This is a genomic window from Catenulispora sp. MAP12-49, assembly GCF_041262705.1.
In the GTDB taxonomy this organism is placed as follows: Bacteria; Actinomycetota; Actinomycetes; order Streptomycetales; family Catenulisporaceae; genus Catenulispora.
The window spans coordinates 115,344-173,014 of record NZ_JBGCCP010000012.1 but is presented as its reverse complement, the minus strand read 5'-3'; the positions used below and the strand labels follow the sequence as shown (position 1 = coordinate 173,014).

43 protein-coding genes and 2 pseudogenes are annotated in these 57,671 nt (G+C 70.1%); 29 read left to right on the top strand and 16 right to left on the bottom strand.

Annotation, left to right across the window (positions count from 1 at the left end; genetic code table 11):
• Window positions 1–526 precede the first annotated feature (526 nt).
• The 7 genes and pseudogenes from ABIA35_RS22820 (at window position 527) to ABIA35_RS22790 (ending at window position 7,927) form a co-directional block, all read left to right on the top strand.
• Entirely contained in the window at window positions 527–1,144 is a 618-nt protein-coding gene (locus ABIA35_RS22820) for a hypothetical protein (RefSeq protein ID WP_370359235.1), read from the top strand.
• Window positions 1,145–1,331: 187 nt separating this feature from the next.
• On the top strand, window positions 1,332–3,344 hold the full coding sequence (locus tag ABIA35_RS22815) for a hypothetical protein (RefSeq protein WP_370359234.1): 2,013 nt from the start codon (window positions 1,332–1,334) through the stop codon (window positions 3,342–3,344).
• A 235-nt stretch (window positions 3,345–3,579) separates the two neighbouring features.
• Window positions 3,580–4,644, top strand: a complete 1,065-nt coding sequence (locus ABIA35_RS22810) for a peptidase S8 (protein ID WP_370359233.1) — start codon at window positions 3,580–3,582, stop codon at window positions 4,642–4,644.
• An 85-nt stretch (window positions 4,645–4,729) separates the two neighbouring features.
• Window positions 4,730–5,192, top strand: a pseudogene (locus ABIA35_RS22805) (FadR/GntR family transcriptional regulator).
• Between the two features lie 47 nt (window positions 5,193–5,239).
• Window positions 5,240–5,545, top strand: a complete 306-nt coding sequence (locus ABIA35_RS22800) for a hypothetical protein (protein WP_370359232.1) — start codon at window positions 5,240–5,242, stop codon at window positions 5,543–5,545.
• Window positions 5,542–5,874 carry a hypothetical protein gene (locus ABIA35_RS22795; protein ID WP_370359231.1) on the top strand — a complete coding sequence of 111 codons (333 nt, stop codon included), beginning with the start codon at window positions 5,542–5,544 and terminating at the stop codon, window positions 5,872–5,874. Before ABIA35_RS22800 ends, ABIA35_RS22795 begins: the two co-directional genes overlap by 4 nt.
• A 118-nt stretch (window positions 5,875–5,992) precedes the next feature.
• Complete coding sequence (locus ABIA35_RS22790; RefSeq protein WP_370359230.1) at window positions 5,993–7,927, top strand: FAD/NAD(P)-binding protein; 1,935 nt, start codon at window positions 5,993–5,995, stop codon at window positions 7,925–7,927.
• A 12-nt stretch (window positions 7,928–7,939) separates the two neighbouring features.
• Here the strand turns inward: ABIA35_RS22790 and ABIA35_RS22785 are convergent, their stop codons facing one another.
• Window positions 7,940–8,326, bottom strand: coding sequence for a VOC family protein (locus tag ABIA35_RS22785; RefSeq protein ID WP_370345286.1), 387 nt, complete (start codon window positions 8,324–8,326; stop codon window positions 7,940–7,942).
• A 325-nt stretch (window positions 8,327–8,651) separates the two neighbouring features.
• Between ABIA35_RS22785 and ABIA35_RS22780 the strand changes: the two genes are divergently transcribed.
• From ABIA35_RS22780 to ABIA35_RS22765, 4 genes are all read left to right on the top strand, one after another.
• Window positions 8,652–8,843, top strand: a complete 192-nt coding sequence (locus ABIA35_RS22780; protein ID WP_370345287.1) for a hypothetical protein — start codon at window positions 8,652–8,654, stop codon at window positions 8,841–8,843.
• A 203-nt stretch (window positions 8,844–9,046) separates the two neighbouring features.
• On the top strand, window positions 9,047–10,099 hold the full coding sequence (locus tag ABIA35_RS22775) for an NADP-dependent oxidoreductase (RefSeq protein ID WP_370359229.1): 1,053 nt from the start codon (window positions 9,047–9,049) through the stop codon (window positions 10,097–10,099).
• A 207-nt stretch (window positions 10,100–10,306) separates the two neighbouring features.
• Window positions 10,307–13,327 carry a BTAD domain-containing putative transcriptional regulator gene (locus ABIA35_RS22770; protein ID WP_370345289.1) on the top strand — a complete coding sequence of 1,007 codons (3,021 nt, stop codon included), beginning with the start codon at window positions 10,307–10,309 and terminating at the stop codon, window positions 13,325–13,327.
• A gap of 183 nt (window positions 13,328–13,510) precedes the next feature.
• The gene (locus ABIA35_RS22765; protein ID WP_370345290.1) at window positions 13,511–14,164 is read left to right on the top strand and encodes a response regulator; all 654 of its coding nucleotides are present in this window, start codon (window positions 13,511–13,513) and stop codon (window positions 14,162–14,164) included.
• 99 nt (window positions 14,165–14,263) lie between these two features.
• Here the strand turns inward: ABIA35_RS22765 and ABIA35_RS22760 are convergent, their stop codons facing one another.
• Genes ABIA35_RS22760 through lysX form a run of 5 tightly spaced genes read right to left on the bottom strand, consistent with a single transcriptional unit; the run spans window position 14,264 to window position 22,620 of the window.
• Window positions 14,264–15,334 (bottom strand): acyl-CoA dehydrogenase family protein, encoded by a 1,071-nt coding sequence (locus ABIA35_RS22760; protein ID WP_370359228.1) that lies wholly within the window; start codon window positions 15,332–15,334, stop codon window positions 14,264–14,266.
• A 13-nt stretch (window positions 15,335–15,347) separates the two neighbouring features.
• Entirely contained in the window at window positions 15,348–16,544 is a 1,197-nt protein-coding gene (locus tag ABIA35_RS22755) for an acyl-CoA dehydrogenase family protein (RefSeq protein WP_370359227.1), read from the bottom strand.
• Window positions 16,545–16,565: 21 nt separating this feature from the next.
• Complete coding sequence (locus ABIA35_RS22750) at window positions 16,566–20,621, bottom strand: amino acid adenylation domain-containing protein (RefSeq protein WP_370359226.1); 4,056 nt, start codon at window positions 20,619–20,621, stop codon at window positions 16,566–16,568.
• A gap of 35 nt (window positions 20,622–20,656) precedes the next feature.
• Window positions 20,657–21,745, bottom strand: a complete 1,089-nt coding sequence (locus ABIA35_RS22745; protein WP_370345294.1) for a M20/M25/M40 family metallo-hydrolase — start codon at window positions 21,743–21,745, stop codon at window positions 20,657–20,659.
• On the bottom strand, window positions 21,742–22,620 hold the full coding sequence (gene lysX / locus ABIA35_RS22740; protein ID WP_370345295.1) for a lysine biosynthesis protein LysX: 879 nt from the start codon (window positions 22,618–22,620) through the stop codon (window positions 21,742–21,744). The genes ABIA35_RS22745 and lysX overlap by 4 nt, the downstream gene beginning before the upstream one ends.
• Before the next feature lie 252 nt (window positions 22,621–22,872).
• On the opposite strand from lysX, the gene ABIA35_RS22735 reads away from it, so the two are divergent.
• From ABIA35_RS22735 to ABIA35_RS22685, 11 genes are all read left to right on the top strand, one after another.
• Window positions 22,873–23,658 (top strand): sulfotransferase family protein, encoded by a 786-nt coding sequence (locus ABIA35_RS22735; protein ID WP_370345296.1) that lies wholly within the window; start codon window positions 22,873–22,875, stop codon window positions 23,656–23,658.
• A 97-nt stretch (window positions 23,659–23,755) separates the two neighbouring features.
• Window positions 23,756–24,343: a hypothetical protein gene (locus ABIA35_RS22730; protein WP_370345297.1), complete on the top strand. Its 588-nt coding sequence runs from the start codon at window positions 23,756–23,758 to the stop codon at window positions 24,341–24,343.
• Between the two features lies 1 nt (window position 24,344).
• A complete protein-coding gene (locus ABIA35_RS22725; protein ID WP_370359225.1) occupies window positions 24,345–25,397 on the top strand; it encodes a BtrH N-terminal domain-containing protein in 1,053 nt (350 codons plus the stop codon).
• A gap of 119 nt (window positions 25,398–25,516) precedes the next feature.
• Entirely contained in the window at window positions 25,517–26,815 is a 1,299-nt protein-coding gene (locus ABIA35_RS22720) for a DegT/DnrJ/EryC1/StrS family aminotransferase (protein WP_370345299.1), read from the top strand.
• Window positions 26,812–27,672 carry a transketolase gene (locus ABIA35_RS22715; protein ID WP_370359224.1) on the top strand — a complete coding sequence of 287 codons (861 nt, stop codon included), beginning with the start codon at window positions 26,812–26,814 and terminating at the stop codon, window positions 27,670–27,672. Before ABIA35_RS22720 ends, ABIA35_RS22715 begins: the two co-directional genes overlap by 4 nt.
• Window positions 27,673–27,680: 8 nt before the next feature.
• On the top strand, window positions 27,681–28,652 hold the full coding sequence (locus ABIA35_RS22710) for a transketolase family protein (RefSeq protein ID WP_370345301.1): 972 nt from the start codon (window positions 27,681–27,683) through the stop codon (window positions 28,650–28,652).
• Window positions 28,649–28,834 (top strand): lysine biosynthesis protein LysW, encoded by a 186-nt coding sequence (locus tag ABIA35_RS22705; RefSeq protein WP_370359223.1) that lies wholly within the window; start codon window positions 28,649–28,651, stop codon window positions 28,832–28,834. Before ABIA35_RS22710 ends, ABIA35_RS22705 begins: the two co-directional genes overlap by 4 nt.
• Window positions 28,831–29,562, top strand: a complete 732-nt coding sequence (locus ABIA35_RS22700) for a 2OG-Fe dioxygenase family protein (protein WP_370359222.1) — start codon at window positions 28,831–28,833, stop codon at window positions 29,560–29,562. The genes ABIA35_RS22705 and ABIA35_RS22700 overlap by 4 nt, the downstream gene beginning before the upstream one ends.
• 18 nt (window positions 29,563–29,580) lie before the next feature.
• Window positions 29,581–30,423 carry an SDR family NAD(P)-dependent oxidoreductase gene (locus tag ABIA35_RS22695; protein ID WP_370359221.1) on the top strand — a complete coding sequence of 281 codons (843 nt, stop codon included), beginning with the start codon at window positions 29,581–29,583 and terminating at the stop codon, window positions 30,421–30,423.
• A 61-nt stretch (window positions 30,424–30,484) separates the two neighbouring features.
• Entirely contained in the window at window positions 30,485–31,240 is a 756-nt protein-coding gene (locus ABIA35_RS22690; protein WP_370345305.1) for an SDR family NAD(P)-dependent oxidoreductase, read from the top strand.
• Between the two features lie 54 nt (window positions 31,241–31,294).
• Window positions 31,295–33,229: a hypothetical protein gene (locus ABIA35_RS22685; protein ID WP_370359220.1), complete on the top strand. Its 1,935-nt coding sequence runs from the start codon at window positions 31,295–31,297 to the stop codon at window positions 33,227–33,229.
• 202 nt (window positions 33,230–33,431) lie between these two features.
• Here ABIA35_RS22685 and ABIA35_RS22680 read toward each other — a convergent pair whose 3' ends face one another.
• Window positions 33,432–34,568: a fatty acid desaturase gene (locus ABIA35_RS22680; protein WP_370345307.1), complete on the bottom strand. Its 1,137-nt coding sequence runs from the start codon at window positions 34,566–34,568 to the stop codon at window positions 33,432–33,434.
• 188 nt (window positions 34,569–34,756) lie between these two features.
• Between ABIA35_RS22680 and ABIA35_RS22675 the strand changes: the two genes are divergently transcribed.
• Window positions 34,757–35,950 (top strand): acetyl-CoA carboxylase biotin carboxylase subunit family protein, encoded by a 1,194-nt coding sequence (locus ABIA35_RS22675; protein WP_370359219.1) that lies wholly within the window; start codon window positions 34,757–34,759, stop codon window positions 35,948–35,950.
• Between the two features lie 1,363 nt (window positions 35,951–37,313).
• On the top strand, window positions 37,314–38,093 hold the full coding sequence (locus ABIA35_RS22670; protein ID WP_370344587.1) for an SGNH/GDSL hydrolase family protein: 780 nt from the start codon (window positions 37,314–37,316) through the stop codon (window positions 38,091–38,093).
• Between the two features lie 57 nt (window positions 38,094–38,150).
• Here ABIA35_RS22670 and ABIA35_RS22665 read toward each other — a convergent pair whose 3' ends face one another.
• The 4 genes from ABIA35_RS22665 to ABIA35_RS22650 all read right to left on the bottom strand — a co-directional run bounded on the left by ABIA35_RS22665 (window position 38,151) and on the right by ABIA35_RS22650 (window position 44,057).
• Window positions 38,151–40,379, bottom strand: coding sequence for an MMPL family transporter (locus ABIA35_RS22665; protein WP_370359218.1), 2,229 nt, complete (start codon window positions 40,377–40,379; stop codon window positions 38,151–38,153).
• Between the two features lie 116 nt (window positions 40,380–40,495).
• Window positions 40,496–41,407 (bottom strand): GNAT family N-acetyltransferase, encoded by a 912-nt coding sequence (locus tag ABIA35_RS22660; RefSeq protein ID WP_370359217.1) that lies wholly within the window; start codon window positions 41,405–41,407, stop codon window positions 40,496–40,498.
• A gap of 2 nt (window positions 41,408–41,409) precedes the next feature.
• On the bottom strand, window positions 41,410–42,954 hold the full coding sequence (locus ABIA35_RS22655; protein WP_370344583.1) for an amino acid permease: 1,545 nt from the start codon (window positions 42,952–42,954) through the stop codon (window positions 41,410–41,412).
• 128 nt (window positions 42,955–43,082) lie between these two features.
• Window positions 43,083–44,057 carry a hypothetical protein gene (locus ABIA35_RS22650; RefSeq protein WP_370344582.1) on the bottom strand — a complete coding sequence of 325 codons (975 nt, stop codon included), beginning with the start codon at window positions 44,055–44,057 and terminating at the stop codon, window positions 43,083–43,085.
• Window positions 44,058–44,367: 310 nt separating this feature from the next.
• Here ABIA35_RS22650 and ABIA35_RS22645 point away from each other — a divergent pair, with 310 nt between their 5' ends.
• Both ABIA35_RS22645 and ABIA35_RS22640 read left to right on the top strand, forming a co-directional pair.
• The gene (locus ABIA35_RS22645) at window positions 44,368–45,798 is read left to right on the top strand and encodes a helix-turn-helix domain-containing protein (protein ID WP_370359216.1); all 1,431 of its coding nucleotides are present in this window, start codon (window positions 44,368–44,370) and stop codon (window positions 45,796–45,798) included.
• Between the two features lie 155 nt (window positions 45,799–45,953).
• A pseudogene (locus tag ABIA35_RS22640) lies at window positions 45,954–46,565 on the top strand (alpha/beta fold hydrolase); the annotation flags it as partial.
• Window positions 46,566–46,568: 3 nt separating this feature from the next.
• On the opposite strand, the gene ABIA35_RS22635 reads toward ABIA35_RS22640, so the two are convergent.
• Window positions 46,569–48,323: an alpha-galactosidase gene (locus tag ABIA35_RS22635; RefSeq protein WP_370359215.1), complete on the bottom strand. Its 1,755-nt coding sequence runs from the start codon at window positions 48,321–48,323 to the stop codon at window positions 46,569–46,571.
• A 227-nt stretch (window positions 48,324–48,550) separates the two neighbouring features.
• On the opposite strand from ABIA35_RS22635, the gene ABIA35_RS22630 reads away from it, so the two are divergent.
• Window positions 48,551–50,593 carry a right-handed parallel beta-helix repeat-containing protein gene (locus ABIA35_RS22630; RefSeq protein WP_370359214.1) on the top strand — a complete coding sequence of 681 codons (2,043 nt, stop codon included), beginning with the start codon at window positions 48,551–48,553 and terminating at the stop codon, window positions 50,591–50,593.
• Complete coding sequence (locus tag ABIA35_RS22625) at window positions 50,590–51,978, top strand: glycosyl hydrolase family 79 C-terminal domain-containing protein (protein ID WP_370359213.1); 1,389 nt, start codon at window positions 50,590–50,592, stop codon at window positions 51,976–51,978. Before ABIA35_RS22630 ends, ABIA35_RS22625 begins: the two co-directional genes overlap by 4 nt.
• Window positions 51,979–52,081: 103 nt before the next feature.
• On the opposite strand, the gene ABIA35_RS22620 is transcribed toward ABIA35_RS22625, so the two are convergent.
• Window positions 52,082–53,986 (bottom strand): ricin-type beta-trefoil lectin domain protein, encoded by a 1,905-nt coding sequence (locus tag ABIA35_RS22620; RefSeq protein WP_370359212.1) that lies wholly within the window; start codon window positions 53,984–53,986, stop codon window positions 52,082–52,084.
• A gap of 214 nt (window positions 53,987–54,200) precedes the next feature.
• Here ABIA35_RS22620 and ABIA35_RS22615 point away from each other — a divergent pair, with 214 nt between their 5' ends.
• On the top strand, window positions 54,201–55,409 hold the full coding sequence (locus ABIA35_RS22615) for an ROK family protein (RefSeq protein ID WP_370344574.1): 1,209 nt from the start codon (window positions 54,201–54,203) through the stop codon (window positions 55,407–55,409).
• Between the two features lie 94 nt (window positions 55,410–55,503).
• Here ABIA35_RS22615 and ABIA35_RS22610 read toward each other — a convergent pair whose 3' ends face one another.
• The 3 genes from ABIA35_RS22610 to ABIA35_RS22600 form a co-directional block, all read right to left on the bottom strand.
• Window positions 55,504–55,848 (bottom strand): DUF898 family protein, encoded by a 345-nt coding sequence (locus tag ABIA35_RS22610; protein ID WP_370344573.1) that lies wholly within the window; start codon window positions 55,846–55,848, stop codon window positions 55,504–55,506.
• A 48-nt stretch (window positions 55,849–55,896) separates the two neighbouring features.
• Window positions 55,897–56,703 (bottom strand): NPCBM/NEW2 domain-containing protein, encoded by an 807-nt coding sequence (locus tag ABIA35_RS22605; protein WP_370359211.1) that lies wholly within the window; start codon window positions 56,701–56,703, stop codon window positions 55,897–55,899.
• 116 nt (window positions 56,704–56,819) lie between these two features.
• Window positions 56,820–57,560 (bottom strand): Crp/Fnr family transcriptional regulator, encoded by a 741-nt coding sequence (locus tag ABIA35_RS22600; protein ID WP_370344571.1) that lies wholly within the window; start codon window positions 57,558–57,560, stop codon window positions 56,820–56,822.
• Window positions 57,561–57,671: the final 111 nt, after the last annotated feature.

Below are 57,671 nucleotides of genomic sequence, written 5' to 3'. Positions count from 1 at the left end.
CAGCTGCGGCGGCCGCAACAACGGACCGACACGCTTGGCCAAAACCCGATACGACGGACCGCCGGCCCAAAGCCGCAACTCCCCGAGAAGCGCGATGAACTCCGCCAGGTCACGCGCCTGGGAAGGATCTGGCGCGCCGCTCGCAGCCATCTTGTGCCTCCCAGACGACCCACACACCCCTGCCACGCGCGGGGTGACTGTACAGATTTGGACAGACTACGGGACCTCGGCAACCTCCCGGGACGAGCCTTGAGCACGGCGGCTCACCGTGCGCCAGAGGCCACAGACCACCGGGGGGATGGGGCTATGTCGTACGGGGACGGGCTTTCCGACTGAACCGCACCGGTGTTCCCGCCATGCTCCCGGTGCGGTTCAGTTGAAGGACGCCGCCTCGGTGTGCCGCTCCCGGATCATCAGCAACGATGTTGTGAACCCGCGCGTATACACGGATTGACCTGGGAAAACCTGGCGTCAGAGCTCTGTTACCCCATATGCTCCAGCCCTCATTGAGCACCTGGGGAGAGCTATGGAACAGCAAGACCAACAACCGCTCGGCTACAACGCGCCCGGCCCACAGCCGTACTACGGACCGCCGCAGCCGCCAGTCGCGCCGCACCACCCGACCGTCCGGCGCCGCACCGCGATCGCCATCGGAGTGGGCGCGCTCATCCTCGGCGCGGGCATCGGCGCCGCCGGCAAGGACCCCAAGACCGCCGACACCGCCGCGGCCACCACCACGAAGGCCGCCACGACCGTCACCGCCACCCAGACCGCGCCGGCGCCCGCGCCGGTCACCGTTACCGCCAAAGCCGCGGCCGCCCCGGCAGCGCCGGCTGTCACCACCACGGCGACCGCCACCGTCACCGTCACGGCCGCCGCTCCCACGAGCGCCGCGCCCTCGGGCATCGGCGACGGTACCTACGTCGTCGGCACCGACATCAAGCCCGGCCTGTACAAGACGTCCGGCCCGGCCGACTCCGGCGCCCTGGCGAACTGCTACTGGGAGCGCGACCGCGACCTGTCCGGCGGCATGGACTCGATCATCGCCAACGACAACGCCTCCGGGCCGACCACCGTGCAGATCTCGGCCGGCGACAAGGCGTTCAAGACCGACGGCTGCGCGCCGTGGGTGAAGATCGGCTGAGTGCTCCTGACTCGTCCTGCTGATGCGGGCTGGGCCTCGCAGGGCGAGTCAGGAATCAGAGAACGGATTCACGACTTCGGCCAACTTTTCGCTTCCTCCATGGGGTCTGAAGATCAAGAGCACACGGCTTCGGTGCACGGACACATCCGGGCACTGAGACCGTGGCGAAGATCTGGAGGAACTGCTTGTGCTAGCACGTAACCGTCGTGTCCCGACTCTGGCGGCGGCGATGGCCCTGGGTGTGGCCACCGCCGCCGGTTCCGCGGCCGTCGGCGCCACACCGGCCGTCGCCACACCGGCCGTCGCCGGCGCCGCCGCGCCGTTCACCATGACCGCGACCCCGCAGGTCACCACGCTGCCGAACGGCGACCGGGTGGTCGTCACCGGCTCCGGCCCCAGCGCGGCCACCGAGGTCCTGGGCCCGGACGGGCGCACTGTCCCGGCCACGCGTTTCGCGCCGGACCCGCACCACGCTTACGTCATCCCCGACTCGGTGGTGTCCTCGACCAGCCCGTTCGTGGCGTCCCAGTATCAGATCCCGGCACTGACCACGGGCACCACGCCGGCCGTGGTCCCGCACTATGCGATGGGCATCCTTCAGGTCAACGGCGTGGGCCTGGACGGGGCCGCCGCACAGGGCCTCACCTACCTGGCCGACGTCGACGACGTCAACCGATGGAACGCTCCCCTCCAGCTCATCAACGGGGTGGCGCGGGTCGCTGTGCCTGCCGGCCACTACAACGTGGTCACCGAGTTCTCGAGCTACGACCCCGCGACCAACCTCCTCAAGACGTACGACGTGACCCAGCTCGGCGTCACGGTCGGCACCACCGGCACCACCACCGTGACCGCGGACCAGCGCACCGCCACGTCGCAGGTGCAGGTGACGACTCCGCGGCCGGCCGACCTCCAGACCAGCTATCTGTTCCTCAAGAGCACCGACGCCAACGGCGACTTCAGCTTCCTGCTCCCGAGCAACGCCGGCCCGGCGGCCACCTACGTCAACCCGACGGCCAAGGCGCGGTTCGGCACCTTCAGCTACCAGATGGCCGGCTGGAGCGGCACGAGCCCGGCCGGCACCGCCGATCCCTACCGGTACGACGTGATGTTCCCGGCCGCCGACCACATCGACGCCGACCAGAGCTACAAGGTCGACCCCTCGACGCTGACCACGGTCCACAACACCTTCGTCAGCGATCCGGACAACACCACGCACACCGGCCTGTTCATGACAGGGCCCTTCGTTCCGCTGTTCGGCTCCCTCAACGCCGGCGGGACGGTGACCTCCCCGGGCAGCCTGACCGAATACGTCAGCGCGGCCAGCGGCCTGAACTGGGGACGCACGGTGGCCACGGACTTCCCGTCGTCCAACGGCGGTCCCGGCCTGGCGCTGCTGAACATGAGGGCCGAAGACCTGCCGTACGCGGGGCACACCGACACCTGGCGCACGTGGGGCCGGGGCCCGCTGACGCCGCAGGTCGGCCAGTACAAGAGCAGCACCTTCTGCCGCACGTGCGCCGACGGCGGCACGGTCGACCTGGCCCTGAACATGTTCCAGGACAGCTCGCCGGACACCGAGGGCGCGCCGCAGGGCCCGATCGGCATCCACTTCACGGCCTACCGTGACGGCGACGAGGTGTTCTCCCAGGACAACGTCTACGGGGCCGAGCTCACCGGCCAGGCCCAGACCCCCGGCACCTACCGGCTCGTCTACGACGAGGACCTGAGCCGGCTCCCGATCTCCCAGTCGACGGTGTCGCACACCGACATCACAGTCCCCTACACCCCGACTCCGAACCCGAAGTGGACGCTGCCCTCCGACGACTCCTGCTACGCGCAGGCAGGCGGCGCCACGCCGTGCTCGATCCTGCCGGTGCTGAACCTGAACTACCAGCTGGCCGACGACAGCACGAACACCACGCACGGCCCGCTGACGGTCCTGAACCTGAACGTCGGCCACCAGTCCTACGAGGGAGCCGGCTCACAGGCGGCCGTCACCGGCGCCACCGTGTCAGTGTCCTTCGACAAGGGCGCGACCTGGACGGCCGCGACGGTGATCCCGGCCGGCTCCGGCCACTACGTCGCGATGTGGCCGACCAGCGGCGCCAAGGGCAGCACGCCGTGGCTGAAGGTGACGGCCTCCGACGCGCTCGGCGGGTCGATCACGCAGACCGTCGACAACGCGTACACCATCGGCTGAGGGGATCAGGATCATGAGTCGAATAGGTAACCATCGGCTGCTCGGCGTGGTGGGGGCCACGGTGTTGGCTGTCGGGACAATCGCGGCGGCGGTGGCACCGGCGAGTGCCAGTACTGCTGCGACTACTGCTTCTGCTACTGCTACCAATGGCGCTGCGCACGCGAGCAACGTGAAGGATGTGTGCGGTACAGCGAAGCCCGGGTTCGCTCGGTGTTTCGCGCAGATCCGCACCGACGTGCATGAGCCGCCGCACATCGGTCGCGTTGCAGGCACGGCGAAGGCGGCTGCGGCGACGCTGCCGGCCGGATTCGGCCCGGCGGACCTGCACTCGGCGTACAAGCTGCCGACCACCGGCGGCGCGAACCAGACTGTTGCGATCGTCGATGCCGGGGACGACCCGACAGCCGAGGCGGACCTCGCGGTCTACCGCTCGACCTACGGCCTGCCGGCGTGCACCACTGCGAACGGCTGCTTCAGCAAGGTGAGCCAGAGCGGCACGGCCACGCCGCTGCCCGCGGATCAGGGCTGGGGCGTGGAGATCGCGCTGGACCTGGACATGGTCTCGGCGGCCTGCCCGCAGTGCAAGATCCTGCTCGTCGAGGGCACCTCGGCTTCCTCCGACGATCTGGGCGCCTCGGTCGACACCGCGGTCAAGCTCGGCGCCACAGAAGTCAGCAACAGCTACGGCATCGCCGAGTCCAGCCTGACGCCGGGCTCCGCCGCGCACTACGCGCATCCCGGCGTCGCGATCACCGTCTCCTCCGGGGATGAGGGCTACGGGATCCCGAACGAGCCGGCCGTGTTCTCCTCGGTGATCTCCGTCGGCGGGACCTCGTTGGCGAAGGCGGCGAATGCCCGCGGCTGGAGTGAGACCGCCTGGCAGGGGGCCGGAAGCGGTTGCTCGGCGTGGGTGGACAAGCCGGCGTGGCAGACCGACGCCAACTGCCCCGGCCGCATGGTCGCCGACGTCTCCGCAGAGGCCGACCCGCAAACGGGGCCGGCCATCTACGTCACCGACACTCCCGATCTGGAGGGCCTGCCCTCCGGCTGGAGCATCGTCGGCGGCACCAGCGCCTCCTCTCCGTTCATCGCCGGAGTGATCGCGCTGGCCGGAAACCCGGCCAAGTACAACAACGCCTCAGCCTTCTACACCCCCGGCGCCAAGACCGGACTGAACGATGTCGTCGGCGGCAACAACGGCATCTTCATGGACTGCGGCGGCGACTACCAGTGCAACGCCGTCACCGGCTATGACGGACCCACCGGCGTGGGGACGCCGAACGGGCTGTCGGCCTTCTAAGCATCGCGCGGACGGGGTCGGCACCGGCTGGTGTCGGCCCCGTCGTCGGTTGCGCCCGCTTCTTCAGAATTGACGGCCGCCTGGGCTGTCCGAACGCCTCGCCGAATCGCTGCTCGACCTGATCGCGCAGGAACAACTGGCCCCCGGCGACGCGATGCCGACGGTGCGGGCTTTGGCGCAGCGGTTCGAGGTGACGGCGCCGACGATCCGGGAGGCGTTGCGCAGGCTCGAGGCGACCGATGCGGTGCGGCTCAGGCACGTGTCGGGGATCTATGTCGGTCCTGGTCCTCAATTTTCAGCGGGAGTTGGCCGGAGCGAGCGGCAATCCCGTTCTGTACGAGGTCGTCGACTCCCTCCTGGCAGCTCGCTCCCGAGAACAACGAGCGCTGCGCCGACTTGTCCCGGATCGCGCACGCGACCTCGACCAGCATCGCGCGATCTTCGAGGCCGTTCGCGATCAGGACTCGGATTTGGCCGAAGAGCTCACCCGGAGCCATTTGGCCGAACTGCGTGAGCACACCGCAGCGCAGATGACTGGAACGAGATGAGGGGTCGGAACTTCGTGTCGCGGGCAATTGCGCTCAGCGTGGCTGTGGTGATCATCGGCACCGTCGCGATGCTCGTCGCGGCATCACACCGCTGCACCGTCGTCGGCAGAGGCGACAACGGCCGAGGCGACATCTCCGGCATGCTCGGGCTCCGCCGGCTCCTCCACCACCCAGAGCATGGACATCGGCAAGCACACCCGCACCTACATCGAGCACCTTCCGACCGGCTTCTCCGCAGGCACCAAGACGCCCAACGCCTCGACGGTACCGACGGCAAGCCGTCGTGGGAGGCCACGCCGTACGTCGGGGCGTCGGCGCACGACTACGACTTCGCCTCCGCGATGGTGGCGTGAACATGCACGGCGGCGCCGATCCCGTCATCCCGTACGCCGGGAACGCGAAGCGGGGCCTGGACTCGACGGATGCCTGGCTCGATGTGTGGCGGCAGCGTGACGGCTGCACGGGTCCGGGCACCAGTGCGCCGGCGGGTGCGGACGTCGTGGCGGCGACCTGGACTTCGTGCACTGATGGCACCGAAGTCGTCAACTACGCCATCGCCGACGGCGGACACACCTGGCCCGGCGCCACCGTGGACGGCGGTCACGGCGTCACGACCCACGCGATCGACGCCACGCGGCTGATCACGTCCTTCTTCGCCGCGCACCCGCTGCACGATCGCTGACGTACCGGCGGCAGCATCGGCACGCGTACACGCGCAAAGAAAAAGTCAGCGCGACATTTCCTTTCCCAGGAACGTGACGCGGACGTGCCGGACCCGAACATGCGTTTAGGGTCGCACTATGACCAGGGCACTGACCATGGCGATCATAGGCGCCGGCCCGCGTGGCACCTCACTTCTCGAACGCCTCATAGCCAACGCCGCCGAGTGCGCGCCGGATCGGACGATCGACATCCACGTTATCGATCCATATCCGCCAGGGGGCGGTCGCATCTGGCGGTCCCAGCAGTCACCGCTGCTATGGATGAACACCACATCCGGCGACTGCACGATGTTCGTCGACGAGACCGTCGAGTGCGAAGGCCCGGTCGTCTCCGGCCCCACGCTCAACGAATGGGCCCAGGAGGTGGCCACGGGCCGCCTGTCGTCACCCCCGGGATTCCAGCTCGCTTCCTCCACGTCGGCCGAGGCGGGGAGGATGCAGGAAAGCTGGTACACGACTCGCCGGACGCAGAGCGACTATCTCTCCTGGGTATTCTGGCAGTCAGTGAAGAACGGCATGCCCCAGGTACAAGTCCATTCACACGTAGGCCGGGCCGTCGATGTGCACGACCTTCCTCTGGGCCGGCAACGCGTCATCATGGCGGACGGCCTTCCGTCGCTGGACGCCGATATCGTGCTGTTCGCACCGGGGAACGTCGATATCGCGCCGAACGCGGCAGAGGTACGTCTGACGGAATACGCGCAAGCCCATGATCTGTGTTACCTGCCATCGGGATCGACCGTCGATCACAGCTTTGACCGGATACCCGCCGGCGAACCGGTGATCGTCCGCGGGCTGGGATTGTGCTTCATCGACACCGCCGTGCTGCTGACCTCCGGACGCGGCGGCACCTTCCACCGTGACGGCTCCGGCGAACTGCGTTACGAGCCGTCCGGCAATGAACCCGTCCTCTACGTGGGCTCGCGGCGCGGCGTGCCCTACTGGTCGAAGGTGCACTACAGCCTGGCCGGATCACCGGGACCGTTCGGCCACCTCGACACCAAGGCCGTGGCCGCCCTCGGCGACCGCCCCCTGGACTTCGCCATGGAAATCTGGCCGTTGATGGTCCGCGAAGTCATCCACGCGGGCTATCGGGAACTGGCCGAATCGCACCCGGAACTCCTGGACATCGACGCCCGTGAGTTCATCAACCGCCTTGATACCCTCGACTGGGACGGATTGGCGCTCAAGGAGCTGATCGATCAGGCGGTGCGATACGACGCAGACCGGATCGACCTGGACGAAACAGCCCATCCGCTGGCCGGCCGCCATTTCCCCGACCTGGACACCCTGCAGAAATGGATGATCGACTACATCGCCGCGGGGGTTCGGCGCGGGCAGGATCCCCGTTACAGCGCGAGCCTGGGAATGCTGCACGGTCTGAGCAATGCCTTCTCCAGACTGGTCGAACTCGTTGACGAGAAGAGAATCGCGCCCTCTTCGTGGGAGCACGATGTTCCCGCGTTCCTTGATCTGTGCCGATTCCTCACCAGCGGACCGCCTGGACCGCGACTGGAGGAACTGCTTGCCCTGACCCGTGCCGGCGTCGTCAGATTCCTTGGTTCGGAGATGACCGTGACCGCCGATGAAGGGCTCTTCCATGCGCGGTCGTGCAACGTGAACGTGTCGATCACAGCCCGATCCCTCATTGAGGCCCGACTTCCGGAGCGGACGATGCTCCGCGTGGATGACCCGCTTCTGCGCAAGCTCATCCAGCGTGACGAGATCAGGGAAGGGCTGCATTCGAGTCCTGATGACGGCGACCGATATCCCACCGGTCTCATCGACACCGCGAGCCTCATCGACACCGATTCTTTGAATCGCCTGAATCGTGCCGATGGAACCCCTCACGAGAGCCGCTTCGGGGCAGGGGCCTTGTTCTCGGGAACCGTACTGACCTCCGGCCGGTTCCCGTCCCCGCAGAGCAATGATGGATTCTTTCGACAGAACGACATCATCGCTCGTGCCGCGCTCCACGAACTGTGCCGCCGTGAAGCAACCACCGACGTTTGACCCGGCGGCCGGTCAGTCCAGGCAGAACTCGTTCCCCTCGACGTCCTGCATCACCATGCAGGACTCGTTCTCCTCGTCAGCAGGTAGCAGCCGCAGACGCGACGCGCCGAGCGCGATCAACCGCGCGCACTCGGCTTCCAGGACGGCCAGGCGCTCCGCGCCGGCCAGGCCGGTGGCGATCCGGACGTCGAGGTGCACGCGGTTCTTGACCACCTTGGGCTCGGGTACCGGCTGGAAGAACAGCCGCGGCCCCACTCCGGTGGGATCGACGCAGGCCGCCCAGGGTCCCTGCTCCTCGGGTGATGGCACGACGTAGCCCAGCACCTCGCACCAGAAGCGGGCGACGCGCCCGGGTTCGGTGCAGTCGAAAGTGACCTGGAACTTGTTGACCTGCGGCATGGCTTCACCATAAGGCCTCAAATACGGCCAGAACGGGACGTCGTCCCTCCTGTCAGCCGTTCGTGTCGGCCGGTGCCGTCGCCGGGGCCTGATTCCCTCCGGCGCCGGGCGCGATACCCGCGCTTTTCCAACGTCGAGGCGTGTGCCGACGGGGCGGGTATATCAGCCTGCTGAGGAACGGGGGAATCCGTGGTACCGGGAGGGGAATGGCACGGGATTGCCCCCCGGGAGCATCGGTGATGTCGCCAAGCAGCAAGGCCGCTACCGGCCAAAACGCCCGCGACACAGCTCGCTGAGACAGCCGATTGCCGTGGAGGGGATTCCGATGTCGAACATCACCGGGAAGATCGTCAAGAAGGTCGCTGTGGGCGCTCTGGCCGTCGCGGCGGTGGCCGCGGGGAACACCGCGGTGTACACCGTCGCGAGCCACGCGTCCGTCACGAGTCACACCAGCGCGTCCGCCGACAACAACAACCCGGGCCCCGACGGCGGAACCCCCACTCCCCCCGCCTCCTGACCGGGCGGGCGAGTCCGATCGACAGCGGCGGAGAAAGGGACGGGGCGCAAGCCTCCGACCCCCGCCGGGGGAGGTTCGACCGGAGTCTCGCCGATGGCGTAATAACCCGATCAGGGTAGTTTCGCCCGCTTCATCGAGTAAAGAGGTACGGGAAGGCCACCGGCGGTGGCCTTCCCGAGGAAACCGGACAATGCGGAGGAGCGATGACCGAGCCACCGGAATACGGCCTGGCCGTTCAGCTGGTCTCCCGGCCGGAGGGGCCGCTGGAGCACGAGCACCTGGCCGTCGTCGAGAAGCCGATGCCGCGCCTGGCCCCGGGCTGGGTCCTGGTCCGCAACCTGTTCGCCGCCCTCGACCCGCATCCGTCCACCTCGCCGGTCCGCCACTGGCCGCTGTACACGGCCCTTCCCGCCGGCTCGCTGGTCGGGGAAGTGGTCGCGTCGCGGAGCGCCGACCTTCCGCACGGCTCCCTGATCGCCCATCGCGGCGGATGGAGCACGTATTCGGCGCTCCCCCGGGGCGGCTACGCGACACGAGTGCTCGAACCGGCGGCGGGCGTACCGATCGAGGCCTATCTCACCGTCCTCGGTCTGCCGGGGCTCGCCGCCCACGTCGCCCTCACCAGGGTCCTCAACGTCAAGCGCGGCGAGTCGCTGTTCATCGCGGGGGCGGCCGGCCCCGTCGGCAGCGCCGCCGCCCGCATCGCCCGGACGCTCGGAGCTTCGCGGGTCGTCGGCGGGGTCACCTCGCCGGCGGGCGCGCGCCGCGCGATTCAGGATCCTTACTTCGACGCCGTCTTCGAACAGCGTGCGGATTCCGTTGCCGAATCAGCGCTCTTCGGTGAGAACGCCGGCGTGGACGTCGCCGTCATCGGGACGGCCGGGGCGGCGGGGTCGGTGGGATCGGCGGGATCGGTGGGATCCAGCCTGGCCGAGGCCCTGACATGGGTACGCGACGCCGGCCGCGTCGCGTGGCTGCACGACACGCCCTGGGGATCCACGGAATCCGTCGTCTCCGTCGACCTGGCCATGGTCCAGCGGCGAGGCATCCGCCTGGAGGGCTTCGGGCTGCAACACCATCTCCACCGGTTCAAGGAGATCGAGGCGCAGTACGCGGACGACCTGCAGACCGGACGATTGGACCCCGGCACGAGCATGGACGTCGACGTGCACGGCCTGATCGACGTCCTGGTGGCCGCGACCCGCTCGGACCACCAGCCGGCCGACACTTACCGCATTGTGGAATCAGATTCCTGACAATACACTCAGACTCCTGAGTCACACAGAGTCACCACGACTTAGACGCAGTGCTTTGGTTTATCCTGGACATGGCCTCACCTGCTCATGTATAAGTTTTCCTATCGATCAGGTGCCACCTGGGGCTGGGTCGGTAACGTCTTGCGGGGGACGACCAGGAGGATGCACGTGGACCAGGGGCCCACAGTCGGCGGTACCCGACCCAGCGTGCGCTTCGCGATTCTCGGCTCGTTCGAGTGCTGGGCCGACGGCACCTCCATCGCCTTACGCGGCCGCCTCCAGGAACGTCTCGCGGTCTCCCTTCTGCTGAACCGGAACCGCGTGGTACCGGTCTCGCGATTGGTCGAGACCATCTGGGAGGACGGCGGTCCGGACACCGCCGCGCACCAGGTCCGGAAGATGACCTCGGACCTGCGCAAGCGTGTGCCCGGGATGGCGGACATGCTGACGACCTCGGGCGTCGGCTACCGCATCAGGGTCCCGGAGGAGACCCTGGACCTCGGGGTGTTCACCGCGGCGCTGAGCGACGCGCGCCGCGCCACCGACGAGGGCGATCTGCGCTCGGCCGCCGCGAAGTTACGCCTCGCGCTCGACCAGTGGCGCGGACCGGTGCTCGGCGGTGAGGGCGGCCCGGTGATCGAGGCCATGGGCACCGCCCTGGAAGAGCGCCGGCTGACCGCCATGGAGCAGTTGTTCGCGATCCGCCTGGACCTCGGAGAGGCGCGCCGTCTGGTCGGCGACCTGCGGGAGGCGGTGGGGGCCAACCCGGTCCGCGAACACCTGCGCGGGCAGTTGATGCGGGCCCTGTATCTGTCCGGACGCCAGGCCGACGCGCTGGCCGAGTTCCAGAGCCTGCGTCAGTACCTTGATGAAGAGCACGGCGTCGAGCCCAGCGCGGAGCTGGCCGACCTGCAAAAGCGCATCCTGCACAACGACGCGAGCCTGGGCAGCCAGGGCGAGGCCCGCAGGGACACGGCCACCGTGGTCCCGAAGCCCGCGTCCACCTCGGCGGCCGGCAGCTTCCCCACGACCCTGCCCTACGATCTGCCCGACTTCACCGGGCGCCAGGAGGCGCTCGACGCGGTGTGCGCGGCGGGTCAGGCGACGGGCTCCGGAGCGCACCGGCTGCGGATCGTGCTGATCGACGGGATGGCGGGCAGCGGCAAGACGGCACTGGCCGTCCACGCCGCCCATTTCCTGCAGGAGTCCCATCCGGACGGCCAGCTCTATCTGGACCTGCACGGGTTCACTCCCGAGCGCGATTCCATCGACACCCACGAAGCGCTCGGCATTCTCCTGGGCGCACTGGGGATCTCCGGGCCGGACGTCCCCGTCGACCCGCAGGCGCGCATCGCCCGCTGGCGGGCGGCGACCGTCAACCGGCGCATGCTCCTGGTGTTCGACGACGCGGAGAGCGCCGCGCAGATCCGAGGCTTGCTGCCCGGTTCCTCGGAGAGCACCGTGCTGGTCACGAGCCGCGTCCGCATCAAGGGGATCGACGGCGCGCGTCCGGTGTCCCTCGACGTGCTCTCGCCGGCGGAAAGCCTGTCGCTGCTGGAAAGGGTGCTCGGCCGGGAACGCGTGGCCAGGGAATCCGAGGCTGCGCTTCGCCTGGCGGACTTGTGCGGGCATCTCCCGCTGGCGCTGCGAATCAGCGCCGCACGCCTGGCGAGCCGGGACCACTGGACGATCGCACGGCTGGCGAGCCGGTTGTCGAACGAGTCGCGCAAGCTGGTCGAGCTCGCCGTCGAGGATCGCAGCATCAAGGCCAGCATCAAGGCCTCCCTGGAGGCCCTCGATCCGGAGCACCTGCGATACCTGCGGTACATCTGTCTGCACCCCGGCGACGACGTGGAGATCCACGCCGCGGCGGCGCTCACCGGGCTCGACGTGTACGACGCCGAGGACATCGTCGAGCTCCTGCTCGACCGGCACCTCATGGAACCGCGGCTGGCGGAGCGGTACACGGTGCACAGCCTGGTCCGCGCCTACGTCCGCGAGGAGTTCGCCGACGATGTGGACGACGCCCCCGCGTTCGAGCGCCTGACGAACTACTACCGCACCGCGATCGGCCGCGCCTCGGACGCCGCCTTCCCCGGACGCAGCCGGTATTCCAACGGTCTGCCCGCCTACGAGGGCGCCATCCCGGACCTCGACGACCGGGGTCTGGCCCTGGCGTGGGTGGACGCCGAGTATCGCAATATCCTGCCGTCCTTGCGCGAGGCCGTACGCCGCGGCCGGCACTCCGAGGTCGTGGAGACGGCCCGTGATCTGATCTACCATCTGCACCTGCGAGGACGCAGCGACGCGTTCCTGGAGGCGGCGACTTTGGGCGCCGCCTCGTCGCGCCGGACGCAGGATCCCGCGGCGATCCGGATGAGTCTGGTGAACCTGGCCGTCGCCTACTGGCATCGCGGGGACATCCCCGCCGGCCTGGTCCAGCTGCGCGAGGCCCTCGAGGTGGCGACGGCGGCCGGCGACCGGGCCGGGCAGGCGGTGTGCCTGAGCCGGCTGGGCACCTTCTACTCCACGCTGGGCGATCTGGAGCTGGCCGTGGAGCACCTCGAACGCAGCATCCCGATGCATCTTGAGACGGGCAGTCTCAAAGAGGTGGCCGAGGCCCGCTTCCATCTCAGTTCGGCGTTCAACGTCCTGGGCCGCTACGGCGACGCCGCCGCGCAGGCCGAGGCCGCGATCGCGGTGAACCAGGAGCTGAGCAGCCCCAGCACGCAGACCATGGCACTGGTCAACCTCGGGACCGCGCAGACCGGGCTCGGAATGCACCACGAGGCGCTCAGAACACTGAGCGAGGCGCTGGAGTTGGAGGCCAGGCTCGGCGGGTCCCTGTCCAAGGCGCTCATCCTGGCGCGCATGGTCCGGCCCTGCCGGTCCACCGGCGCCCGCGCCGCGGCGGCGCAGTTCGCCCGGCAGGCGGCCGAGGCGGTGCGGGCTCCGCACACCTCGCCCATGCACCGGGTCATCGTGCTCGATCTGCTGGGCGAGCACGCGCTGCAGGAGGACAGGCTCAGCGCGGCGAGGGAATTGTTCAGCGAGGCGGTCGAGCTCAGCGAGGAGCTCGGTCTGCGCTTCGACGCGGCGTGGGCCACGGCCGGCCTGGCCGCGACGTCGGCGGCGTGCGGCGACGAGGAGGCCGCGGCCGAGCTCGCGGACCGCAGCGATCCGATCCTGGCCGAGGTCGGCCTGCCGGAGAAGTTGCGGCACCGCTGAGGGTTCGGCGCGCCTTGCGGTAGAGGCACGACCAGCACTTCACCCCTGGCCACGCGGGCGGCCGGCGTGCGGGGATCGCGAGGGGAACGGGCCGGGAAGCGGGTTCGCGAACATCGGATACGTCTCGAAGACCGTCTGTGAACTGCGGGGCTTCTACCCAAATCCTTGCCGAGGGAGAAGATCATGACCATTCGGGTACTCATCTGTGACGAACTGCCGATCATCGGGGACGGCCTGCGGACTCTGCTGGACGCGGTCCCGGACATCGAGGTGGTCGGGGTAACCGACAACGGCATGGAGGCCATCGTCCTGGTGCGCACCATGCGGCCCGAAGTCGTGGTCACCGACCTGAACCTGCAGACCATCTCCGGCCTGGAGATGATCCGCAGGCTCGCCAAGGAGGACGACCCGCCCAGCATCGTGGTGTTCACCGAGGCCGACGCCGACAAGACCGTGAGCGACGTGCTGCACGCCGGCGTGAGCTGCCTGCTCGGCAAGGACGCCCGGCCGCAGGAGCTGATCACCGCGATCCAGGCGGCGGCCACCGGCCAGACCGTGCTCGCGCCGAGCATCGCGCGCCGCCTGGTCAGCTGGTTCCGGGCCCAGCCCGAACCGCAGGAGGCCGCGATGTGCCCGGGGGCCTCCGAACTGACCTCGCGCGAACGCGAAGTGATCCGGATGGTGGCGCGCGGAATGTCCACCGAGGAGGTGGCCCGCGAGCTGATCATCGGCGAGGCCACGGTACGCACGCACGTGTACCGGGTGCGGACCAAGCTGGGGGTGCGCGATCGTGCGGAGCTGGTGTCGCTGGCGTACCGGTCGGGGCTGATCGCCTAGCCGGAGCAAGACGAAAGCCCCCGCAGCCTGGTTGGCTGCGGGGGCTTGTCGCCTGTGCGCTTGTCAGACGGCCGAGTTGTGTCAGACCACTGAGTCGTGTCAGACGGCGACGAGCTCTCGTTCAGCCGCGGCTGAACGGAGACGCTCGGCACCGACGACGCGCCACAGTGCGGCGGGGTCGCCGTAGCGCGCGGATTCCGCCGCGGCCAGGCGGAAGTAGCGGTGCAGGCCCAGTTCCGCCGTCATCGCGCGTACTCCGCAGCTCTGCATGCTCAGGCGGACCACGTCGCGTGCGGTCTCGGCGGCCATCGCCAGGGCCGCGATCGGTTCGGTTCCCGCGCCGGGCAGTTCGTTGTCGATCGATTCGGTGTCGATCAACCAGGCCGCCCGGTACACCGACGCGCGCGTCGCGCGCAGCGCCACCAGGCCGCGGGCCAGAGGGAACGAGACGGCGGGCAGGTCGCGCAGACGAGAGCCGAACTGGCGGCGCGAGCCAGTGTAGTCCAGCGCGATCCGGTGGGCGCCCTCGGCGATGCCGAGCAGGTAGGCCGCCTGTCGCACACGGGCTCGGGCCAGCGCGTCCGCGAGGGTGTCGCCGGTTGCGACCACCTCCGTCGACGCGATCGGGGTCGCCTCAAAGCGGACGGCCGGGGGGAACGACGTGGTCAGGACACGGACACCTGGCGCGGTGCGCGGTACTGCTACCAGGGCCGGCTCGGCAAAGACGACGGCCACCAGGAACACAGCGGCCGCGGCATCATCGACCGTCGCCGTACCCGTCAGCTCCCAGCCGCCCGCGCGCGCCGTCGCGCTGACGCCGCGCGCGCCCGAAGGCGGGGGTGCCTCCAGCCCGGCCAGTCCCACGCCTTCCGGGTGCGGCCAGCTGACATCGGCCGCCAGCGCCTCGGCACGGTAGGGATTCCCGCACGCCGCGCGGCCGAGTTCCTCGCTCACCAGCGCCCCGGCGGTCAGGCCCAGCCCGAGTCCGCCAGCGTCGGCGGGCAGTTCGTAGGCCGCCGCGTCGAGCTGGTCGAGCACGGTCCGGGCCGGTCCCGCGCCGCCGTCGGTCACCGGCGCCCCGTGCACTCCGGGCCGCATCGGAATCGCTGCGAGGGCTGAGCGCAGTGCCTCGCGCACCTGGAGGAAGAGGGGATCAGGAGCCAGGTCCATGTCAGTGTTCTCCTTATCCGATGGTGTCGAAGGCGGCGGCCACGATCTGGAGCATCACCTCGGAGGTGCCCGCCGACAGGGTCAGCCCGGGCGCCTCTCGATAGGCGGAGTCCAGGATCGCGGCGGACCTGCTGCGGTTCGCCCGCTGCTCGGGGCTCGGGACGTCGGCGGCCCACGCCGCGATGCTCTGGGCGAGTTCGCTGCTGTGGTACTTGGCGACGGCGGTCGAGACCTGGTCGATCCGGCCGGACTCCAGTCCGGTGATCACCTCCCAGGCCAGGGCGTGGTCGGCGGCGAGCGCGCCTTCCCAGCGGCCGAGCTGCTCGAGCTGGGTGTCGCTGATCGGCCACGTGTCACTGATCGGCCAGGTGTCGCTGATCGGCCGGGCGCCCTGCGAGCAAGGCGGCTCGCGGTCGGTCAGCGCCTCCAGTGCGGCGTCCAGCCAGCGCTCTGCTTTGAGGAAGTAGTCGAGTCCGGTTCGCTCCACCGCCAGTGCCTCGTTGAGCAGCGGCCAGGCTTCGCCGGGGCGGCCGAGCAGGTCCCGGGCCGGTACCGGCACCGCGTCGAGCTCCACCCGGTGGAAGTGCTCGTCGCCGATTCCGGGGATCATCGACACCGTCACGCCCGGGGCGTGCATGTCGACCAGGAACAGGCTGATGCCCTGGTACTTCCCGGCGTCCGGCGACGTGCGGGCCGCGCACAGTCCGAGGTCGACGAACCGGGTCTTGAGGCTGAACACCTTCGTTCCGCTGATGCGGTAGCCGTCGCCGTCCGGTTCGGCCACGGCGCGCAGTGCGCCCAGGTCCGAGCCGGCGTCCGGTTCGGTGTACAGCACCGAGGCGAAACGCTCGCCGCGGGCCAGCCCCGGCAGGTGCCGGCGTTTCTGCTCCTGGTCGCCGGCCATCAGCAGGAACTGGCCGACGATCTGGATGGTGTTGACGTGCAGCGTGTCCGGCACCCCGGCGCGCACCAGTTCCTCGGCGACGATCGCCGCCTGGCTCAGCGGACGGTCCTCGCCGCCGAACTCGGCGGGCCAGTGCACGGCCAACAGCCCCCGCTCGCCGAGCAGCCGGTACAGCGGGCGTCCGTCGGGCTCGATGCCGTCGGCGCCGGTGGCCAGTTCGGCTGCCGCCTGCACCTCGGCCGAGCGCAGCGTCTCACGCACCTGGCCCCGGAACCGTTGTTGATCCTCGGTGAATCCGAACCGCATGGAAGATCGCTCCCTTTCTCCTCAAGATGCGAGCGCGTCCTCGACCGCCGCGACGACCCGGCCCAGGGCCAGTTCCGTGAAAAGGGTGTAGTGGTCGCCGGGCACTCGTTCTCCGCAGAAACGGCCGGTGGACACCGATCGCCACTGCTCGTGCACCGCGACCCGCGGCGTGGCGGCCAGCGCCGTGATCCGCCCCCCGTAGGGGCCCGGCGGGCAGTACGCCTGCATCGACAGCGCGCAGGCCCGGAAGGTCTCGTAGCGGGAAGTCAGCTCCTGCTCGGTGAGCTCCAGCCGGACCCCGAGCCCGGTCAGCGTCCGGCCGATGTCCGCCACCCCGGCGGCCGGGTCGTCGAGCACCGCGCGCACCGCGGCCCCGCCCCGCCCGGCCAGCCTGGCGACATCGTGCACGAACCGCTGCCGCACCGTCGCCTCGTCCAGCGGGACGGTGTCCTCGTCGTAGGCCGCGTCCAGCAACACCACAGCGGGCTGCTGCCCGGTCCGCTCCTCGATCTGCCGGGCCACTTCGAAGGCGAGCACGCCGCCGTAGGACCAGCCGGCCAGGCAGCACGACTCCGGAAGACCCTCGGAGATCAGCGCCTCGGAGATCCGCGCCGCGGTCCGGGCCAGGCCGTCGGCCGGGTCGAAAGCAGCATCGGCGGGATCGGCGGCGAAGCCGATCACGCCGATGTCCGCCGGCAGTTCCCTGAGCAACGGCATGTAGCAGAACAGCTCACCGCCGGAGGGATGCAACAGGATCACCTGTGCGGGGCCGGACGAGGCGCGCATCACCACAGGCGCCCGGCCGCCGTCGTCCTGCTTCGCCAGCGCTCGGGGAACGCGCGCGGCGTCGATGGTCGCGGCCAGGTGGGCGACGGTCGGGGAGACGAAGAAGTCACCGAGGGAGACCTCCACCCCGAGCCGGGCCTTGATCGCCGACATCAGCTGGACGGCCTGCAGACTGTTGCCGCCGACCAGGAAGAAGTCGTCGTCCACCCCGAGCCGGCTGTTGTGCAGCAGCGGGGCGAGCACCTCGTGCAGCAGCACCCGTTCGGTCGCGGTACGCGCCCGGTCGGCCGGTCCGTCCTCGGCCCGGCGCGGGTCGGGCGCGGGCAGCCGGCGCCAGTCGACCTTGCCGCTGCCCGTCAGCGGCATCTCGGCCAGGACCACGAAATACGACGGGATCATGTACGACGGCAGCAGCGTACTGAGATGCTCGCGCAGCGCCGGCACCTGCCCGTCCGCGATCCCGGTCGCGTAGCAGACCAGGTGCTTGTCCCCGGCCTCGTCCGTCCACGCCCGCACGCTGACCTGCTCGATCCCCGCGAAGCCGGTGACCGCCGACTCCACCTCGCCCAGCTCGATCCGCAGGCCGCGGATCTTGACCTGCTGGTCGATCCGGCCCTGGAAGACCAGCCGGCCGTCGGCGAGCCGCTTCACCAGGTCTCCGGTGCGGTACAGCCGGCCGCCCGGAGCGGTGCCGAAGGGATCGGCGATGAACTTCTGGGCGGTCAGCTCGTCCCGGTCGAGGTAGCCGCGCGCGAGTCCCGCGCCGCCGATCACCAGTTCCCCCGGCACGCCGAGCGGCACCCGGCGCAGGTCGGCGTCCAGCACGTGCGCCACGTGGTTGGCCATCGGCAGCCCGATCGGCGGCGAGGCGTCCCAGCTGCCCGCGCACTCCTCCACGATCATCGTCACGGTGCACTCGGTCGGGCCGTAGCCGTTGAACAGCCGCCGGCCCCGGTTCCACCGGTTCACCAGCTCGCCGCTGAACGCCTCGCCGCCGACGAACGCGATCCGCAGCTCGGCGAACCGCTCGGGCGCCAGCAGCGGCATCACGGTCGGGGGCAGGTCGATGACCGTGATGCCCTGGCGTTCCATGAGCGACTGGAGCCGGTCGATCGACAGCCGCTCGTCCTCGGTGGCGATGCACAGGCGCGCGCCGGTCAGCAGTGCGGAGAACGTCTCGAAGACGGAGACGTCGAAGGTCACCGAGGCGAACCCGAGCATCCGGTCGGCCGGCGTCAGGTCGAACAGCTCGCGCGTGGAGTCGATGAAGGCGACCACGCCGCGGTGTTCGAGCAGCACGCCCTTCGGCTTGCCGGTGCTGCCCGAGGTGTAGATGACGTAGGCGACGTCGTGGGGCTGCGCGGCGAGCGGCGGGTTGTCGGCCGGGTGCGCGGCCAGTTCGTCCCGGACCTCGTCCAGCGTGACGACCGGCGCTGCGACCTCGTTCAGGATCGCGCCGACCGCGGCATGGGCGATCACCGCGCACACCCCGGCGTCCGCGGCGATCTCCGCGACCCGGGCCGGGGGATGCCCGGTGTCCAGCGGGACATAGGCGGCACCGGTCTTGAGGACTGCGAGGATCGCCGTGGGCAGGTCCAGGTTCCGGCGCAGGCAGATGCCGACCCTGGAGCCCGGTACGACGCCGCGCTCGCGCAGCAGCGCGGCCAGCCGGTTCGCGCCGGCGTTGAGCTCGGCGTAGCTGGTCTCGACGCCGGCGACGACGACCGCGACGGCATCAGGGGTTTGCGATGCGCGCGCCTGGAACTCCTCCACGATCGTGGTGTCGCGGATCGTCCGCTCGGGGCCCTTGGCGACCGCGTCGAGGAACGCGAGGTCCTCCGGGCTCTGCATGCGGGCACCGGACAGCGGAGCGTCGGGGGCGGAAGTCAGAGCACTGAGCAAGGCGTCGTAGTGGCGGGCGAACCTGGCGACGCTGTCGGCGTCGAACAGGCCGGTGTCGAACTCGATGCCCAGGCAGGCGTCGGCGCCGGGAGCCGTCTGCTCCGTCAGGTGCCAGCTCATGTCGAACCGGGAGGTGCCGGAGCGGACGCTCTCCCGGGATGTGAGGACGCCGGGCAGGCCGGCCGTCGTGGCCGCGTCCCGCACGTCGAAGACGATCTGGAAGATCGGTGAGCGCGAGGGATCGCGGACGGGCTCGACGGCGTCGACCAGCTTGCCGAACGGCAGGCCGTCGTGGGCGTCGGCGTCCTGCGTCCGGCGCTTGACCCGGTGGACGAGCTCGCGGAAGGTCGGGTCGCCCGAGACGTCGACTCGCAGGACCCGCATATCAGTGAACAGACCCACCGCCGAGGACAGCGCCTCGTGCCGGCGCCGGTCCTCGGTGCCGCCGATCACCAGGTCGTTCAGCCCGGAGTAGCGGTGCAGCAGGGTGAAGAACGCGGCGACGAGCACGTCGTACCGGCTCACGCCCTCTTCCCGGGCCAGTTTCCAGGCCCGTTCCAAGCCCTCGTGCCCGACCTCGAAGTCGGCGGCGGCGCCGGCACCGCTCGGGCTGTCGCCGCGCGGCCGGTCGGTCGGGAACTCCAGCACCTCGGCCCCGGCGAGCGCGTCGCGCCAGTACGCGACCAGCCGGTCCAGCTCGCCGGCATCGAGCCGGCCACTCTGCCAGAGGGCGTAATCCGGGTACTGCATGGGAAGACCGGGCAGCTGCGGAGCGTCTGCGTCTGCCTCTGCTTCTCCATAGCGCGCGGCCCGGTAGTACTCGGCGAGCTCACGGATCAGGACGCCCTCAGACCAGGCGTCGCACACCATGCGGGAGACCGTCAGAAGGAAGAGGTGGTCGTCCGGAGCCACCTTGACCAGCGCCGCACGCCACGGCGGCGTCCGGCTCAGATCGAACGGCATACCGGCGCGCAGCTCGAGGATCACGCGCGCGGCATCCAACCGCTGCTCGTGGTCCTCGCCGACCGCCTCGATCAGCGGCACCTCGACCGGGACCCGGTCGGCGACCACCTGCACGGGGCCGCCCTCACGCTCCACGATCGCGGTCCGCAGGCTGTCGTGCCGGGCCACCAGCGCGGCCAGCGCCGCGCGCAGCGCGTCCACATCGAGGTCGCCGCGAAGCCGCAGACACAGCGGAGCACCTGAAGCAGAACCCTGTGGAGCCGACAGCAGGGTCTGCTGCTCCTGAGTCAGCGGCACGGGACCGGCGTCCCGGCGCAGCGTGGGTCCCCGCCGGGCCGCGGCCTCCTGGTGTTCCTTGAGCACCGCGAGGAATCGCGCGCGGCGCGGCGCGGGCAGCGCCGCGAAACGCTGGCTCATGTCCGTCATCTTCGAGCTCCCCTGGAGATTGCGTGAGCCGCGCCTCACCGGACGCCCGAGTGGGCGGGCAGGTGGGCCAGCTCCGAGATGGCGATCGTCAGCACGTCGATGCCGCGCTGGAAGTCCGACAGGATGATGTGTTCGTCGTCGGCGTGGTCCAGGGCGCTGTCGCCGGGCCCGTAGGTGGCCATCGGGATGTCCCAGACCTCCGCGAGAGTGTTCATGTCCGAGGTGGCCGTCTTCACCACCAGCCGCGGCTGCGCGTGCAGCTGCCGGATGCCGGAGACCAGGGCGCGGACCGCCGGGTCGGCGCGGCCCACCCGGCAGGCGGCGACCGAGTTCAGCACTTCGAGCTCGCCGGCCTGAAGCCGGGTGCGCAGGGCCCGGACCAGTTCTTCGGCGTCGAACTCCGGCGGAGTACGGATGCTCAGATCCGCCGTCGCGCTGCTCTGGTCGGCGTTGATCCGGACCAGGGTCGCGCCCGGCTGACCGAACACGTCGTGGCCGGCCTCCGGGCCGAGCAGCTCGACCAGGGAGTCCCAGCAGGCCACGGCCAGCTCCGAGGCCTTCGGCGCCGGGTTGCTCGGGTGCGTGGCCGGACACCGGACGCTGTAGCGCAGGTCGAGCTTGCCCTTGTAGCCCAGGACCACGCTGGACCAGCCGCTGGGCTCGCCGACGATCAGCGCGTCCGGCTGCTGGTGGGTCGCCCGGATCGCCATCGCGCCGCGCGAGCGCGGGGTCTCCTCCTCGACCACGCCGATCACCACCAGCCGGCCGCGGAAGTCCGCCGCGCCGGCCGCGGCGCAGATCATCGCCGCGAGCGGTCCCTTGGCGTCCACCGCGCCGCGGCCGTAGAGCCGGCCTTCCAGGGGGCGGACCGGGAGCACGCCGGAGACGGTGTCCAGGTGCCCCAGCAGCATCACCGTCGGGCCCTCGCCGCGTTCGATCACGCCGACGGCGTTGCCGACCTCGTCGATGTGCGCCTGGTATCCCAGGTCGCCCATGGCGCCGACCAGGAAGTCGGCCAGCGCGCGCTCGTGGTAGGAGACGGAGGGGATCTCCAGCATGTTGCGCAGCAGTCCCAGCGCGTAGGTCTCGGTGACGCTGCCAGAGGAGGTGAACGGCCGGTTCATCGGTGGCCTCGTTCCAGTAGATGGTCGACGATGTGGTCCGCGACGTTCACCTTCTCGGCGAGCGCGGACTGGAAGCCGGTGAACTCGACCCGGTGGTTGACCTCCAGGACCAGCAACCGGCCGTCCCGGTCCTCGATCAGGTCGACGCCGGCGATGTCGGCGCCGACGGCCGCGGCGGCCTCGACGGAGAACTTGGCGATCTCCGGGCTCACCTCGCACGGCCGGGTCTGCCCGCCGAGCGCCACATTGGTCCGCAGGGACTCCCCGGTCCGGTAGACGGCGCCGAGCACCTGCCCGCCGACCACGATCACCCGGATGTCCCGGTCCGGCTTGTCGATCAGCTCCTGGAGGTAGACCAGGTGCGACTGCGGGCCGGGCAGCGCGGCGACGTATTCGAGCACTGCTTCGGCGCTCGCGCGGTCGCGCAGCGGGACCACCAGCCGGCCCCACGAGCCGACCAGCGGCTTGATCAGGGCCGGATAGCCGAGGGAGTCCAGGGCTTCCAGCGCGGCCTGTGAAGTGAGGGCGAGCGCGGTGCGGGGCGTGGGCAGTCCGGCGGCTTCCAGGGCCTGCGTGGTGCGCCACTTGTCGCCGCACACCTCGGTGGCCTCGGAGTCGTTGACCACCGTGACGCCGGCGGCGGTCAGGCACCGGGCCGCGTAGGCCGCGCGGACCTGGCCGATCTCCCTGTTCAGGGCCAGATCCCAGGGCCTGGCGCGTTCTCCGGCCGTGAACCACTCCCGACGCGTGTCGACGTGCTCGAAGGGGACGCGGCGGCGGTCGAAGGCGTCGAAGAGCCGTTTCTCGTCCGCGCCGACCCTGCTGGCGAGCACCGCGATCCTGCTCTGGCCCGGGCGCTGTGGTGTCGCTGACACGTGACCTCCGTATAGAGCCACCGATCGGCAGACGGCATTCAGCCGTATCTGACGCTTGGAAAAGAAGGTACGAGCGAACCGGCTCGCCCTGCGTCCACAGCAGGCTCATTTCCGGGGACACGCCGCGTTGACTTCCCCTGCCCGCATCAGCGGTTTCGATTACTCCCCCCGGCCCGGCCCCGTGTCACTCTTATCTGGATTCGAACACTCGCCGCAGCAATGTCCTTTGTGTGCTTGGAGAAAGGGGGAACCGTGGGACACACGCCGGAGCCGACACCGGTACTGGCACTCTGGAGCGCGCCTCGCAGCCGCTCCACCGCCTTCGCCCGGATGATGACGGAGCGAGAAGACCGCGTCGTCGTGCACGAGCCGTTCTCGCAGGTGGTCGACTTCGGTGAGGTGAAGGTCGGCGAGCAGGTCGCGCGCAGCGAGCAGGACGTGCTCGCGGCGCTGCGCGGCATCGCGGCGCGGACGCCGGTGTTCTTCAAGGACACCACGGACTTCCACTATCCCGCGGTGCTCGCCGACCAGGACTTCCTGACCGGCGCGACCCACACCTTCATCATCCGGCACCCGGCCGAGGCCATCGCCTCGCACCACGCCCTCAATCCGGACCTGGGGCGCGAGGAGATCGGCTTCGCCCGGCTCTTCGAGATCTTCGCCGCCGTGCAGGCCGCCACCGGTGCCGTTCCGGTCGTGATCGACTCCGACGATCTGCTCGACCGGCCGGCTGAAACCGTGCGGGCGTACTGCGCGGCGGTCGGCATCCCCTTCATGGAAGAGGCGCTCAGCTGGCAGCCGGGCATGCGCTCGGAGTGGCGGGCGACCAGCAAGTGGCACGCGTCGACCAGCGCGACGGCCGGCTTCGGCCGCGGCGGTGGCGACGGCGGTGAAGGCAGCAGCGACGGCAGCGGCGACCGCAGCGCGAGCCGCGCCAAGGCGGTCGAGAAGGTCCAGGGGCACCCGGTGCTGCGGGCGCACCGCGACTACCACCTGCCCTACTACGAGAAGCTGCGCGCGGCCGCGCTCCGGCCCTGATCGCGCTTATTCCGAGGTAACCACGGCGCTGACGAAAACAGCTGTGACCGCGACTAGGTTCTGCGGTGCAGAACGGATTTCAGATGAGGTGGATCACGTGACGGACATTTCGATGTCCTCCGCCAAAGCAAGGCTTTGCGATCCGGTCGACATCTCCGGCCATCGCAACAACAAAGCCATCTCCGCGGCGACGGAGACCAAAGCGGGGGCTTTCAACGTATGGGGAAACTCGTTCGCGGCGGAATACCTGCCCGCGGGCGGGAGCCTCGTGGAGGTGGACGGCGTCCCCTTCGAATTCCCCCCGGTCGGCGAAGGGCCGGACAACATCCGCTCGTCCGGGCAGTTCATCAAGGTCCCGGAGGGCCGCTACGACTGGATCCACCTGCTCGCCGCCTCCGAGCGGCGGGCGGAGGACTGCATGGACCTGAGTTTCGCCGACGGCTCGGTGGACGCCGAGAAGGTGCGGATCTCCGACTTCTGGGGCGCGCCGGCGTGGTTCGGCGAGGTGAAGGCCTTCGAGAGCCTGGCCATGCACTACCCGCACCACGTGCAGCGAGGCGTGCCGGCCATGATGTGGGCGCAGCGCGTGCCGGTCACCCGGCGGGCCGCGATGACCGGCCTGCTGCTGCCCCGCAACGTCGCGCTGCACATCTTCGCGATCACCCTTCAGCGGGCGGAGGTCTGACATGACCGCCGAGATGACGACGCGGACCTCGATGATCCGCGGCCCGGAGCCCGAGTGGTGGTACCGCGATCTGGTCAGCTGCCTGCAGGCCACGTTCGGCACCGTGCTGGCCCGGGCGGGCGTCGATCCGCTGTCCGTGCTCGGCGCCAGCTGGCGGTTCCTGCACCTGCCGGGCGATATCCGTTCCGAAGAGTTCTACTACCCGTGCGTACCGGATGCCGCCGGCGAGATCGATCTGGGTGCCGCGCTGGCCCCGCACCACGAGCTGCACGCGCGCTGGTGGCAGCCCGCCGACGAGGACGACGTGTGGCAGGAGGTGCGGCAGACGCTGGCCGAGGACCGGCTGGTGATCGCCGCCGTGGACAACTTCCATCTGCCCTTCCGGCCCGCCTACGGCGATGTGCACGCCGCGCATCTGGTCGTGGTCTACGGCCTCGATGAGACCCGCGGGGTGGTGTACGTCTCCGACGCGATGCCCCCGGCGTTCCGCGGTGCCGTGCCGATCGGGGAGTTCCTGCGCAGCTGGGGTTCGCTGAACCCGGCCGACTGGCAGGACGCGTTCTTCAGCGCGTCGCAGATCGGCCGGCGCTGCCTGGACGTCCGGCTCGACGCCACCCCCGCGCCGCTGACCCCCGAGCTGCTCGGCGGCTACCTGCGCGCCGACATCGAGGCGAACGCCTCGGGCATCGCCGCGCGGACCGGGCTGGCCGGGTTCGACGCCTTCACCAAGGAGCTGCTGGAGCGCTGCCGCGCCGGGGACGCCGACGCGCTGACCGAGCTGTATCCGTTCGGCTGGGCGATGCAGGCGCAGGCCTCGCTGCACGGCGAACTGCTGCGCCGCTGCGGCCGGCAGTGGGACGACCCGCAGCTGGCCGGGGCCGGCCGCGCGGTCGAACTCGTCGCACACGCCTGGACCGGGCTGCGGTTCACCGGCGCGCACGGCCTGCCGGACCCCAAGGCGGCCGCGTCCGACATCGCCCACCACACCACCGCGCTGCGCGCGAACTACGCGCGCGCGTACGACGCCGTCGGCGCGGCCGCGGACCGCCTCTGAGCGGCTCCGAGCGGCGCTGAGCACCTCTGAACTCTGAGCATCTCTGCGCGCCCCTGAACCGCCCTGACCGCCCGCGGTACGGCTGGTTCGGCCGCCGTGACCTCGTGAACGGGAGAATGATGAGCAAGCTCGCAGCATTCGGCGGAACGGCGGTCGTGCCCAAGCACCTGCGCCGCTCGGAATGGCCGCTGGTCGAGGACGACGATCGCAAAGCCGTGATGACCGCGCTGGACGGCGCACGGCTGGTGTCCGACACCGACGGGGACAACCCGGTGTCGGCCCTGGAGCAGGACTGGGCCCGGCAGTTCGGCTACGAGCACTGCGTCGCGGTGTCCAACGGCACCGCGGCGCTGTCGCTGGCCTTGTCCGCGCTGGGCGTCGGGCCGGGCGACGAGGTGATCGTGCCCGCGCTGAGCTTCATCGCCACCGGGCTGGCACCGGTGCACCAGATGGCGGTGCCCGTGTTCGCCGACATCGACCCGGTCACCTTCAACCTCGACCCGGACGACCTCGAGCGCCGGATCACCGACCGGACCGCGGCGATCATCCCGGTGCACCTGCACGGCGCCCCGGCCGACATGGACCGGATCATGGCGATCGCCGCGCGGCACGGCATCCCGGTCCTGGAGGACGCGGCCCAGGCCCCCGGGGCCACGCACCGCGGCCGGCCGGTCGGCTCGATCGGGGCCGCGGGCTCGTTCAGCCTGCAGGTCAGCAAGAACATCCCGACCTGCGGCGAGGGCGGTCTGCTGGTGACCGGCGACGCCGGACTGGCCGCGGCGATGCGCCGGGGCCGGCAGTTCGGCGAGGTGATCGAGGCCGGGCGCGAGCGCGACTACGTGTCCTACGGTCTGGGCTGGAACCACAAGATGAACGGCCTGCAGGCCGCGTTCACCAGCTCCCAGCTGACCCGCTTCGAGGACTACGAGCGCGCCCGGCAGGCCAACATCACCGCGTTCCTCGCGCGGCTGGCGAAGCTGCCGGGCCTGCGGATCCCGACCGCGCTCCCGGACACCACGCATGTCTGGCACATCCTGCGGTTCCGCTTCGACCCGGCCGCGTTCGGCTTGGACGGCGTGCGGCCCGAAGCGCTGCGCTCGACTTTGCGCCGGCTGCTGCGTGCCGAGGGCGTGCCGGTGTCCCAGTACCAGCTGATGCCCCTGCCCGACCAGAAGGTGTTCGTCGACCGGCTCGGCTTCGGCGTGGGGCACCACCCGTGGGCGCTGACCGGGGCGGCGGGGACCACCGCGGGCGAGGGCTATCCGGTGACCCGTGCGGTCATCGCCGATTCCCTGACCATCCAGAAGCGCCACCTCAATCCGGGAGCCGGCGATCTGCTCGGCCGGTACGCGGAGGCCTTCGAGAAGGTGTGGGCCGCCGGCGACATGGTGGCCACGCTGGCGAAGGCGGCGTCATGACGGGCACGCAGCTCCTGGAGCGGGAGGCGCCGGAGGCGCTGGAGCACCTTGAGGCGATCGCCGCGCGCATCCGCTCGCACGTCGTCGACATGTGCGCCGGGCCCGAAGGCGGCCATCTCGGCGGGGCGTTCTCCTGCGCCGATGTGCTCACCGCGCTGTATTTCTCGGTGCTGAACGTGGATCCGGAGCGGCCGGAGGATCCGGATCGCGACCGTTTCCTGCTCAGCAAGGGCCACGCCGCCGTCGGCCTGTACGCGACGCTGGCCGAGCGGGGCTTCTTCCCGGTGGCCGAGCTCGCCGGCTACGGCCGCCCCGGCAGCCGGCTGATGGGCCATCCCGTGCGCGCGGTGCCCGGCGTGGAACTGCCGACCGGGTCGCTCGGCCACGGGCTCGCCCTGGCTTGCGGCTTCGCGCTCGCCAACCGGTACGCCGGCCGCTGCGCGCGCAGCTTCGTGCTGCTCGGCGACGGCGAGTTGCAGGAGGGCTCGGTGTGGGAGGCCGCGATCGCGGCCGCCTCGCTGCGGCTGGACCGGCTGGTCGCGATCGTGGACCGCAACGGCCTGCAGCTGACCGGCGCCACCGAGGGCATCGCCCCGATGGAGCCGCTGGCCGAGCGCTGGAGCAGTTTCGGGTGGGCGGTCCGCGACGTGGACGGGCACGACCCGGCCGCGCTCGCGCACCACCTCGGCGCGGCGCCGTGGGAGCCCGGCAAGCCGAGCGTGCTCATCGCGCGCACGGTCAAGGGCCACGGATTGCCGTTCCTGGCCGGCCGCAGCTCCAGCCACTATGTGACGCTCTCGCCGCGCAACCACGCCCGGGCACTCAGTGCCCTGCGACGCCCGGAGGTTCTGGGATGAGTCCCGGGATGAGCCGCGCGACGCGCGAGGCGTACCGCGACACCCTGCTTCCGCTGCTGGGCCGGCATCCCGAGCTGATGTGCCTGGACTCCGACACCGGCCTGTTCGGCGCCGATCACGTCGCCGAGGCGGGCGAGCAGTACCTCAACATCGGCATCGCCGAGCAGAACCTGATGGGCGTGGCCGCCGGGATGGCCGCGTGCGGGCGCGTGCCGTTCGTCAACACGATGGCCGCCTTCGCCGCGTCCCGGGCCCTGGAGGCGATCAAGATAGACATCGCCTACAACCGGTTGCCGGTCCGCATCATGGCCACCCACGGCGGTCTGGCCGCCGGCCACCTCGGCCCGACGCACCAGGCGCTGGAAGACCTCGCGGTCATGCGGGTGCTGCCCGGGATGACCGTGGTGGTGCCGGCGGACGCCGCCGCCACGGAGGCGTTCGTCGAGCAGAGCGTGGACCTGCCCGGACCGCTCTACGTCCGGCTCGGCCGCAAGCCCACCCCGCCCCTGCCCGACGGCCCGCCCCCGGTCATCGGCCAGGCGCAGACCCTGCGGCACGGTGACGACGTCGTGCTCGTCGCCTGCGGCCCCTACCCGGTGCTCGCCTGCCTGGCCGCGGCGGACGCCCTGGCCGCGGACGGCGTCCAGGCCTGCGTGCTGAACATGCACACGCTGCGGCCGCTGGACACCGCGACGCTGGCCGCCGCGGCCCGCCCGACCCGGCTCGTGGTGACCCTCGAAGAGCACTGGCGCAGCGGGGGCCTGGGCGGCGCGGTGGCCGAGGCGCTGGCCGAGACCGAGCCCGTCAGGGTACTGCGACTCGGCGTGCCCGACACCTTCGTCGGCGAGGTCGGCAACCAGGAACACCTCGTCAGGCATTACGACCTCACCGCGGAGCGGGTCGCGGGGGCGGTCCGTACCGCCCTGCACACGGCGGCCCGCTCCGTCACGCCCGATCACGACAAGGAGCTCATCTCATGACCACGAACGTCGCCCAGGCCCAGGCCTGCCCGGAGTGCGAGGAGCCGGTGGACCTCACCGACTCGGCGCGCCTGAACGAGATCCTCGAGTGCGCCGGCTGCCGCAGCGAGCTGGAGATCGTGGCGCTGAACCCCACGGTGCTGGCCCTGGCGCCCGAGGTCGAGGAGGACTGGGGCGAGTGAGCACCGACAGCGCACTTTTCAGCGTCACGCTCGACGCCGTCAAGAACCTCGCCGACTCCGGCACCCACCTCGTCGGCGCCGAGAAGTTCGCGTCGTTGACGAACTCCACCGCCCAGGACTGGGCCCGTTTCGCCGAGAACTGGGAGGACCTCGAGCTCGACACCTACATGGCCGACGGCGGGACCTACCGGTTCCGGCGTTACGACCAGTTCGTGATCGATGTCGAGGCCGAGCGCCTCATCCTGCTCCAGCACGGTCCGTACCGCCAGGAAGCCGATGTCAACAAGCTGAACGGCGGCATCGACCGGGTCTACGAGCCGCTGACCGCGGGATTCCTCGACGACCCGCTGTTCCGCAAGGTGCTGATGGAGCTGGCCCTCATCTTCAGCGGCGTCGAGGACGTCAAGAAGTGGAACATCAAGGTCACCCCGATCCGGATCACCGCGACGCAGGACCAGGCCGGCCTGCCGACCCCTGAGGGCCGCCACAAGGACGGCGCCACCTTCATCACGGCCCTGCTCCTGGGCCGCACCAACGTGGTCGGCGGGGACAGCTCGGTCTACACCGAGGACGGCGAGTGTCTGATCACCACGCAGCTCTCCGAGCCCGGCGAGATCCTGCTCAGCGACGACCGCACCACCCTGCACGAGGTCACCTCGGTGCACCCGGAGCGGGTCGGCGAGCCGGCCCACCGGGACGTCCTGATCATGGCGTACACCGAGCTGTAGAACCGATCGAGGAGAACCATGTCAGAGCCCATACTCGGCGGGTACGACACCGCTTTCGAGTTCGACACCGCTGTTGAGTTCGACACCGACTTCGACGGCCTGGTGGCGATCGTCACCGGCGGGTCGGGGGCGATCGGACTGGCCGCGGCCGAACTGCTCGCCCGCCGAGGTGCCCAGGTCGCCGTGCTGGCCCGCCGGCCCGGCGACCTGCCGGAGGGGATCGTGGGGATCGAGGCGGACGTCTCCGACGACGCCTCGGTCGCCTCCGCCGTGGACGCCGTCGTCGAGCGGTTCGGCCGGCTGGACGTCGTGGTGAGCAACGTCGGGATCCCGGCCTACGGAGACGTCGCCACGAACAGCGACGAGGAATGGGCCCGGGTCCTGGACGTCAACGTGATCGGGATGGTCCGGGTCATCCGGCACACGGTGCCGCACCTGCGGCGCTCCCCGGCCGCGGCGATCGTCACCACCGGCTCGATCGTCGGCTGGGCCGGGATGGCGCAGCGGGCGCTGTATTCGACCACGAAGGGCGCCGTGCACGCGCTGACGCTGGCGATGGCTGCGGACTACGTGCGCGAGGGCATCCGGGTCAACTGCGTCTCCCCCGGCGCGGTGGACACGCCGTGGGTGAACCGGCAGCTGGGCCAGGCCGAGGACCCCGAGGCCGCCCGGGCCGAGTACCTGGCCTTCCAACCGGCCGGGCGCCTGGTGTCCACCGACGAGGTCGCCGGGGCGATCGCCTACCTGGCCAGTCCGCGCTCCGGCGGGACGACCGGCACGGTGCTGGCGGTGGACGGCGGCATGTACAACCTGCGGCTGCGTCCGCCGGTCGCGGTCGCGGCGGCTGCTGGGCCGTCCTGAACAGATCTGGGCCGTCCTGAACAGATCTGGGCCGTCTCTGAGTCAACGACAGGAGTAAAAGGTGAACGACTTCAAGGGATTGGTGGCCATCGTCACCGGCGGCGCCTCGGGGATCGGTCTGGCCACGGCGAAGCTGCTGCACAGCCGGGGCGCCGAGGTCGCGGTGTTCGACCTCAAACCGGACGGGCTCCCCGAGGGCGTCGTCGGGATCGAGGTCGACGTCACCGACGACAACCGGGTGGCCTGGGCCGTGGAGTCCGTGGTCGAGCGGTTCGGCCGGCTGGACGTCGTGGTGAACAACGCCGGCATCCCGGCGATCGGCGACATCACCGGGAACTCCGACGCGGAGTGGCTCGGCGTGCTGGACGTCAACGTGGTCGGCATGGTCCGGGTGGCGCGGCACGCGGTGCCGCACCTGCGGCGCTCGCCGGCCGCGGCGATCGTCAACACGTGCTCCATCGTCGCCTGGGCCGGGATGCAGCAGCGCGTGCTGTACTCGGCGAGCAAGGGCGCCGTCTACGCGCTGACCCTGGCCATGGCGGCGGACCACGTCCGCGAGGGCATCCGGGTCAACTGCGTGGCCCCCGGCACGGCCGACACCCCCTGGGTGGACCGGCAGATGGACGCGCTGCCGGATCCGGCCGCGGCCCGGGCGGCGATGAACGCCTTCCAGCCGGCCGGACGCCTGGTGTCCGCGGACGAGGTGGCCGGGGCGATCGCCTACCTGGCCAGCCCGCTGTCCGGCGGGACCGCGGGCACGGTGCTGGCCGTGGACGGCGGCATGCACGGACTGCGGTTGCGGCCGCCGACGCAGTAGCGGCGCCCAGGGCGCCGCCGAACCTGACCACTTCGCTCCAAGGAGACACACCTCATGCAGTCCGAATCCCATGCTGCCGGCGTCGGGACGGCAACCATGACGTCCTCGCCGTTCTCAGTCCTGGACGACGCCGCCTCCTACGCGGCGGCCGTTGAGGAGTTCCTCGCTGCTCCCTCGTCCACGACCGTCCCGGTGTGGACCGGCGGGCGGGCTGACCTCGCAGCCTCCGTCGAGCGTGCGGTCTCCCTGTACGGGGAGGTCAGCCGGCCGGTGGCGCGCACCTACGGGATCGTGCTCAGGCCCGAGACGCTGCCGGCCGGAGTGGCCGCGCTCATCGCGCCGTGTGCGCGCACCTGGCTCGCCGAGGACGAGCTCGGGCCGGCGCTGCTCGACGCGCTGTGGGCGCGGCAGGCCGACGGAGCCACCGGGACCGACACGACCGACGGGGCCGGCGAGGGCGGGGTGTACTCCCTGCTCATCGCCAGCCTCTACGAGCACTTCACCGTGGACCTCATCTGGCCGCTGGTGCGGGCCGCGGCACGCCGGCCGGAGGTGCGGCTGACGTTCCTCACCGGCCGGGACGCGGCATCGCTGGCCTGGTTCACGGCGAAGCAGTACGTGCACACCGCTTCGGACGTCCGCGAACTCGGCATGTACACCGGCGTCGACCGCGGGCTGTCGCACAGCGGCATCCAGCTGCGCGACGAGCGGGGCGTGGAGACCTCGGACGTCAAGGCCGAGCTGCTGGGCACCCGGTGGCGGCGGCTCTTCCTCCAGGGACACGGCAAGGACGACTCGCTCAACCTCGCGGACTTCACCATCTGCGGGCTGAACGAGGCCGTCGGCCGCGACGCGTCGCAGATCGCGCCGATCTGCGCCACGACGGGCCTGTGCTACAAGCCCATGGACAAGCTGATCCAGCTGCGGGACGTGCGCGCGGCCGAGGTCGTGCTGAGCTCGTGCAACAACAGCCCGTTCGCGGACGCGGCCGTCTACGACCCGAAGTACCAGCTGGTGCTGAACGCCGTCGACGGGACCGCGAAGGACATCGTCGGCGCGATCACGGTCCACGACTCGGGGCGTGCGGAGAACGACGCGTGGGCGGAGGCGGCCTTGGCGCACGCCTCGTCCGTGACCGCGCTCAACACGAGCATCGGGATGTCGGAGGCGTTCCCGGCCTACGTCCACTTCGGCATGGGCGACGATGCGGGGGTCGCCCCGGAGCCGCCGGACAAGGCACCGGAACCACTGCTGCTCACCACCGCCGCCCGCCTGACCGCGTACCTGGCCGGCGGACTGCTGTCCCCCAACAGCCCGCTGCGTCCCCGCCTCGGCAAACTCGCCACCAAGATCGAGAACCAGGTCTCGCGCCGCGACCTGGCGGTCCACCGCGACCGCACCGCGACCGTGCGCAGCCTGATGGACGACCTGCAATCGCTGGACATGGCGGTCGCGACGCAGTACACGAAGGACCCGGACAACGAACTGAGCAACAGCTTCGCCTACTTCGGCGACCGCAGCCGCATCGACAAGGCCTCGATCACGCACATCCGCTGCCAGTGCGGCCGCCCCGCCGAGCGCTACATCCGCCGCAGCCTCGTCCCCACCGCCCTGGACACCGAGGGCGTGGTCTGCACCCGCTGCGGCGACGTGTCCTTCCGCCTCCCCGACGCCCCCGCACTCCAGGTCCACACCGAGGAAGTGGCCGTCCAGGGCACCACCCAGCAGGTGAAGGTGACGGTCCGCGAGGCCCGCCCCGGCATCCTGCGTCTCGGCCTCTTCTTCGCGGCCTACGGACGCCAGGAGTGCACGATCACCCCGGACCTGCGCAAGGTGCGCATCGGCGCCGGCGGCGAGGGCGAGGCGGAGTTCACGCTGACGCTGGCGCCCGACATGTCGTGCCAGGGGTACTACATGACCGCGTTCGCGGTGCAGGACCTGGCGGTCTCGATCGCACGGCGGAACTTCGGGGTCCTGCCGGCCAGCTGATAGGCCGCAGCAAGAAAGTGGCGTCGCGGGCGACCGCGGCGCCACTTTCTTGCGCGGACTTGTGTGACGCATCAAGCAACTGATCCACCGACACCTCGCCACATCGACCGACACAACCCGCCGCCTCGTCCAAACGACTCCTGGCAGCAACCCAAAAAGGGTCCTCCGAGCATCAGCTCAGAGGACCCGATACGCCGACCCATCACCCGACATCCGCGGTGACGCGCCACCTCGCCGACTCGGTGGCCGGGTCGAGCGTCGGCGCCTCGGCGGCCAGCATCATCAGGCGCGCGAAGGTCGGGCTCGCGACGGCCGGGTCGCCGCCGTTTCTGCGCCACTGGCGGTACTTCGCGGCGTAGCTGATGACGGTCTCCTTGTCCCGGCGGTTGCGGGGGCGGGTGAAGGCGCCGGCCCAGAGGCCGTCCCAGGCCGCGTAGCCGGGGTCGCGGAGCATCACGCGGTGGGCCCTGCCCAGGTTCCAGTGCGGGATGCCGGTGTTCAGGTGGTGGACCAGGTGGTAGCGGTCGTTGTGGCGGCTGATCAGGAACCACTCCAGGAGGCGGCCGTGGCGGTTGCGGGTCAGCAGCAGCGGCTGCCGCTCGCTTTCGGGCATCGGGTAGTGCTCGGAGAGCTCGGCGAGCCAGCCGATGGCGGCGTTGGTGGTGAGCAGGGGCACGAACCAGAACAGGGCCAGCTGCGGCAGCCAGCCGAACCAGGCGCACAGGCCGATGATCGCGGCCCATTCGGCGAGCAGGACGACGCGCTCGCGGCGCAGGGATATCGGGACCGAGACCGTCAGCTTCGAGCTGTCGCAGAAGATGCGCTCGCGGGCCACGTAGTTGAGGTAGGACACGGTGCGCAGTCCGAGGACAGACAGCAGGAGGTCCTTGTAGAAGAAGTTGCGGTCGGAGCGGTCGATGTCGTACAAGCCGCACTCGATGTGGAAGCTGTAGTCCGGATCGCTCTGGCCGTCGCCCAGGTTGCGGTGGTGGTTGCCGACGTGCGAACTGCGGTAGGGCCCGAACAGGTGCAACACCAGGTAGCCGGAGAGCACCGAGCCGCCGATCAGGTTCAGCGCCTTGTTGCCGGCCAGAACCTTGTGCGCCGCCTCGTGCAGGAAATGCGCCATGAAGCGCTGCGTGGATCCGATGACGACCAGGGCCACCGGATAGAACCAGTACGAGCCGGCCACGCACAACGCGACGGAGGCGGCGATCAGCGCGTATTCGAAGAGGATTGCCAGCGGGCCGTGGTAGTCGTCGAGGCGGCAAAGTTCCCGGAGCTCCTTCTTCACTCCGGGATCCAGCCGGTCGAAATTCAGTTGCTCGATTTCGGACATACCCAAGGACGCTACGGCCCCGCCGCCGGAACAAACGTCCGCATCAGACTCATCGGCGAGGACGTATTGCATTTACCGCGTTCCGCACGGCTACTCAGCCCGCTTATTCTCCCCCGGACTTCTCTTGTGCGAACCTCAATGCTGGCGAGTAATCAAGCAATCCAACCCGGCCCGCGGAGGCGACCTATATGAAATCCGTCCTCATCCTCTCCTGGAAAGCCATCGGCAACATCGGCCCGGCCGTCAAAGAGCTGCGGGCCCGGGATCTGCGTCCGGTGCTGGTCTCCAATCTCCCGGACGACCCCAACGCGGTCCTGTGCGACGAGCACGTCGTGTTCGACTGGGACAGCGAGGAGCTCCCGACCCTGCTGGAGCGCATCGACGAGCGCGGCCTGGACCTGGTGGCGGCCGTCAACATGGTCGAGAAGCTGATCGGGTGGCACCACGCGGTCGCCGGGCACTACGGCCTGCGCGGCGGCGACGCCGGCCGCACCGTGATCGCGAGCAAGCTCGCGGTCCGGGACCGGATGCGGGCCCTGGGCCTGTCGGCCATCCGGTACTCCGGCGACCCGGACACCGTGGACTTCTTCCCCGCGATCGCCAAGCCGGCCCGCGTCTCAGGAGCCTCATACCTGGTCAAGCGGGCCGACAGCCCGGCCGAGCTGTCCGCCTACCTGCGGCACCTGGCGGACTCCGGCGCCGGCGGCATCGAGATGATCTTCGAGGAGTACCTGCCCGGCATCGAGTTCTCCGTGGACGGCCCCGTGCTGAACGGCCGCTTCCACCCGGTCCTGGCCGTCGAGAAGCCCGACCACGACGAGGTCACGCACCACGACGCGGGCCTGGAGTACCACCCGCCGCAGACGGACTACGTCCGCGAAGGCGTGCGCGTCCTGTGCGAGCAGGTCAGCACCCTGTGCACCGACCTCGGCCTGGACCAGATCTGGCTGCACTTCGAAGGCCGCAGCTCGCCGGACGGCCGCACCGAGCTGATCGAGATCAACCCCCGCCCCGGCGGCGGCCAGATACCCAGGGCGATCCAGGAGATCAGCGGCATCGACGCGATCGAGGCGGTCGTCTCCATGGCCCTGGGCCGCTACGCCCCGCAGGACCTGGGGCCGCTGCGCGAGCAGCCGCTGATCGGCTGGATGGACGTGGAGGCCCACGAGGTCGGCACCGTCGACATCAGGAGCACCGAGGCCGACCTGCTGGCCCTGCCCGGCGTCATCGGCGTCAAGCTCCTCAACGGCTTCCAGATCAAGAGCCTGGACATCGAGAACTTCTTCTTCACCTTCTCGGTGACCGCCGATTCCGTGGACCAGCTGCGCGCCCACGCGGCGACCGTGCTGGACACCCTCGACTACCGCGTCGTTCCGGCGTAAGGAAGCCGGCAAGCCGGCGGGAGATCGGCTGCCGCGAACGACGGCGCCCCTGACTCACGTGTGGGTCGGATGGGCTCGGGTGGATCGGGGTGGGGCGGCGTGGGGGTGTTGGTGCGGTTGGGTGGTGGGTTTAGGGGCTTTTTACGGCTTCGCGCATGTTTTGCGGGATCCGTTGGTGGCGCGGGTCGGGGATGGTGCTGGTTTCGCGGGGCGGTGGTGGTGTGGGTAGGTGGTCGGGTCTACTGCGATAGTCAAGGTCAACTGCGACAGTCAAGGGCAAGGGCAAGGTCAAGAGCTGAAGGGCGCCTCCGGCGGCGCCTGCGCGGCGAGCGGCCTCGCTCCGGGGAGTGGGGGCCGCGTAGTCGGGCGGCGGACGCTGCTTGTGGTCGCCTTCGTCCCGGATTCCCCGCCGCTTCGTCGCCCGGAGGGAACCATCCCGGCCTGGGCGGTGTCAAGCCGGATCACTGTTGCTGGCCACCGGTTTCGTCCGGCTGGACACCACCCAGTCCGGGATGGTTGTGCAAGCACCGCCGAAGCGACGGGGAATCCGGGACAACCCCGGTCTGTGGTGTGGACGGGGTCCACCCGGTGAGGCACAGCGGCGGCCAGGCGGTGTGTGCGCGAGGCGCGGGAACTCTTCCCACAGGCGGGGTTGTCCCGGATTCCCCGTCGCTTCGGCGGGCGAAGCCAAGCAGGCCGGGCCGGTGGTGTCAAGTCGCTGATACCCGGCCACCAGCTGGGCGATCCGACTTGATACCACCGGACCGGTCTGCTTCCGTAAGGCGACGATGCGACGGGGAATCCGGGACAGAGGCGACCACAAGCAGCGTCCGCCGCCTAGCAGCGCGGCCCCCCACTCCCCGGAGCGAGGCCGCTCGCCGCGCAGGCGCCGCCGGAGGCGCCTGTAGCCCTTGACCTTGACTTTTCGCAGTAGACCCGACCACCTACCCACACCACCACCGCCCCGCGAAACCAGCACCAGCACCGACCTGCGCCACCAACGGATCCCGCAAAACCATGCGCGAAGCCGTAAAAGCCTCTAAAACCCACCACCCAACCGCACCAACACCCCCACCCCCACCCCCACCCACCCATAAGCCAGGGCGCCCATTTTCACTTCTTAGCGGCGCGCGCGCGGCTTTCCCGCGCGGGCCGACGACCGCGGGTCACAAGCAGTACGGCGAACTTTCGTCTGTCATTTCCGTTGCCTGTGACCCGCCCGAAACTATCCTTCACAGGGCCCTGATGTCGTGCTATTCAAACAGTGCGGCACCCCACATCCCCACCCCTGTGGAGGCACTCAGTGCTGACTACCCACCGACCCCACCGCTCGCGCAGACCGTCGCTCCGGCGCGGCCTGTTCATGCTGACGGCGGCGCTCACCGCCGTCGTGACGTTCATGGGCACCAACGCCTCGGCGACCGCGGCCGACCACTACGTGGCCCTGGGCGACTCGTACTCCTCCGGCGTCGGCGCCGGGAGCTACATCTCGTCCAGCGGCAGCTGCGACCGCAGCACCAACGCCTACTCGCAGCTGTGGGCGAACAGCCGCCACCCGGCCAGCTACGTCTCGGTCGCCTGCTCCGGCGCCACCACCCAGGACGTGCTGAACAACCAGATCTCGGCCCTGAGCTCCTCGACCACCCTGGTGAGCATCACCATCGGCGGCAACGACGTCGGCTTCTCCTCGGTGATGGAGACCTGCGTCCTGGACTCCGACAGCGCCTGCCTGAACGCGATCAACACCGCGACCGCGCAGGCCAAGAGCATCCTGCCGGGCCGGCTGGCGAACACCTTCGCGGCGATCCGCCAGGCCGCGCCGTCCGCCCACGTGGTGGTCCTGGGCTACCCCGAGCTGTATGACCTGGGGCACTCCTGGTACTGCCCGGGCCTGTCCGGCACCGACCGCAGCGCGCTGAACAACGCCGCGGACCTGTTGGACACGCAGATATCCACCGCGGCCACGAACGCCGGCGACACGTTCGCCGATGTCCGCGGCCAGTTCCACGGACACGAACTGTGCGACTTCTTCAACGAGTGGCTGCACTCGGTGGACGTCACCGACGTCGGGGACTCCTACCACCCGACCGCCTCCGGGCAGAGTGGTGGCTACTACGCGGCGTTCAGCGCGGTCGCGCCGTAAGGACGAAAGCGACGGCCGCGGAGATCACGGGGATGATCGCCGCGGCCGTCGGGCTTCTCAGCCTGCCGGCGGAATCTCGCGCGGATCCACATCGATGGTGGCCGCGACCCCTTCGTGGTGCTCCAGCTGCTCCTGCAGCTGCTCGCCCTCGATGTCCGGGTCCGGCACGTACTTCGCGAACCACTGCGGGTGGTACCAGAAGCCGGACTTCGCCAGCGCCATCACGGCCGGGACCAGGGTGAGCCGGACGACGAAGGCGTCCAGGAACACGCCGGCGGCGAAGCTGAAGCCGATCACCTTGATCGTCGGGGTGGGGGAGACGATGAAGGCCACGAAGATGGAGAACATGATCAGCGCCGCCGCGGTCACCACGCGGGCGGCGCGGCCGGTGCCGCGGCGGACCGCCTCGACCGCGTCGCCCTTCTGCGTGAAGTCCTCCTTGATGCGGCTGACGACGAAGACTTCGTAGTCGCTGGAGAGGCCGAAGATGATGGCGATCATGATGATCGGCAGGAAGCTGATGGTCTCGGATTTGGTGACGTTGAACAGGGTCTGGCCCCAGCCCCACTGGAACAGGGCGACTGTGCAGCCGAAGGCCGCGCCGACCGACAGCAGGAAGCCGATGATCGATTTGATCGGGACCCAGATGGTGCGGAAGGCGAAGGTCAGCAGGATGAAGGCCAGGCCGATGACGACCGCCAGGAAGATCGGCAGGGCCGAGGACAGTTTCGCCGAGACGTCGATGTTCGACGCGGTCAGGCCGCCGATCAGGATGCTCGCGCCGCTGCCGGCGGCGATCGCGGTGCGGTTGTCGCGCAGGTGGTGGACCAGGGTCGCGGTCTGGGTGTCGTTGGGGCCGGTGGTCGGGATGACGCGGATCACCGCGGTGTCGCCGTTCTGTGCCACCGGGGTGGCGGCGGCCACGCCCGGCTGTTTGGCCAGGCCCGCGGCGATCTGTTGCACCTGCTGCTGCGAGGTCACCCCGTCGGCCACGACCAGCAGCGGGCCGTTGAAGCCGGGCCCGAAGGCCGCGGTGGTGATGTCGTAGGCCTTGCGGGAGGTGTTGCTCTTGGGGTTCGACGAGGCCCCGGGCAGGCCGAGTTCCACCTGGGTGGCCGGCAGGGCCAGCACCAGCAGGGCCAGCACACCGGTGATCAGCACCGTGATCCGGTGGTGGACCACGAACCGGGCCCAGCGCCAGCCCCTGGACTTCTCCGGCGCCTGGACCGACTGCTTCGCGATGCGCTCGGAGTGGTCCCTGCCGAAGGGGAGGCGGGAGAAGTTCTTGAGCCGGTCGCCCGCGAATCCGAGCATCGCCGGGATCAGGGTCAGCGAGAGCAGCAGGGACAGGAACACCGCGCCCGCCGCCGCCACGCCCATGATGGTCAGGAAGGGGATGCCGACCACGGCCAGGCCGCACAGCGCGATGATGACCGTCAGCGCGGCGAAGACCACCGAGCCGCCGGCGGTGCCCGCGGCCAGGCCCACGGCGTCGTAGGGCCGCATTCCGCGCAGGACGCCGTCTCTGTGGCGGCCGATGATGAACAGGCCGTAGTCGATGCCGGTGGACAGGCCCAGCATGATCGCGACGGTGGTCGAGGTGGAGGCGATGGTCATCACGGCGGCCAGCGCGGTGATCGTCATGACCGTGATCAGCACGCCGATCACGGCTGTCATGATCGGCAGCCCGGACGCCGCGAGCGAGCCGAACGTGATCAGCAGGATGATGAAGGCGATGATCAGCCCGACCAGCTCGGGCAGCTCCGAGGGCACGACCCGCCACCCGGGGTACACGCTGCCGTTGTACTCGACCTGCACCCCCGCCGCCTCGGCCGGGGCGACGGCGGCCTTCATCTGGTCCAGCGTGGAGTCCTTGATGTCGGCCGGCTGCTTGGTCCACTGGACGTTGCCCAGCGCCACCTGGCCGTTCTGCGAGATCGGCCCGCCCTGGAAGGGGTCCGCCACCTGCGAGACCCCCGGCACCTTGGCGATGTTCGCCATCGACTGCTCGATCCCGGACATGGGCCCGGGATCGGTGACCTTCACGCCGTTCGGGGTGGCGAACACGACGGTCGTCTGGGCGCCGCCCAAGGCCGGCAGCTTCTGCTCCAGCAGGTCCGTGACGTGCTGGGACTCGGTGCCGGGGATGGTGAACTCGTCGTTGGTCTTCCCGCCGCTGGCGCCGGCCACGATGATCATGACGACGACGATGATCAGCCACGCCGCGAGCACCCGCCGCCGCCGGTGGAACGACCAGCGCGCGATCCGGAAGAGATAGGTCGACACCTTCGCAGCATCCGGTGCGAGGGTGGCGCGCGCAGTCCGGGATGCGCCATCCGGGAGTGTGCGGACGGACGGCGCGGCGGGCCTTCGCCAGAATGTTCTGTCGGGGGCGGGGCGGATCAGCCGAGTTCGAAGGAAGTGATCCCGAAGACCGTCGCCAGATCCATGGCGCGCACCGGGCCGGTGTACATCCGCGCCGTCTCGAAGCTGGGCTTCATCGCGTACCGCTCGGCCAGCGCCACCGCCGCCGCGTTCGGCTCCGGCACGTCCAGCGCCACGTCGAGCGGAGTCCCGGGTTCGGAGGCCGCCGCGAGCCCGGAGACCAGAGCCGTGAACAAGGCCTCGGCGATCTCCGGGGTGTCGGCGAACAGCGGGCCGACCTTCGCGAACGCCGGTGCCGGTCGGATGACGCCGTACCCCACGAGCCCGCCGTCGGCCACGGCGGCGTACGCGATGTGCCCCGGCGCCGACAGCCAGCGGTCCAGGAACACCGGACGCTCGGCCGGGAAGCGGCCGCCGTCGTAGGCCTCGATCGCGTGCCGGCCGACCTGGTCGGCCGGCACGATCGTCGCGCCGCCGGACGTCGTCGTGGCCACCGCCGCGGCCGGCCCGACGTAACGGATGTTGCGGTGCGCGAGCTCGAATCCGGAGCGCCGGTAGTTGTCCTGCTGGTCCAGCACGCCGTCCAGCCCGATCACGCGGTCTCCGGCGTGCTCCAGCCCGGCCTGCCAGGTCGCGTAGCCGTGTCCCCGGCCCCGGAAGTCCGGGTGTACGAGGTAGAACCCGAGGAAGGAGAAGTCCTCCCCGTAGTTCACCACCGACACCGCCGACACCGGCCGGCCGTCGATCCGGCCGACGAAGAACCCGTCAGGGTCCTGAGCCAGGAAGCATTCGCCGTCGGCGGGGCCGGGATTCCAGCCCTCGCCGGCGGCCCAGGACTCGAAGACCGGCAAGTCGGTGGCGGTGGCGCGGCCGATCTCCAGCCGCGCCGCCTCGTCCGGGCCCGTGCCGGCCCTCTCATCCTGGTTCATGCCTACAGGTCCTCTTCCATGGCGGCCAGTTCCTCGGGGGTGCCGTAGCTGATCGGGCCGCGGTAGGTCCGGCGGGCCGTCACGAACCACCATACGGTCGCGATGGCCAGCACGACGGCCAGCGCCACCGGGGCGTAGTTGAAGGACTTGTGGGTGATCGGGTACTGCTGCGGCAGCAGGAACAGGATGCTGCTCAGCGCGATCCACACCACCGCGACGGTCGCCACCGGCCGGCTCCAGCGGCCCAGGGACCACGGGCCCGGCGTGAAGTCGTCGCCGCGCCGCAGCCGCAGGAAGATCGGCACGCCGTAGGAGCCGAACAGCCCGATGACGTTGACCGAGACGATGGCCTGGAACGCGACCGTGTTCCACAGCGAGGGCACACCGAGCAGGAAGGCGCCGACCGCGGCGAACCAGACCGACTTCACCGGGGTGTGCGTGCGCTTGCTGACCGAGCGCCACAGCTTGCTGCCGGGGATCGCGCCGTCGCGGGAGAAGGCGAAGATCTGGCGGGAGTTCGAGGTCATGTTCGCCAGTCCGCAGAAGAAGATCGCGCCGCAGACCACCAGCAGCAGCAGCTTGGCGGTGGTGGTGCCCAGCGCGTCGACGAAGATCTGCGCGGCCGGCTCGTTGGCCGAGGACTCGGTGCCGTAGTTGCCGGCCGACATCGAGAACGTCAGCGCCAGGATCAGCACCAGACCGGCGATCCAGGAGAACGCGATCGAGCGGACGATGCCCTTGGGCGCCGAGACCGCCGCGCGCGTGGTCTCCTCGGACATGTGCGCCGAGGCGTCGAAGCCGGTGAAGGTCCAGCTGGTGAACAGCAGGCCGATCATGCCCGCGTACAGCCCGGACTTGAAGCCGGTGCCGTTGACGAAGTGGGTGAAGGCGAAGCCCGCCGAGTTGTGGTGCGAGGGGAACACGATCAGGTAGAAGGTGATCACCAAGCCGCCGATCAGCAGCCAGGCGATGCTGATCTTGTTCAGCAGCGCGACCAGCCCGACGGTGTAGGTGTTCAGCAGCGCGTGGATCAGCAGGATCGCGCCGTAGATGGCCAGGACCTCCGGCGCCCCGGGGTTGAAGCTGTGCCACTGCAGGGTGGCCAGCGCCACGGCGAAGTTGGCCAGCGCGAAGTCGGTGGCCGCGGTGCCGCCGATCTGGCCGATGAAGTTCAGCCAGCCGGTGAACCAGCTCCAGACCGCGTTGTGCCGCTTGGCCAGCTTCGCCGACCAGTAGTACAGCGCGGCCGAGGTCGGGAAGCCGGAGGTGATCTCGGCCATCGCCGCGCCCACGAACAGCACCAGCAGGCCGACCACCAGCCAGCCGAAGACCATGATGCGCGGCCCGCCGGAGATCATGGCGAAGCCCAGCGCGGTCATCACGCCGGAGATGAAGTTGATGATCGTCGCCGAGATGGCGAAGTTCCCGAACGCGTTGACCCGCCGGGCCAGCTGCCGCGGATAACCCAGTTCGCGCAGTGTCTGGTCGTCGTCGGGCATCTCCACCGAACTGCCGGTGCGGCCTGTCGATGTGGCGGAAGTCGCCATCTGTCGTACCTCTCAGGGGAAGGGGGGTGCGAAGGACGTGCCACGCGAGGGCGTACGCGGCCGGGGGGTGGTGGTGGATCCGAGCGGATCCGAGTTGAGCGGCGTGGATCCGAGCGGATCCGAGTGGATCAGAGTTCGGACAAACAGCGCTCCCGGGCCATGACGAGCGCCAGTTCGGGGTTCCCATGCAGCGACCACGGCATCGTCAGCGCGTAGGGGCCGATGGCCTCGAAGACCTCGGCCGCCAGCCGCCACTGCGAGCCGGCCCACAGCGCGTGCGCCAGGTGGTGCAGGTCCGGCAGCAGCACGCCGTTTCCGCCGGACGGCAGGAACCAGTGCGTGTAGCAGCGTTCCGTCTCCTGCTCGGCGTACGCGGTCGACCAGTTCCGGTACGTGAGCAGGACCTTGTTGAGGTCGTTGCGCTCCAGCTGCTGCCGGAACGCCTCGATGAAGGCCACCAGCTGCAGGACCAGCAGCGCCGACCCGCTCGGCGCCTGGCTGGCGATCCAGTGCGCCACCGAGGACACCGAGGCCACCGAGCCACCGCTCTTGGGCCCGACCGCGGCCAGCAGGCGGTGGTGCGCCTCGCGGTTCCACGGATCGCGCCGCCACAGCTGGCCCATCGTCTGCCACGGCCCGTCGACCGACAGCTCCGGCGGGCCCGGCACGTTGTCCGGCGCGGCCGGGGCCAGGTGCAGCAGCGCGATCCAGGGCAGCGGATCGTCCGGGAAGCGCTCGGCGGCCTCCAGGCACTGGTTCCGGGTCAGGTCGATGAGCCCGTAGGCCCGAGGATGCTGCGCGCGGTGCGCTTTCAGGGCCCTGATCACGTTGGTGCGCAGCCGCAGCAGCGCCGCCTCCGGGCTGTCGGGCTCCTCGGCCAGCCAGGCGGTGTCCACCCCGTTGGACGCCGCGATCTGGGCCAGGACGAGGTAGCGGTAGTCGCGCACGTCCTCGCCGGCCTGCCGGTCGGCCAGAAGCTCGCCGGCCAGCGTGTACCGCCCGACGCGAAGTTCCTGAGTGGTGGTCGCCAGCCGCCGGTCGCGGCCGGCCGGGTCCCAGACCAATTTGAGGTTTCCCTCGCCCGGTCCCTTACGTTTCGCCACGGCGGGCCTCTCCTGACGAGGAGGCCCTGAGAGAGGTCATCGCGACCGTCCCTGTGCTGGAGAGGACGGATGGTCCGCGCAGTGTGTGCACACCGGACTGCCACCGCCTCCGTGTCGTCTGTTGTCAGGGCCCGAACTGAACGCGGAATACCCAAGCCGAAAACACCCGGTTCTGGAAGCGCACAGACTGTGCGCCGACCATGCACGAACCATGCGACAAGGGCCCTGACCTACCAGTATGCTGACCGATATCGCTGACTGTCCGCATACTGCCGGTCGCAGTCCGCTGGCATCGGGAAAGGGGGTATTCATGGCCAAGTCCAGGCAGTCCAGACTTCGCCGCGCGGGGCTGGCCCGCGCCCGCGAAGCCGCCGGGCTCACCCAGGAGGCGTTCGCGCTGAGGGCCGGCGTCGAGGTGTCCACCGTCGTGCGCTGGGAAAGCGGATGCACCACCCCGCTGCCCGGGAAACGGCCCCAGATAGCGAGGGCGCTCGGCGTCGGACTCCAGGACCTCGAGCGGCTCTTGACCCCGGAGGTCCCGCAGCCCTACGCCACCGGCTGGGAAGGCGCCGACGACGGCCGGCTGGCCGCGATCGCGGGAGTGCGCGAGGAGGTCGCGAAACTGACCGCCGAGTACGACGCACGGCCCGCGACGGGTCTGGTGGTCCAGGCCGCGGGACTGCTGGGGCGCGTCGAGATGCTGCGGGCCGGGGCGAACGGAACCTCTGGCGATGCCCAAGCTCCGCACCCGGCCGAGTCGCCGCAGCTGTCGGTGACCGGGGCCGCCGGCGCACCCCTGCCGATCGCGAACGGCGCCGCGTCCGCATCAGCATCCGCACCTGGTCTCGGTCCCGGCCTCGTACCCGGTCTCGGCCCCGGCCCTGACTCTGGTTTCGGCTCTGGTCTCGGCCTCGGGCTCGGCAACGCACCCGGCCCCGCATCCGGCCCTACTCTCGGCTCCGGCTCCGATCCCAGCCCCGGCGCTCCCATGCGCTGGCGCCGCGACCTGGACGTCGCCGAAGCCGAAGCGGCCCTGCTCCTCGGCCGCCTCCTGTGGGACGCCGCCGGCCGCCGCGACTCCGCCGCGGCCCAGGAGTACCTCGACCGCGCCGCCCGCCGCGCCGGACAAGCCGGCGACTCGGTTCTGCACGTCACCGCGACCCTGCGCTCGGGCTTCGTCGGCCTCTACGGCGGCGACCCCCGCACCGGCGTGCGCAAGTGCGTACAGGCCGCTGTCATCGCGGCACCTGTCAGCGAAGCCCTGTTCGCCCTGGCCCGCCTGCACGCCGCCGAAGGCCACGCCCTGCTCGGCCACGCCGCCGAATGCGACCGCGCCCTCACCACGGCGCGCGGCGCCATGGCCGCCATCAGCCCCGAGGACCCGGCTCCCGGCGTCTGCCCGCCCCGCGCCTACCAACGCCTGTCCGGCTCCGCGCACCTCGCCCTAGGCCGCCACGGCGAGGCGCGCGTCGCCCTCACCGAGGCCGCGATCCGCTACGAGCCCGGCAAGGTGCTCGCCGTGGTCCTCGGCCACCTGGCGCTCGCCTGCCTCGGCGAGGGCGACACCGAGGCCGCGCTGCGCCACGTGCGCACCGCCATCGAGATGGCCGAGGCCACGCGGTCGGTGGGCGCGCTGGCGGTGGCGTGCCGGGCGGGCCGGGAGATCCTGCGGGGACCGGGGGCAGGGGGGTCCGAGGCGATGGAGGTGGTGGACCGGTTGCTGGCGGTGCTCGCCGACTGACCCCGGGAATCAGCCTCCTGAGCCGAGCCGCGGCACCAGGGCGCCGGCGATGATCATCGCGAACGCGGCCATCTTCGGAGTGGTGATCCTCTCCTTGTAGATCACCGAGAGCTCGGTCACCCGCCTGGTCAACCGCCTCAACGCCGCCGAGTTCACCTACCGCCCAACTCACCGGCCTGGTCGCCGCCCTGCGCCTCGACCGCCCGGTGCTCGTGGCCCACTCCAGCGGCGCGGCGGTGGCCGCGGAGGCGGTCCTGGAGTCTCCGCAGAGCTACAGCGGCCTGATGTTCCTGGACGGCGACGGCCTGCCGATCCCGAGCCCTCCCACGTGGATCCTGGGCCCATTGCGTACCTCGGCCCTGCGCCTGGTGCTGCGCTCGGACTGGGCCGTCCGCACCATCTACGCCTCGGAATGCGGACCGGCGTGCCCGCGACTGGATGCCGCGGGCGTGGAACGGTTCCGGCGTCCTTATCAGGTGGCCGGTGCCGAACAAGGACTGTGGGACACCATCGACAACGTCGGTGGGCCGGGCCTGCCGGCCTCCCGGCTGGCCCAGCTCAAGAACCTGTGCCTGCCCAAGGCGGTCACCTTCGGTGCGCAGGACTCGATGTTCGCGGACAACGCACCCGGAACCGTCGCCGCGAACATCGGAGCACCTGCACCGACGGTGATCCAGGGTGCCCATCACCTCTCGCTGATCTCGCATCCGGCACAGGTGGCGGCGTCCGTGGAAGCGCTGGTGGCCCGCGGCGGGTCCGGTTGCTGAGCATCAGTCCACTGTGACCGCGTCCAGATCCGGCGCGTACGCCGTGTCGTTGTGGAACTTGATCGTGTTGCTCCCGGCATTGAGCTGCACCGTCACACTCGCTGTGGCAGGCGTCGCGAAGCTGGTCCCGGTCAGCTGCTCCACGATGTCCGGGCCGCCGTTGACGCTGATCGAGAAGCTCCGGGTGCCGCTGACCAGATAGGCGAAGGTGAGCGTGTGGCTGCCGGCCGCCGGCTCGGTGATCCCGTTGATCGTCACGTAGTTCGCCGCGCCGTCGCCGATGTACCCGACCTTCTTGCCTCCCGAGCACGCCGCGCAGGAGGCGACCTTCGCGGCCCCGGCGACGGTGTTGCCGGCCGCCTCGGCCTCGATCGTGACGCTCCCGCCGCTGCCGGTCGGCACCGCCTTGATCAGCTTCACCGCGCCGGGGCCGAGCGTCACGCTGTACGTGCCGCTGACGGTCCCCAGCGACGCGCCGCTCCACAGATCGGTCGCGCTCGCACTGTCGGAAATTCCCGCGGCCGACAGCGGGACGCTCACCGTGGTCGAGCCGGTGCCGCTGTAGTTGAACAGGCCGATGACGACGCTGCCGTCCTTCTCCTTCTTGCTGTACACCTGCTGGTTCCCGCTGTTCACGATGCGCGAGGCATCGATCGCGTCCTGGTCGACAGCCAGGACGCGACCGTTCTTCAGGTAGCCGAGCTCGGTCTGGTTCAGGGCGGTCAGATCGGTGCCCAGGATCAGCGGGCTCGCGCCCAGCGCCCACAGGCTCATCTGCGACTGCTGCTCGGCGTCGGTCAGGCCGGTGGCCGAGCCGTTGCCGACTTCCAGCGAGTCGTAGTCGTTGAACGCCCCGGGGCCGCCGTCCGGCTGCCACGAGGCCACCTGCCCGAACCGGCTCTGAACGTGGGACCAGTCGGTGAGGGTCCCGGCCGTGCTGCAGCTGCTGTAGCACTCGATGTCGCCGCTGGTGCGCCAGCCGTTGGCGTACTGCTTCCAGGTCGCGGCGCTGCCGATCGCCAGGTTGTTGGACAGCTCCAGGTGGATCGGCCGTCCGGTCTGCACCAGCGCCTTCGACCACGCCTGGATGTCCGGGACGTCGGAGGTGCCGACGCCGTCGATCTTCACGTAGTCCACGCCCCAGGACGCGAACTCGTCGGCCCAGGAGTCGATGAACGCCTGCGCGCCGGGCTTGCTGTAGTCGATGCCGACCATGCCCTTGCAGTTGTAGTTCTTCTCCGCCGTGGTGGTCGCGATGTCCTTGACGTGGTAGGACGTGCCGAGGATCGCGCTGTTCTGGGCGACGGCCTGCTGGGAGACGCCCGGTGTGACGTAGAGGCCGAACTGGAGGCCGTCGGCGTGCACGTGGTCGGCGACGGTCTTGATCCCGTTGGTGCTGCCGGAGGCCGGGAACTTGGTGGCGTCGGTGACCCAGCGGCCGTTGGCGTCCACATTCGGGCCCTGGCTCCCCGGGCACTGGTACCAGAAGTCGTCGACGTTGACGTACTGGAAGCCGGCCGCGGCCAGCCCCGACGCCTTCATCGCGTCGGCCTGCGCGTCGATCTTCGCGGCGGTCGGGTCCTTGCGCACGAAGCTCCAGCTGGACCACCCGAGCGCCGGGGTGAGCCCGACGCCGTTGTCCTCCGCGTGCGCCGGGGCGGCGGCCCCGACCGGCGGCAGCAGCGCGGCCACCACCGCCAGCCCGACGGCCGCGGTCCACGTCCTGATCCCGGTGATTGCTCGCGAACGTCGCCTCATCGTGGGCTCCCGCTAGTAAAGTAGATTTACTCGGTTCCGCAGCGCAAGGTACTGCGTCACGCGGTCCACGACAAGGGTCGGATGAATGATCTCAAGGTTCGATGATGAATCCCCACGAAACCCTGTTCAAGTCCCACACTTTTCGGATCCCATTGCCGAAACCTCGGATGTTTGCTTGACTCCGCCGCATGACAAAGCGTTCTGTGCCGCCCGGTATCAGATCTCTGATGATCGCAGCGGCGACGGTCTCCCTTCTGGGTGCGGCGGGATCGATGACGATCGGCCGCGCCGCCACGCCGGCGGTCGCCGGACAGGCCCATGCCGTCACCGGACAGGTCTACGTCTCGCCGAGCGGCAGCGACAGCAACCCTGGTACCGCCTCCGCCCCGGTCCAGACGATCGGCAAGGCGCAATCCCTGGTCCGCGCGCTGGACCAGAAAATGAGCGCCGACGTGACAGTCGTCCTGGAAGACGGCTTCTACCGCATGAACAGTCCCCTGACATTGACCGCCGCCGACTCCGGCACCAACGGCCACAACGTGATCTGGACCGCGGACACCGGCGCCCATCCGGTGCTGGCCGGCTCGGCCCAGATCACCGGCTGGAAACAGATGAGCACCGGCAGCGCGATCTGGGTCGCGCAGGCGCCCTCGGGCCTCCAGACGCGGCAGCTCTACGTCAACGGCTCCCGCGCGGCCCGGGCCAACGGCGCCCTCCCGGCTGCCCTGACCGGTCAGAACTCGACCGGCTACAGCGGCGGCGCCTCGACGATGGCCGGCTGGCGCAATCCCAGCGGCGCCAAGCCGCAGCTGGAGTTCGTCTACCGGGGCGGTCTCGGCGCCTGGACCGAGCCCCGCTGCCCGGTCGCCTCGTTCAGCGGCGCGGCGGTGGCCATGGCGCAGCCGTGCTGGACCAACTCCACGGCCCGGGCCGGCTCGTTCCCCGACGGCCGCGCGTACAACCTGGTCGGCCGCAGCTCCATCACCGAGCAGCCGACGAGCGTGGAGAACGCCTTCCAGTTCCTCAGCGCCAGTACTCCCGGCCAGTGGTTCCTCGACCAGGGTGACAGCAAGCTGTATTACGTCCCGCGCCCCGGCGAGACGATGAGCTCCGCCGACGTCGAGGCGCCGGTGCTGCAACAGCTGGTCGCCGGCGGCGGCACCGCGTCGGCGCCGTTGCACAACGTGGTGTTCTCCGGCATCCAGTTCTCCTACGCGACCTGGCTCGGGCCGCAGTTCCACACTCAGGGCACCAGCGACGGCTTCTCCGAGATCCAGGCGAATTACCAGGTGACCGGAGCGAAGGGGGCGGCCTCGCAGGGGCTGTGCCATGTGCCGCCGTCGAGCTACACGCTCGGATCGTGCCCCTACGCGGCGTGGACCCAGATCCCCGGCAACGTCTCGCTGACCTACGACCAGCACATCCAGTTCACCGGCGACGCCTTCGTCCACCTCGGCGCGGCCGGCCTGGCCCTCGGCGACGGCTCGCAGAACGACGTGGTCAAGGACGACGTGGTCACCGACGTGTCCGGCACCGGGATCGAGCTCGGCAACGTGGACCTGCCGACCGCCACCGGCGCGTCGCAGACTTCTGGCAACTCGGTGACCGACAACCACGTCTTCGACGTCCCGGTCGAGTTCCACGGCGGCATCGGCATCGACTCCGGCTACACGGCGCACGACACGGTCAGCCACAACCAGATCGACCACACGCCCTACACCGCGATCTCGCAGGGCTGGGGCGGCTGGCCGGACAAGGAGAAGGAGGCGCCGCAGGCGAACTTCTCGCACGACAACGCCATCTCCAACAACCTCATCTTCGACCACATGAGCCTGCTCAACGACGGCGGCGCCATCTACACGCAGGGCATCACCGGCAGCTCCCTGGCCAACGGCGAGCACGTGTCCGGCAACGACATCCACGACCAGACCGGCAGCGGACACGTCATCTACACCGACAACGGCTGCACCTTCGAGACCATCACCGGCAACGCGGTCTCCAACAACCCCAACGCCCAAGCCTGGGCCTCGCGGCACTCCGACTACGCCCCCGGCGCGACCACGACCTACGACCCGACGGACGTCGAGGGCAACTACTTCCAGAACCCCTCGGGCTACACCACCGGCGGCGGAGTCACCGTCGCGAACAACACCACGATCACCGGTCTGTCGCAGGTCCCCGCCTCGATCGCGGCCAACGCCGGCATCGAGGCCGCCTACAAGGGCGTCCTCAGCTGGACGCAGGCCCCGCTGCCGCCGGTGTCGAAGTGAAGACGGGAGCGACTCCGGCCCGGCGCTCCGGCCGTCTGGTCGCGGCGAGCCTGGCCGGTGTTCTCGTCGCGCTCCCCGCAGCCGGGCACGCGTCCGCCGGCACCCGGACCCCGGCTGCCGCCACCCCCGTGACCGTCACCGTCGACCACAGCGCCGCGGGCAGCGTCGGCACCGGCTTCGCAGGCTTCAGCTACGAGAAGGACCGCGTCGGCGCCGGCATGTTCGACCCGCACGACACCGCGCTGGTCGCCCTGTTCCGCCTGCTCGGTCCCGGCTACCTGCGCATCGGCGGGAACCTGGTCGACATCGTGAACTGGAACCCGGCCGGTGCCGGCGGCTCCGCCTCGGAGATCGCGCCGGCCGACGTCACGAAGCTGGCCGCGTTCGCCAAGGCGACCGGCTGGCACGTCATCTACGGCATCAACCTCAAGACGAACACTCCCGCCAACGCCGCGTCCGAGGCGGCCTTCGCCGCGCACGCGCTGGGCTCGAACCTGGTCGCCTTCGAGATCGGCAACGAGCCCAACGTCTACGACACCGAGGCCGCCTACGAGGCCTCGTTCAACACCTACGCCGCCGCGATCCGCGCCAAGGTGCCGCACGCGGTGTTCGACGGTCCCGGCACCTACCGCCACGGCAGCTGGGACGCACAGTTCGCCGCCGACGAGAAGGACAACGGCCTGGCCATGCTGTCGATGCACATGTACATCGGCAGCAACACCACGGCCTCGATCGCCGGCATGCTCTCCTCCAACCCGAGCAGCTTCGCCGCCGACGCGGCGGCGATCGCCGGCGCCAAGTCCGCCGACCACATCCCGCAGTGGCGTATGACCGAGGCCAACTCCTACTTCCACGGCGGGGCCGCCGACATCAGCAACGTGCAGGCTGCCTCGCTGTGGTCGCTGGACTTCATGGAAGGGCTGGCGGCCGACGGCGCCGCCGGCGTGAACTTCCACGGCGGCACCTCGTCGCAGTTCACCCTGAACTACTCGCCGATCGCCTTCAACGGTCTGACTCCCACCGGAGTGCAGGGCGTCTACTACGGCGAACTCCTGTGGAGACTCGCCGGCCCCGGCACGCTCCACACGGCCGCGGTCACCGGCGGTACCGGCGTCTCGGCCTGGGCGATCGGCGACAACGTCATCCTCGACAACAAGGGCACGACCGCGATCACCGCGACCGTCACCCTTCCCGCCCCGGCGACTTCCGGCTCGTCCTACATCCTGACGGCGCCGTCGCTCACCTCGACAGCGATCACCATCGCCGGTTCCAGTGTGAGCGGCGCCGGCGCCTTTGCTCCGCATCCGACGCACATCGCCGTCTCCGGCACTCGGATGACCGTCAACGTTCCGGCCGGCAGCGCCGCACTCGTGGTCACGCACTAAGCAGGCCGGCCACCAAGAACACAGGCCGGCCACCGGGAACAACTGTGGGGCGCGCGTCCACCAACACGCGCGCCCCACTCATCCTCCCGTCAGCCCTCCCGCATCAGGAAGGAAGGTTCCACTGCTGGTTCGCCCCGTCCGTGCAGTCCCAGATCTGCAACCTGGTCCCGTTCGCCGAACTCGGTCCCGTGGCGTCCAGGCACCGTCCGGAGGCGGTGTTCACCAACTCGCCGTTGGCCTGGTGCTGCCATTTCTGCGCCCCGGTCCCGTTGCAGTCGTACAGCTGCACCTGCGTCCCGTTCGCCGTTCCGGCGCTCGTCACGTCCATGCACTTGCCGAGGGCCTGCAGCGAGCCGTCCGCCGCGACCGTCCACTGCTGGGCGCCGGTGCCGTTGCAGTCGTACAGCTGCACCGCGGTGCCGTTCGCCGAGTTCGCGCCCGCCACGTCGACGCACTTGCCGCCGTAGCCGGTGATCTGGCCGGTCGGGGTGCCGGTGCCGCCGCCGGTGCCCTGGGTTCCGCTCCAGGTGAAGGTCGCGGAGGTCTGCGCCGGCAGCGAGTAGCTGAAGGTCTCGTTGCCCCAGTTCACCGTCAGCGTCTGGGTGCTGCCGGACTCGTTGTACGCCACCAGGGCCTTGGACCCGTCGGGGTTCTGCCAGGCGACGTTCGGGATGCTGCTGTTCGCCGTGGAGTCGATGCGGTACGCGCCGGGCTTCACGAACTTGGTCAGCTGCCCCATGTCGTAGTACTCGATGTTGTAGTCCACGTGGCCGGACTCGCCGTCGCCGTTGTGCACGGTGACCAGGCCGGTGCAGGTGCCGCAGCCGCCGTTGTGCGGGCCCATGTTCTGGTCCACGGCCAGCGACCACTTCACCACCGACTTACCCCAGTTGCGGGTGTAGTCGACGATGTTGTTCATGTCCTCCTGCTGCTGGTTGGCGATCCAGGTGCCGCCGGAGTGCTCGGTGTCGTAGGCGTCCACGTTCGGGTACTGGTTGTGGATGTCCGTCTGCGTGGTGACGCTGCCTTCGTAGCCGTGCCAGGCGATGCCGCCGAAGTTCGGGTCGTTGCGGACGGTCGCGTCGTCGACGGTGGGGGCGCCGTACGAGGCGTAGCTGTCCGGGTTCCAGTCCAGGGCCAGCACCTTCGTCGACAGCCCCGCGGCGTGGAAGGCCGGCAGCAGGTCGTTGGCCGTGAAGTAGTCCAGGCCCGATCCGTTCCACTGCATCGAGGGATAGCCCGAGCAGCAGGTGGGCTCGTTCTGCACCGACACGAAGTCGATCGGGACGCCCTGGGCTTGGTAGGCCTGGATGTACTTGACGAAGTACTGCGCGTAGGCGGCGTAGTACTGCGACTGGAGATAGCCCTGGCTGTAGGCGCCGCTGTCCTTCATCCACGGCGGCGCGGTCCACGGCGTGGCCATCACCTTCAGGCCCGGGTTGAGCTGCTGAGCCTGCTTGGTCAGCGGCAGGACGTCGGCCAGGTCGTGGGCGATCGAGAAGTTCGCCAGCGTGGGGTCGGTCTGGCCGGCGGGCATGTCGTCGAAGGTGTAGTTGTACCGGGCCAGGTCCGAGGCGCCCATCGGGTTGCGCAGGAAGTCCAGGCCGATGCCCGACGTGGGGCTGAACAGGTTGGTCATCAGGGTGTTGCGGGTGGCGGCGCTGAGCGCGCCGCTGCTGTTGATCAGCCACGCCGCGGTGTCGGTGAAGGACGCTCCGGCGCCGGTGAACTGCTGGTAGTGCGTGTTCTCGTTGACGTTCACCACCTGGCCGGCGCTGCCGGAGCCGGCGGTGAAGGCGATCGGGGTCTGCTGCTGCAGGCCGCGCGTGACGTTGCGTCCGCCGGAGTCGCTGGTGGTCGTCAGCCAGATGTTGACCGACTCGTTCGCGGCGTGCGCGGGGCTGTCGGCGAGCGCGAACCCGGACGTGACGAGCGCCGCGGCCGTCACCGCCCGGATCAGAAGTCTGATCCGGCCTCTGACGGCCGAGCCTGGGGACGTTTTCGGCATGGGGGCACCTCGGAACTGCGTGTGGGGGAGTGGGGAAGGTGCACGGGCTGCTGCTTGATCATCAGCCCTTTTATTTCACTTCTTAGTTCAAGACGTGATTGAACTCCGGGCGCCCGCTCTCGTCAAGGGTCTAAACCAATCCGGGGGGAAGGTGTCCGGTGCGGATCAGCACGGACCAGACCCCGGCGCCGAGGTCGTGGCAGAATCGCCTCCCGTGACCTCCCGCGCCCAGAAAACGACACGTGACCTGCGGTGGCACAACCGCTCGGATCTGCTGACGCGGCTGTATCTGGGCGAGGTCACCAACCGCAACGATCTGGCGCGGGCCTCCGGCCTGAGCGCGGCGACGGTCAGCAACGTGGTCTCCGACCTGATCGCCGACGGCCTCGTCGGCGAGAACGGCTCGCAGAGCTCGGCCGGCGGCCGCCCGCGCTCGCTGCTGCGCGTGCTCCCCGGCTTCGGGCACGTCGTGGGCGTCGACATCGGCGAGACCGAGATCCGGGTCGGGCTGTTCGACTGGACGCTGACCCCGGTCGCCGACGAGGTGCGGCCGGTGGACACCCCCAGGGTGCCGCCCCGGCAGGTGGCCGACCAGATCCTGTCCGAGATATCGGCGGTCACCTTCCGCGCCGGGATCACCGTGGAGGACCTGGTCGGCGTCGGCATCGGCGTCCCGGGCGCCGGCGGTTCGGTGATCCACGCGCCCACCCTCGGCTGGTCCGCGGTCCCGCTGGCCGGCCTGCTCCGCGACCGGCTCGGCTTCACTCCCGACGTCGACAACGGCGCCATGGCCCTGGGCCAGGCCGAAGCCTGGCGCGGAGCCGCACGCGGAGCCGAACGCGCCGTGACCCTCCTGCTCGGCATCGGCGCCGGCGGAGCGCTGTCGCTGGCCGCCGGCCCCGGCGGCCGGGCGCGCAGCTTCACCATGGAGTGGGGACACACGGTCGTCGACCTCGAAGGCCCCGTCTGCCGTTGCGGAGCACGCGGCTGCCTGGAGGCGTACATCGGCGCCGAGGCCATTCTCGCGCGCTACGAGGCCACGCCGGGCAGCACGCCGCTGAGCGCGAACGGTATCGAGGCGCGGCTCGCCGAACTCGTCGCCCGCGCCGCACAGCACCGCGAACCCGCGGCGCTCGACCTCCTGGACGCCACCGCCACGTACCTCGGCGTGGGAATCAGCAACCTGATCAATCTGATGGCCCCGGACCGCGTGATCATCTCCGGTTGGGCCGGCGCGCTGCTGTGCCAGGCGTCGATCCTGCCGGCGGTCCGGGCCGCCGTGCGCCAGCACGCGCTTCCGTACTTGGACGAGTTCACCCGCATCGAGCCGGGCGAGCTCGGACCTTCGGCCACGGCGCTCGGCGCGGCGACGTTGCCGGTGGCGCGGCTGCTGGCCGACGGCGGACGGCGCGGGGACGGCTGAGCCCGCCCCCGCGCACGGTTGTTTCGGATGTCCGAGGCGCCAGACCTATTGGCTGTCTTACTGGTTGCCTTACTGGGCTGCCTTACCGGTTGCCTTACGGGACGTACGAGGCCACCTCGGCCGCCGGGTCGAACTCGGTGTGTTCCCACTTCCACCGGGTCAGCCGCGGTATGACCCAGTACCCGTAGATCCCGAGGGTGATGCAGGTGAAGAACCACCATTTGATCCAGTTGCCGAACAGGCCCCAGGCCGACCCGGTGAACGCCAGCCGCCGGCCGTCGATGTAGGAGTGCTTGGCCTGCCAGCGCTGCATCAGCACCACGCCGAACGGGTAGCAGATGCCGAGCGTGAACACGGTGACGAGTCCGGCCAGCAGGGCGGTGCCCCAGAACGTGGCCGCGCCTCCGTCGAACGTGAAGCGGGTGCCTTCGCGTGCCATGGTGCTGACTCCTTTCAGCGGTGTCGCGGTGGAGCGAAGCGGTGGGTCTCAGGACGAGCTCGGCGGCGGCGGGTGGTAGCCGGCGACCGTCGTCAGCTGGCCGTTGCCGAGGATGAGCGTCCCGGCGATGCTCCCGATGCCGTCGCTGTCGAGGCTGACGTACTTGATGTCGAGCCGCAGCACGCCGCTCACGTCGAGGTTGATCTGCGCCGGGTGGCCGAGCGTGGGCGTGAAGGTGGCGATCTTGTCGCCGTCCCCGTCGATCTCGATCGTCGGGTGCAGGGTGGACTTCGCCGAGTTGTCGTCGAGCCCGATCAGGCCGGTGAACTTCGTGTAGTCGCGGCCGAGGTTGTAGCCCACGTCGCCGTTGTTGTTCGCGTCCTGCAGGTCCTGGGCGATCGTGAACTGCTGAAGCGTCCCGTTGAGCATGGGGTTCGCGTCCTGCGACTTCCACGCCCCGCCGGCCGGCGTCAGGTCGGACAGCGGGACGACGCCGATCTCCGTGGTGTTCGGGGTCAGCGGGGTGGCGGGCTGCGATCCGGTGCCGGTCCCGGTCGGAGTGCCAGTGCCGGTGCCGGTGCCGGTGGCTCCCGTGCCCCCTCCGTCGCCGGATATCGCGGACGTCGCCCCCGGCGCGGTCACGGTGATCGTCGGGCCGGGCGCGCCGGCGCTTGGCGTCGACCCGCCACCGCCGCCGCCGCCGAATATGGCGCCCAGCGCACCCCCGACGATCAACGCGACGACCGGCGGGACCACGGCGAGTATCTTGCCGCCGGGGGTCTGCAAGGCCGCGCGCACATGGTCCATGGCTCCGACGTCGGAGCCGGAGCCGGGGCCTTCGTTCGGCTCGGTCATGTTCGTCCTCCTCGAGTGTCAGGACCACGGTGGACCTGTTGCGAGGCGGACAAACGGTTTTAGTACGGGATTCGCGAGATTTCCGATCGGAGGTTACCCTCGCGGACAACACCTTTTCAAGGGAACGCCACGGCGCGCAGCTTCTCGATATCCCGCACCGCGATCCGACGATAACCGTTGTTGACAATGCCGGCTTCGCGCAAATGTTTCAGTGCTTTGAAGACGGTGGGCTCGGCGGCCCCGACCAGAGACGCGATCTCCGGCTGCGTCAGCGGCCAGCGGATGACGATGTCCGTGCCCTCGTGCTCGCCGTATGTCATGGCCAGGTCGTATATGACACGGGCCAGGCGGGTCGGCGCGTTGCTGCCGGCGAAGTCGATCCGGCGGCTGTTGGCGACCCGCAGCTTGTCCACGACCGAGCGGCTGACCGCCTGCGACAGCACCGCGTCCGCGGTGAGCGCGGCGAGGAAGTCGGACCGGGTGACCAGCCGGTACACCAGCGTGCCGCAGGTGGTGACGGTGGCCGAGCGCGGCTTGCCGTCCAGCGCGCCGAACTCGCCGACCAGATCGCCGCCGACCCGCACCGCCAGCAGCGCCTCGCGCTGGTCCTGGGTGCGGCCGGTGACCTTGACGACGCCGTCCAGCAGGATCAGCACCGACGTCGACTGGTCCTCCTCCCGGATCAGCACCGTGCCCGGCGGGCGCTGCACCATGATTCCCAGGTTCAGGAACCGTTCGCGTGCGGCGTCGGACAGGCCGCCCAGCAGGCTGGTCTCCGGCCAGCGCCACGTGCCGCGCGCGGCGGACCGCCGTGGCCTTCGCAGGGGATCCGGGCCCGAACGGTCCAGACGGTCCATGCGGTTCTCCTCCGCCATCGCCCGAGAAATCGGATTGCCGAGAACATTGTGCGCTGCGGACTTCTGAGCCGGGCCGTTTACCCGGAAGCCCGGGGGATTCCACGGAATCCG

What these genes read in the sequence shown, in the direction of transcription:
- ABIA35_RS22765 (WP_370345290.1), top strand. Translation starts at nt 13,511, where the DNA reads ATGACCATTCGGGTACTCATCTGTGACGAACTGCCGATCATCGGGGAC.
- ABIA35_RS22630 (WP_370359214.1), top strand. Translation starts at nt 48,551, where the DNA reads ATGATCGCAGCGGCGACGGTCTCCCTTCTGGGTGCGGCGGGATCGATG.
- ABIA35_RS22715 (WP_370359224.1), top strand. Translation starts at nt 26,812, where the DNA reads ATGACGGGCACGCAGCTCCTGGAGCGGGAGGCGCCGGAGGCGCTGGAG.
- ABIA35_RS22790 (WP_370359230.1), top strand. Translation starts at nt 5,993, where the DNA reads ATGACCAGGGCACTGACCATGGCGATCATAGGCGCCGGCCCGCGTGGC.
- ABIA35_RS22750 (WP_370359226.1), bottom strand. Translation starts at nt 20,621, where the DNA reads ATGACGGACATGAGCCAGCGTTTCGCGGCGCTGCCCGCGCCGCGCCGC.
- ABIA35_RS22775 (WP_370359229.1), top strand. Translation starts at nt 9,047, where the DNA reads ATGACCGAGCCACCGGAATACGGCCTGGCCGTTCAGCTGGTCTCCCGG.
- ABIA35_RS22725 (WP_370359225.1), top strand. Translation starts at nt 24,345, where the DNA reads ATGACCGCCGAGATGACGACGCGGACCTCGATGATCCGCGGCCCGGAG.
- ABIA35_RS22745 (WP_370345294.1), bottom strand. Translation starts at nt 21,745, where the DNA reads ATGAACCGGCCGTTCACCTCCTCTGGCAGCGTCACCGAGACCTACGCG.
- ABIA35_RS22670 (WP_370344587.1), top strand. Translation starts at nt 37,314, where the DNA reads ATGCTGACGGCGGCGCTCACCGCCGTCGTGACGTTCATGGGCACCAAC.
- ABIA35_RS22605 (WP_370359211.1), bottom strand. Translation starts at nt 56,703, where the DNA reads ATGACCGAGCCGAACGAAGGCCCCGGCTCCGGCTCCGACGTCGGAGCC.
- ABIA35_RS22675 (WP_370359219.1), top strand. Translation starts at nt 34,757, where the DNA reads ATGAAATCCGTCCTCATCCTCTCCTGGAAAGCCATCGGCAACATCGGC.
- ABIA35_RS22660 (WP_370359217.1), bottom strand. Translation starts at nt 41,407, where the DNA reads ATGAACCAGGATGAGAGGGCCGGCACGGGCCCGGACGAGGCGGCGCGG.
- ABIA35_RS22680 (WP_370345307.1), bottom strand. Translation starts at nt 34,568, where the DNA reads ATGTCCGAAATCGAGCAACTGAATTTCGACCGGCTGGATCCCGGAGTG.
- ABIA35_RS22620 (WP_370359212.1), bottom strand. Translation starts at nt 53,986, where the DNA reads ATGCCGAAAACGTCCCCAGGCTCGGCCGTCAGAGGCCGGATCAGACTT.
- ABIA35_RS22655 (WP_370344583.1), bottom strand. Translation starts at nt 42,954, where the DNA reads ATGGCGACTTCCGCCACATCGACAGGCCGCACCGGCAGTTCGGTGGAG.
- ABIA35_RS22610 (WP_370344573.1), bottom strand. Translation starts at nt 55,848, where the DNA reads ATGGCACGCGAAGGCACCCGCTTCACGTTCGACGGAGGCGCGGCCACG.
- ABIA35_RS22785 (WP_370345286.1), bottom strand. Translation starts at nt 8,326, where the DNA reads ATGCCGCAGGTCAACAAGTTCCAGGTCACTTTCGACTGCACCGAACCC.
- ABIA35_RS22645 (WP_370359216.1), top strand. Translation starts at nt 44,368, where the DNA reads ATGGCCAAGTCCAGGCAGTCCAGACTTCGCCGCGCGGGGCTGGCCCGC.
- ABIA35_RS22755 (WP_370359227.1), bottom strand. Translation starts at nt 16,544, where the DNA reads ATGCGGTTCGGATTCACCGAGGATCAACAACGGTTCCGGGGCCAGGTG.
- ABIA35_RS22695 (WP_370359221.1), top strand. Translation starts at nt 29,581, where the DNA reads ATGTCAGAGCCCATACTCGGCGGGTACGACACCGCTTTCGAGTTCGAC.
- ABIA35_RS22720 (WP_370345299.1), top strand. Translation starts at nt 25,517, where the DNA reads ATGAGCAAGCTCGCAGCATTCGGCGGAACGGCGGTCGTGCCCAAGCAC.
- ABIA35_RS22780 (WP_370345287.1), top strand. Translation starts at nt 8,652, where the DNA reads ATGTCGAACATCACCGGGAAGATCGTCAAGAAGGTCGCTGTGGGCGCT.
- ABIA35_RS22685 (WP_370359220.1), top strand. Translation starts at nt 31,295, where the DNA reads ATGCAGTCCGAATCCCATGCTGCCGGCGTCGGGACGGCAACCATGACG.
- ABIA35_RS22820 (WP_370359235.1), top strand. Translation starts at nt 527, where the DNA reads ATGGAACAGCAAGACCAACAACCGCTCGGCTACAACGCGCCCGGCCCA.
- ABIA35_RS22600 (WP_370344571.1), bottom strand. Translation starts at nt 57,560, where the DNA reads ATGGACCGTCTGGACCGTTCGGGCCCGGATCCCCTGCGAAGGCCACGG.
- ABIA35_RS22705 (WP_370359223.1), top strand. Translation starts at nt 28,649, where the DNA reads ATGACCACGAACGTCGCCCAGGCCCAGGCCTGCCCGGAGTGCGAGGAG.
- ABIA35_RS22635 (WP_370359215.1), bottom strand. Translation starts at nt 48,323, where the DNA reads ATGAGGCGACGTTCGCGAGCAATCACCGGGATCAGGACGTGGACCGCG.
- ABIA35_RS22760 (WP_370359228.1), bottom strand. Translation starts at nt 15,334, where the DNA reads ATGGACCTGGCTCCTGATCCCCTCTTCCTCCAGGTGCGCGAGGCACTG.
- ABIA35_RS22710 (WP_370345301.1), top strand. Translation starts at nt 27,681, where the DNA reads ATGAGCCGCGCGACGCGCGAGGCGTACCGCGACACCCTGCTTCCGCTG.